Source organism: Serratia sp. KH_031, assembly GCF_057839655.1.
On the sequence record NZ_CM174496.1, the window covers coordinates 403,700 to 461,370 of the forward strand.

Annotated in this window: 53 protein-coding genes and 3 tRNA genes (2 of these 56 running past the window's edge); 40 read left to right on the forward strand and 16 right to left on the reverse strand. The window is 51.4% G+C overall.

What is annotated here, in order from left to right:
- The 3 genes from mscM to rsgA all read right to left on the reverse strand — a co-directional run.
- Positions 1 to 1,251: the 5' portion of a miniconductance mechanosensitive channel MscM gene (gene mscM, locus AC3ISQ_RS01785; protein WP_489350278.1), read on the reverse strand. The gene continues 2,109 nt to the left of window position 1, outside the view; 1,251 of the gene's 3,360 nt are visible here — the first part of the coding sequence; the start codon lies at positions 1,249 to 1,251; its stop codon lies beyond the left edge, outside the window.
- Between the two features lie 13 nt (positions 1,252 to 1,264).
- Positions 1,265 to 2,161 carry an archaetidylserine decarboxylase gene (gene asd / locus AC3ISQ_RS01790; protein WP_489350279.1) on the reverse strand — a complete coding sequence of 299 codons (897 nt, stop codon included), beginning with the start codon at positions 2,159 to 2,161 and terminating at the stop codon, positions 1,265 to 1,267.
- Between the two features lie 67 nt (positions 2,162 to 2,228).
- Complete coding sequence (rsgA, locus tag AC3ISQ_RS01795; RefSeq protein WP_489350280.1) at positions 2,229 to 3,278, reverse strand: small ribosomal subunit biogenesis GTPase RsgA; 1,050 nt, start codon at positions 3,276 to 3,278, stop codon at positions 2,229 to 2,231.
- Positions 3,279 to 3,421: 143 nt separating this feature from the next.
- Between rsgA and orn the strand changes: the two genes are divergently transcribed.
- The 4 genes from orn to AC3ISQ_RS01815 all read left to right on the forward strand — a co-directional run bounded on the left by orn (position 3,422) and on the right by AC3ISQ_RS01815 (position 4,511).
- Positions 3,422 to 3,967 carry an oligoribonuclease gene (orn, locus tag AC3ISQ_RS01800; RefSeq protein ID WP_489350281.1) on the forward strand — a complete coding sequence of 182 codons (546 nt, stop codon included), beginning with the start codon at positions 3,422 to 3,424 and terminating at the stop codon, positions 3,965 to 3,967.
- A 181-nt stretch (positions 3,968 to 4,148) separates the two neighbouring features.
- Positions 4,149 to 4,224: transfer RNA gene (locus AC3ISQ_RS01805), tRNA-Gly, on the forward strand.
- 80 nt (positions 4,225 to 4,304) lie between these two features.
- A tRNA-Gly gene (locus AC3ISQ_RS01810) sits at positions 4,305 to 4,380 on the forward strand.
- Positions 4,381 to 4,435: 55 nt separating this feature from the next.
- Positions 4,436 to 4,511, forward strand: a tRNA-Gly gene (locus AC3ISQ_RS01815).
- A 311-nt stretch (positions 4,512 to 4,822) separates the two neighbouring features.
- On the opposite strand, the gene queG is transcribed toward AC3ISQ_RS01815, so the two are convergent.
- Entirely contained in the window at positions 4,823 to 5,962 is a 1,140-nt protein-coding gene (gene queG, locus AC3ISQ_RS01820) for a tRNA epoxyqueuosine(34) reductase QueG (protein WP_489350282.1), read from the reverse strand.
- Between queG and nnr the strand changes: the two genes are divergently transcribed.
- The 16 genes from nnr to AC3ISQ_RS01900 all read left to right on the forward strand — a co-directional run bounded on the left by nnr (position 5,961) and on the right by AC3ISQ_RS01900 (position 24,261).
- A complete protein-coding gene (gene nnr / locus AC3ISQ_RS01825; RefSeq protein WP_489350283.1) occupies positions 5,961 to 7,475 on the forward strand; it encodes a bifunctional ADP-dependent NAD(P)H-hydrate dehydratase/NAD(P)H-hydrate epimerase in 1,515 nt (504 codons plus the stop codon). The genes queG and nnr overlap by 2 nt on opposite strands.
- A gap of 9 nt (positions 7,476 to 7,484) precedes the next feature.
- Entirely contained in the window at positions 7,485 to 7,955 is a 471-nt protein-coding gene (gene tsaE / locus AC3ISQ_RS01830; protein ID WP_489350284.1) for a tRNA (adenosine(37)-N6)-threonylcarbamoyltransferase complex ATPase subunit type 1 TsaE, read from the forward strand.
- A 7-nt stretch (positions 7,956 to 7,962) separates the two neighbouring features.
- Positions 7,963 to 9,498 (forward strand): N-acetylmuramoyl-L-alanine amidase AmiB, encoded by a 1,536-nt coding sequence (gene amiB / locus AC3ISQ_RS01835; protein ID WP_489350285.1) that lies wholly within the window; start codon positions 7,963 to 7,965, stop codon positions 9,496 to 9,498.
- Between the two features lie 22 nt (positions 9,499 to 9,520).
- Entirely contained in the window at positions 9,521 to 11,404 is a 1,884-nt protein-coding gene (mutL, locus tag AC3ISQ_RS01840) for a DNA mismatch repair endonuclease MutL (RefSeq protein WP_489350286.1), read from the forward strand.
- A complete protein-coding gene (gene miaA / locus AC3ISQ_RS01845; protein ID WP_489350287.1) occupies positions 11,397 to 12,329 on the forward strand; it encodes a tRNA (adenosine(37)-N6)-dimethylallyltransferase MiaA in 933 nt (310 codons plus the stop codon). Before mutL ends, miaA begins: the two co-directional genes overlap by 8 nt.
- Before the next feature lie 115 nt (positions 12,330 to 12,444).
- Positions 12,445 to 12,750, forward strand: a complete 306-nt coding sequence (gene hfq, locus AC3ISQ_RS01850) for an RNA chaperone Hfq (protein ID WP_489350288.1) — start codon at positions 12,445 to 12,447, stop codon at positions 12,748 to 12,750.
- A 98-nt stretch (positions 12,751 to 12,848) separates the two neighbouring features.
- Positions 12,849 to 14,129, forward strand: coding sequence for a ribosome rescue GTPase HflX (gene hflX, locus AC3ISQ_RS01855; protein WP_489350289.1), 1,281 nt, complete (start codon positions 12,849 to 12,851; stop codon positions 14,127 to 14,129).
- Positions 14,130 to 14,220: 91 nt separating this feature from the next.
- Entirely contained in the window at positions 14,221 to 15,471 is a 1,251-nt protein-coding gene (gene hflK / locus AC3ISQ_RS01860; RefSeq protein WP_489350290.1) for an FtsH protease activity modulator HflK, read from the forward strand.
- A 3-nt stretch (positions 15,472 to 15,474) separates the two neighbouring features.
- A complete protein-coding gene (gene hflC / locus AC3ISQ_RS01865; RefSeq protein ID WP_489350291.1) occupies positions 15,475 to 16,476 on the forward strand; it encodes a protease modulator HflC in 1,002 nt (333 codons plus the stop codon).
- 63 nt (positions 16,477 to 16,539) lie between these two features.
- Complete coding sequence (locus tag AC3ISQ_RS01870) at positions 16,540 to 16,740, forward strand: DUF2065 domain-containing protein (protein ID WP_489350292.1); 201 nt, start codon at positions 16,540 to 16,542, stop codon at positions 16,738 to 16,740.
- 97 nt (positions 16,741 to 16,837) lie between these two features.
- Positions 16,838 to 18,136: an adenylosuccinate synthase gene (locus tag AC3ISQ_RS01875; RefSeq protein WP_489353087.1), complete on the forward strand. Its 1,299-nt coding sequence runs from the start codon at positions 16,838 to 16,840 to the stop codon at positions 18,134 to 18,136.
- 134 nt (positions 18,137 to 18,270) lie between these two features.
- Positions 18,271 to 18,696, forward strand: coding sequence for a nitric oxide-sensing transcriptional repressor NsrR (gene nsrR, locus AC3ISQ_RS01880; protein WP_489350293.1), 426 nt, complete (start codon positions 18,271 to 18,273; stop codon positions 18,694 to 18,696).
- A gap of 59 nt (positions 18,697 to 18,755) precedes the next feature.
- The gene (gene rnr, locus AC3ISQ_RS01885) at positions 18,756 to 21,233 is read left to right on the forward strand and encodes a ribonuclease R (RefSeq protein ID WP_489350294.1); all 2,478 of its coding nucleotides are present in this window, start codon (positions 18,756 to 18,758) and stop codon (positions 21,231 to 21,233) included.
- A 62-nt stretch (positions 21,234 to 21,295) separates the two neighbouring features.
- Positions 21,296 to 22,027, forward strand: a complete 732-nt coding sequence (rlmB, locus tag AC3ISQ_RS01890; protein ID WP_489350295.1) for a 23S rRNA (guanosine(2251)-2'-O)-methyltransferase RlmB — start codon at positions 21,296 to 21,298, stop codon at positions 22,025 to 22,027.
- Between the two features lie 117 nt (positions 22,028 to 22,144).
- Positions 22,145 to 23,773, forward strand: coding sequence for an isovaleryl-CoA dehydrogenase (locus AC3ISQ_RS01895; RefSeq protein ID WP_489350296.1), 1,629 nt, complete (start codon positions 22,145 to 22,147; stop codon positions 23,771 to 23,773).
- A gap of 89 nt (positions 23,774 to 23,862) precedes the next feature.
- Entirely contained in the window at positions 23,863 to 24,261 is a 399-nt protein-coding gene (locus AC3ISQ_RS01900; RefSeq protein ID WP_489350297.1) for a DUF350 domain-containing protein, read from the forward strand.
- Here the strand turns inward: AC3ISQ_RS01900 and AC3ISQ_RS01905 are convergent.
- Together AC3ISQ_RS01905 and bsmA are read right to left on the reverse strand one after the other, a co-directional pair.
- Positions 24,258 to 24,533, reverse strand: coding sequence for a YdgH/BhsA/McbA family protein (locus AC3ISQ_RS01905; RefSeq protein WP_489350298.1), 276 nt, complete (start codon positions 24,531 to 24,533; stop codon positions 24,258 to 24,260). The two genes, AC3ISQ_RS01900 and AC3ISQ_RS01905, sit on opposite strands and share 4 nt — an antisense overlap.
- A gap of 122 nt (positions 24,534 to 24,655) precedes the next feature.
- Entirely contained in the window at positions 24,656 to 24,967 is a 312-nt protein-coding gene (bsmA, locus tag AC3ISQ_RS01910; protein WP_489353089.1) for a biofilm peroxide resistance protein BsmA, read from the reverse strand.
- A gap of 147 nt (positions 24,968 to 25,114) precedes the next feature.
- Here bsmA and yjfP point away from each other — a divergent pair, with 147 nt between their 5' ends.
- The gene (yjfP, locus tag AC3ISQ_RS01915) at positions 25,115 to 25,867 is read left to right on the forward strand and encodes an esterase (protein ID WP_489350299.1); all 753 of its coding nucleotides are present in this window, start codon (positions 25,115 to 25,117) and stop codon (positions 25,865 to 25,867) included.
- Between the two features lie 94 nt (positions 25,868 to 25,961).
- Here yjfP and AC3ISQ_RS01920 read toward each other — a convergent pair whose 3' ends face one another.
- Positions 25,962 to 26,228 (reverse strand): YdgH/BhsA/McbA family protein, encoded by a 267-nt coding sequence (locus AC3ISQ_RS01920; RefSeq protein ID WP_489350300.1) that lies wholly within the window; start codon positions 26,226 to 26,228, stop codon positions 25,962 to 25,964.
- A 454-nt stretch (positions 26,229 to 26,682) separates the two neighbouring features.
- Here AC3ISQ_RS01920 and rpsF point away from each other — a divergent pair, with 454 nt between their 5' ends.
- The 5 genes from rpsF (at position 26,683) to AC3ISQ_RS01945 (ending at position 28,591) form a co-directional block, all read left to right on the forward strand.
- Positions 26,683 to 27,078, forward strand: a complete 396-nt coding sequence (gene rpsF / locus AC3ISQ_RS01925; protein ID WP_489350301.1) for a 30S ribosomal protein S6 — start codon at positions 26,683 to 26,685, stop codon at positions 27,076 to 27,078.
- A gap of 8 nt (positions 27,079 to 27,086) precedes the next feature.
- Positions 27,087 to 27,404 carry a primosomal replication protein N gene (priB, locus tag AC3ISQ_RS01930; RefSeq protein WP_489350302.1) on the forward strand — a complete coding sequence of 106 codons (318 nt, stop codon included), beginning with the start codon at positions 27,087 to 27,089 and terminating at the stop codon, positions 27,402 to 27,404.
- A gap of 4 nt (positions 27,405 to 27,408) precedes the next feature.
- Complete coding sequence (rpsR, locus tag AC3ISQ_RS01935; RefSeq protein WP_000135199.1) at positions 27,409 to 27,636, forward strand: 30S ribosomal protein S18; 228 nt, start codon at positions 27,409 to 27,411, stop codon at positions 27,634 to 27,636.
- A gap of 39 nt (positions 27,637 to 27,675) precedes the next feature.
- The gene (gene rplI / locus AC3ISQ_RS01940) at positions 27,676 to 28,128 is read left to right on the forward strand and encodes a 50S ribosomal protein L9 (RefSeq protein ID WP_076943051.1); all 453 of its coding nucleotides are present in this window, start codon (positions 27,676 to 27,678) and stop codon (positions 28,126 to 28,128) included.
- A gap of 103 nt (positions 28,129 to 28,231) precedes the next feature.
- A complete protein-coding gene (locus AC3ISQ_RS01945) occupies positions 28,232 to 28,591 on the forward strand; it encodes a DUF488 domain-containing protein (protein WP_489350303.1) in 360 nt (119 codons plus the stop codon).
- Here AC3ISQ_RS01945 and AC3ISQ_RS01950 read toward each other — a convergent pair.
- The gene (locus tag AC3ISQ_RS01950; protein WP_489350304.1) at positions 28,588 to 29,250 is read right to left on the reverse strand and encodes an OapA family protein; all 663 of its coding nucleotides are present in this window, start codon (positions 29,248 to 29,250) and stop codon (positions 28,588 to 28,590) included. The two genes, AC3ISQ_RS01945 and AC3ISQ_RS01950, sit on opposite strands and share 4 nt — an antisense overlap.
- Before the next feature lie 162 nt (positions 29,251 to 29,412).
- On the opposite strand from AC3ISQ_RS01950, the gene bamJ reads away from it, so the two are divergent.
- Positions 29,413 to 30,033, forward strand: a complete 621-nt coding sequence (gene bamJ / locus AC3ISQ_RS01955) for a BamJ family beta-barrel-assembly machinery protein (protein ID WP_489350305.1) — start codon at positions 29,413 to 29,415, stop codon at positions 30,031 to 30,033.
- Positions 30,034 to 30,090: 57 nt separating this feature from the next.
- Here bamJ and AC3ISQ_RS01960 read toward each other — a convergent pair whose 3' ends face one another.
- Complete coding sequence (locus tag AC3ISQ_RS01960) at positions 30,091 to 32,040, reverse strand: bifunctional 2',3'-cyclic-nucleotide 2'-phosphodiesterase/3'-nucleotidase (protein ID WP_489350306.1); 1,950 nt, start codon at positions 32,038 to 32,040, stop codon at positions 30,091 to 30,093.
- 232 nt (positions 32,041 to 32,272) lie between these two features.
- On the opposite strand from AC3ISQ_RS01960, the gene cysQ reads away from it, so the two are divergent.
- A complete protein-coding gene (cysQ, locus tag AC3ISQ_RS01965) occupies positions 32,273 to 33,013 on the forward strand; it encodes a 3'(2'),5'-bisphosphate nucleotidase CysQ (RefSeq protein WP_489350307.1) in 741 nt (246 codons plus the stop codon).
- A gap of 2 nt (positions 33,014 to 33,015) precedes the next feature.
- Here the strand turns inward: cysQ and AC3ISQ_RS01970 are convergent, their stop codons facing one another.
- Positions 33,016 to 33,570 carry a YtfJ family protein gene (locus AC3ISQ_RS01970; RefSeq protein ID WP_489350308.1) on the reverse strand — a complete coding sequence of 185 codons (555 nt, stop codon included), beginning with the start codon at positions 33,568 to 33,570 and terminating at the stop codon, positions 33,016 to 33,018.
- Positions 33,571 to 33,883: 313 nt separating this feature from the next.
- Between AC3ISQ_RS01970 and AC3ISQ_RS01975 the strand changes: the two genes are divergently transcribed.
- On the forward strand, positions 33,884 to 34,087 hold the full coding sequence (locus AC3ISQ_RS01975; protein WP_489350309.1) for a DUF1107 domain-containing protein: 204 nt from the start codon (positions 33,884 to 33,886) through the stop codon (positions 34,085 to 34,087).
- 70 nt (positions 34,088 to 34,157) lie between these two features.
- Here AC3ISQ_RS01975 and paeA read toward each other — a convergent pair whose 3' ends face one another.
- Both paeA and msrA read right to left on the reverse strand, forming a co-directional pair.
- Entirely contained in the window at positions 34,158 to 35,492 is a 1,335-nt protein-coding gene (gene paeA, locus AC3ISQ_RS01980) for a polyamine export protein PaeA (RefSeq protein WP_489350310.1), read from the reverse strand.
- 166 nt (positions 35,493 to 35,658) lie between these two features.
- On the reverse strand, positions 35,659 to 36,300 hold the full coding sequence (msrA, locus tag AC3ISQ_RS01985) for a peptide-methionine (S)-S-oxide reductase MsrA (RefSeq protein ID WP_489350311.1): 642 nt from the start codon (positions 36,298 to 36,300) through the stop codon (positions 35,659 to 35,661).
- Between the two features lie 200 nt (positions 36,301 to 36,500).
- Here msrA and tamA point away from each other — a divergent pair, with 200 nt between their 5' ends.
- The 3 genes from tamA to AC3ISQ_RS02000 are packed head-to-tail and all read left to right on the forward strand — an operon-like array spanning position 36,501 to position 42,402.
- Entirely contained in the window at positions 36,501 to 38,240 is a 1,740-nt protein-coding gene (tamA, locus tag AC3ISQ_RS01990; protein WP_489350312.1) for an autotransporter assembly complex protein TamA, read from the forward strand.
- A gap of 2 nt (positions 38,241 to 38,242) precedes the next feature.
- Positions 38,243 to 42,052: an autotransporter assembly complex protein TamB gene (gene tamB / locus AC3ISQ_RS01995; RefSeq protein ID WP_489353091.1), complete on the forward strand. Its 3,810-nt coding sequence runs from the start codon at positions 38,243 to 38,245 to the stop codon at positions 42,050 to 42,052.
- Between the two features lie 2 nt (positions 42,053 to 42,054).
- The gene (locus tag AC3ISQ_RS02000; protein ID WP_489350313.1) at positions 42,055 to 42,402 is read left to right on the forward strand and encodes a gamma-glutamylcyclotransferase family protein; all 348 of its coding nucleotides are present in this window, start codon (positions 42,055 to 42,057) and stop codon (positions 42,400 to 42,402) included.
- A gap of 41 nt (positions 42,403 to 42,443) precedes the next feature.
- Here the strand turns inward: AC3ISQ_RS02000 and AC3ISQ_RS02005 are convergent, their stop codons facing one another.
- Positions 42,444 to 43,427 carry a quinone oxidoreductase gene (locus tag AC3ISQ_RS02005; RefSeq protein ID WP_489350314.1) on the reverse strand — a complete coding sequence of 328 codons (984 nt, stop codon included), beginning with the start codon at positions 43,425 to 43,427 and terminating at the stop codon, positions 42,444 to 42,446.
- 63 nt (positions 43,428 to 43,490) lie between these two features.
- On the opposite strand from AC3ISQ_RS02005, the gene dnaB reads away from it, so the two are divergent.
- Together dnaB and alr are read left to right on the forward strand one after the other, a co-directional pair.
- Entirely contained in the window at positions 43,491 to 44,906 is a 1,416-nt protein-coding gene (gene dnaB, locus AC3ISQ_RS02010) for a replicative DNA helicase (RefSeq protein ID WP_489350315.1), read from the forward strand.
- 61 nt (positions 44,907 to 44,967) lie between these two features.
- Entirely contained in the window at positions 44,968 to 46,047 is a 1,080-nt protein-coding gene (gene alr / locus AC3ISQ_RS02015; RefSeq protein ID WP_489350316.1) for an alanine racemase, read from the forward strand.
- Between the two features lie 37 nt (positions 46,048 to 46,084).
- Here alr and AC3ISQ_RS02020 read toward each other — a convergent pair whose 3' ends face one another.
- Positions 46,085 to 46,852, reverse strand: a complete 768-nt coding sequence (locus tag AC3ISQ_RS02020) for a transporter substrate-binding domain-containing protein (protein WP_489350317.1) — start codon at positions 46,850 to 46,852, stop codon at positions 46,085 to 46,087.
- A 215-nt stretch (positions 46,853 to 47,067) separates the two neighbouring features.
- Between AC3ISQ_RS02020 and AC3ISQ_RS02025 the strand changes: the two genes are divergently transcribed.
- The 4 genes from AC3ISQ_RS02025 to AC3ISQ_RS02040 all read left to right on the forward strand — a co-directional run bounded on the left by AC3ISQ_RS02025 (position 47,068) and on the right by AC3ISQ_RS02040 (position 49,576).
- Positions 47,068 to 47,535 (forward strand): Lrp/AsnC family transcriptional regulator, encoded by a 468-nt coding sequence (locus AC3ISQ_RS02025; protein ID WP_489350318.1) that lies wholly within the window; start codon positions 47,068 to 47,070, stop codon positions 47,533 to 47,535.
- Positions 47,536 to 47,589: 54 nt separating this feature from the next.
- The gene (locus AC3ISQ_RS02030) at positions 47,590 to 48,783 is read left to right on the forward strand and encodes an amino acid aminotransferase (protein WP_489350319.1); all 1,194 of its coding nucleotides are present in this window, start codon (positions 47,590 to 47,592) and stop codon (positions 48,781 to 48,783) included.
- Positions 48,784 to 48,931: 148 nt separating this feature from the next.
- A complete protein-coding gene (locus tag AC3ISQ_RS02035) occupies positions 48,932 to 49,285 on the forward strand; it encodes an MmcQ/YjbR family DNA-binding protein (RefSeq protein WP_489350320.1) in 354 nt (117 codons plus the stop codon).
- Between the two features lie 93 nt (positions 49,286 to 49,378).
- On the forward strand, positions 49,379 to 49,576 hold the full coding sequence (locus AC3ISQ_RS02040; protein WP_489350321.1) for a hypothetical protein: 198 nt from the start codon (positions 49,379 to 49,381) through the stop codon (positions 49,574 to 49,576).
- Between the two features lie 43 nt (positions 49,577 to 49,619).
- Here the strand turns inward: AC3ISQ_RS02040 and uvrA are convergent, their stop codons facing one another.
- Positions 49,620 to 52,448: an excinuclease ABC subunit UvrA gene (uvrA, locus tag AC3ISQ_RS02045; RefSeq protein ID WP_489350322.1), complete on the reverse strand. Its 2,829-nt coding sequence runs from the start codon at positions 52,446 to 52,448 to the stop codon at positions 49,620 to 49,622.
- A 269-nt stretch (positions 52,449 to 52,717) separates the two neighbouring features.
- On the opposite strand from uvrA, the gene ssb1 reads away from it, so the two are divergent.
- Positions 52,718 to 53,260, forward strand: a complete 543-nt coding sequence (gene ssb1, locus AC3ISQ_RS02050; RefSeq protein ID WP_489350323.1) for a single-stranded DNA-binding protein SSB1 — start codon at positions 52,718 to 52,720, stop codon at positions 53,258 to 53,260.
- 409 nt (positions 53,261 to 53,669) lie between these two features.
- Positions 53,670 to 56,942 carry a transporter substrate-binding domain-containing protein gene (locus tag AC3ISQ_RS02055; RefSeq protein WP_489350324.1) on the forward strand — a complete coding sequence of 1,091 codons (3,273 nt, stop codon included), beginning with the start codon at positions 53,670 to 53,672 and terminating at the stop codon, positions 56,940 to 56,942.
- Positions 56,943 to 57,111: 169 nt separating this feature from the next.
- Here AC3ISQ_RS02055 and AC3ISQ_RS02060 read toward each other — a convergent pair whose 3' ends face one another.
- On the reverse strand, positions 57,112 to 57,671 hold the 3' portion of the coding sequence (locus AC3ISQ_RS02060) for a LuxR C-terminal-related transcriptional regulator (protein WP_489350325.1). The gene runs 58 nt beyond the window's last position; only the last 560 of its 618 coding nucleotides appear in the window; the start codon falls outside the window, past its right edge; it ends in the stop codon at positions 57,112 to 57,114.

The window sequence follows — 57,671 nt, forward strand, 5'->3', positions numbered from 1 at the left end:
ACTGTTAGCAACTTTCAGCTTGGTCAGCTCGAGGATCTGGGTATCGCAACCGGAAAGCAGTGAGTTCAGCAACTCACGCTGAGTCACCATTTGAGTATCAAGGATGCGCTGTTGGTCGCGAGTCAGCTCGCTGCCATCATCTTGTTTCAGCCCTTGTATTCGTTGCGGCAGTTTTTCCAACTGACTTTCAAAACGCAGGCGTTGAACACGCAACTGTGCCATATCGTTATCCAGTTGCTGCGGTTTGGGCATTTCTGGCAACGTGCCAATCTGCGCACGCAGCGTTTCCCCTAATACTGAGGATGCACCAAGCCATTGGGCTTGTTCGATAATGGTACTGAGTGCCTGGCGAACCTGTAGCGTTTGCGCGGCGGCTTGGCGTTGTTGGGAAGAGATCAGATCCATGCGCTGTGCCTGCTGGTTCAGCGCGGTAGAAAGCTCACGGTTGACCTGCAATTGCTGGCGCACGCTTTGCGGCAAATCGCCATTTTGCTCCGCCAGTTGTTCTGTTTTAGCCAGCGCCAGTTCGGCTTCACGTTGGCGTTGGCTGTTGAGGTTGTTGCGAAGTGCTTGAAGCTGAATATCAATCTTGCCGTGGCGCGTCTTGTAAACTTCAGCGCGCATCCGCGCCAGCTCTTGCCGGTTATTGGCGGAAAGTTGCGCCAACTCCAGCTCATCCACTTTCGCCTTACGCGCGGCGGTTTCAGTTTGTAGCGCATAGAGCTGCGCTTGGGAATACGGTGTGCTTGGGTTGCCCGGATGCGCCTGCAAACGACGATTAACTTCGGTTAAAGCGCGACGGGCTTCGCTTTGTTGCTGTGGCAATTGACCCAGCGAATCACTGATTTCGCGGGTTCTATCCTGCTCTTGCTGCAACAAACGCGCCTGTTCCAGCAGTTGGCTGCTGGTTTGCAGGATCAGTTGTTCCAAATCGCTGGTGGGGAGGTTGTCACCGTTGGGCAGGAGTTTGGTGGTTTCAATCTCCAGCTGGCGGCGCAGCTCCTGCGTCATTTTCGGGAAATCGTCGATGACACGCTGATACTGTGAGGAACGAGTGGTTGATTCTTTCCGCTCTGTCAGCCAGTTGATGGCGCTTTGCAGCGCCGTCACCGTTTCCGCCTGATTTGGCGTGTTCTTGCTACCTTCGGCTTGCTTCAGATCCTGTTTGAGTGTTGACTCATCGGGAACGGGGGCGGCCAGCACCGGCTCCGCCAGCAAACAACCGAGCAATAACGTAATAATCAGGCGCACAGCATCAGTTCCTTTAGCTCTGTGGTGATTCTGCCGCCGCTGGCGCGGTGGTCATATCGGCGAATACCGCACCCATACGGGTGATGGTGCCGTTTTGCAGATGCGGGGAAAACTCTACGCTACCCGCAGTGAACAGGTTGATGACCGTGGAGCCGAGTTTGAAACGCCCCATTTCCTCACCTTTTTCCAACTGGATAGCGCCTTCTTCCCCCTGCACTGGATAAGTCCAACGTTTGATAATGCCTTCACGTGGTGGTGTGACGGTCCCCGACCAGACAGTTTCGATACTGCCAACAATGGTAGCGCCGACCAAAATCTGCACCATTGGGCCAAATTCGGTATCAAACACGCAAATCACACGTTCGTTACGCGCAAACAGGTTAGGAACGTTAGCTGCGGTTAACGGATTGACCGAGAACAGATCGCCCGGCACGTAGATCATCTCACGCAGTACGCCATCACACGGCATATGTACGCGGTGGTAGTCGCTCGGTGCCAAATAAGTGGTGGCAAACAGCCCGTTACGGAAAGGCTCTGCTAAGTGGTAGTTACCCGCCAGTAGCGCTTCTAGGCTGTAATAGTGGCCTTTAGCTTGGAAAATCTGATCGTCGTTGATTGGGCCTAGTTGGCTGATAGCGCCGTCAGCAGGCAATGCCAATTGTAGCGGATCGCTGACTACCGGGCGCGCGCCGTCACGTAGTGGGCGCACGAAGAAATCGTTGAAGGTTGCGTATGAGGTCAGATCTGGGTTCTGCGCTTCCTGCATATTAACTTTGTAGTAGCGAGCGAAAGCCTTCACCACCAGCTGAGTTAACCAACCGGCTTTTTTGTCAGCACCCCAGCCAGCCAAACGGGTCAGCGCCAGCTTCGGCAACCCATACTGTAATTTAATTTTGATGCTATCCAGCACGTTAACCTCTTGAATATAAATACTCGTTTCAACGGCAATCCTGCCGTTGTCGATATGCGCGTCGTCGTTAGTTATTGGCTTCCGGGAAGTTCTTACGAACTTTCACCTGTGCCATACTTTCCAAAATACGGTGATAGTTATCGAAACGTTCTTCGGCAATATCACCACGCTCAACTGCGGCACGAATGGCACAGCCAGGATCGTTGTCGTGACTGCAGTCACGGAATTTGCAACTACCTAAGTAATCACGGAATTCGACAAATCCACGGGTGATTTGTTCTGGTTCCAAATGCCACAGGCCAAATTCACGTACACCTGGTGAGTCGATCACATCACCACCGTGTTGGAAATGGTAAAGCCGTGCGGCGGTCGTGGTATGTTGCCCGAGGCCTGAGTTATCGGAAACCTCATTGACCAGAATTTGCTCTTTTGTTGGTAGCAGCAGGGCGTTCAACAGGCTGGATTTCCCTACACCTGACTGACCGGCGAAGATACTGATGCGTCCGGCCAATGCCTGCTCGAACTCTGGCATCCCTTCACGGGTACGGCTGGAAACCTCCAACACGGCGTAACCAATTTTGCGATAAATCGCCATCATGCCATCGACTAACTTACGTGCCTCGGCATCCAATAGATCGATCTTGTTCAACACGACTAATGGTTCGACTTCCAGCGTTTCACAAGCGACCAAATAGCGATCGATAATGTTGAGTGAAAGTTCGGGCAAGATCGCCGAAACAATCACGATCTGGTTGATATTAGCGGCGATGGGTTTTACGCCGTCATAGAAATCAGGACGGGTCAGCACGGAGGTACGTTCATGAACCGCCTCAACGATGCCCTTGACGCCTTCATGGCTCCCCACGCCCGGACGCCACACCACGCGATCGCCGGTTACCAGCGAACGTAAAGTTCGACGGATATTACAGCGATGCTGGGTGCCATCGGTGGCTTCAACGTCGGCGTGCATGCCAAAACGGCTGATAACGATGCCTTCTTGTGGCTCACCCAGTTGGGAATCATCCAACTCTGGTTTGTTATCCGTGCGCTTCAGACGACGTTGATGGTTTGCTTGTACGCGGCGTTGTTGGCCTTTGGACAGTTTGTTTTTGCTCACTGAGCCTCACTTGAACACCTGTAGTCGCCCGTTGCGACCAAAGAGTTTATGATACCAGCTATTTTGTATTAATTAACTGTTAACGGCGCTGGGCATTCTGGCGGCTGCACGACAGGTTTTTCGCTTTTTACACAGGAAACATCATGACAGCTAACGAAAATAACCTGATTTGGATCGATCTGGAGATGACCGGGTTAGATCCAGAACGCGATCGTATCATTGAGATTGCTACGCTGGTCACTGACGCCAACCTGAATATTCTGGCTGAAGGCCCGGTTATCGCCGTGTATCAGTCGGATGCACAACTTGCTTTGATGGATGAGTGGAATGTACGTACTCATACTGGCAGCGGGCTAGTGGAGCGAGTAAAGGCCAGCAAGCAAGAGGATCGTGATGCCGAGTTGGCTACTATCGCTTTCTTGCAAGAGTGGGTACCCGCGGGTAAATCACCTATTTGCGGTAATAGCATCGGGCAGGATCGCCGTTTCCTGTTCCGTTATATGCCAGAATTGGAAGCCTACTTCCATTATCGCTATCTGGATGTCAGTACGCTGAAAGAGTTGGCACGCCGCTGGAAACCAGAAATTTTGGATGGTTTTACCAAGCAGGGCACTCATCAGGCGATGGACGATATCCGCGAGTCAGTAGCGGAATTGGCCTATTACCGCGAGAATTTTATTAAACTTTAAGATTCAGTTGTGCCCCTGAATGCTTTGCTGGCGCTTAATTCATCACTTTGCCGTTTAAAACAGCAATCAAACAAAATTCGCATTTTTTTGCTTTTAGGGGCTTGCGACAGCAAGGATTTCTCGTATAATGCGCACCCCGTACCGATGAAGAATTTCGTAAAGTTCAACATCGATGCGCCGGGCGGGAATAGCTCAGTTGGTAGAGCACGACCTTGCCAAGGTCGGGGTCGCGAGTTCGAGTCTCGTTTCCCGCTCCAATATTCAACAACGTTGCCAAGTCAGCGTAATGAATAAAAAAGTAGTGTCTTGTAGTAGTAAAAATTAGTACCCATGCGACGCGGGAATAGCTCAGTTGGTAGAGCACGACCTTGCCAAGGTCGGGGTCGCGAGTTCGAGTCTCGTTTCCCGCTCCAAAAATTTCAAAGGCCATAAGCAGTGTTGATGGTCGGATGCCAAAAGCATCTCAATGCGGGAATAGCTCAGTTGGTAGAGCACGACCTTGCCAAGGTCGGGGTCGCGAGTTCGAGTCTCGTTTCCCGCTCCAATTTTCTCTCCAGTTTAAAATCCAGTCTACGCCCCAGCCGGTGTGGCTTTCTGTTCTGTAATTTACATTCGCTATAAATGTTGTGAACAGAGTTATCCACAGTTTTTGCTCATAATACCGTCAGTTTAAAAAATCAACAGGATAATAATGATAAATTTATCTATTTGATAAATAATAGTATTTATTTATATGAAAACGTTATCTTGATCACTTGCTCTTTTTGTTGCGTTTGAAAGACAACATGTTTTTATTTTTATGCACAAATCCACAGAGTGAGGTATACCAGTAGAATGATAGGCCTGTCATTGGCTTTAGGCATCCCTCGGTAATCCTTTTTCCACTGCTCGAATCAATCGTTTTTTCTGTGTAGTCTGCACTTCAACGCCCTGCGCTTCACGGCGTGCCCACTGCTGTGCCAACGCCCAATCAATATGTTCGTCCAACAGAGCATTCTGACCTTGCCGTGCACGCAAGGCGATCACAATACTGTCCAGATAGGGCGCATTACCCAATGCAACCGCGATATTACGCAACCAGCGCAGGTGTCCGATACGGCGAATGGCTGAACCTTCGGTAATACGAAGGAATTTTTCTTCGTTCCAGCCAAATAAGTCGATCAGTTGTGGCGCGTGTAATGCCGCTCGTGGGCTGAAATCATTTTCATCGGTGAGCTGAGAGAAACGGTTCCAAGGGCAAATCAACTGACAATCGTCGCAACCGTAAATACGATTGCCGAGTAATGGACGAAACTCTTCTGGGATCGCGCCTTCCAATTCAATGGTTAGATAGGAAATACAGCGCCTGGCATCCACGGTGTAAGGGGCAACAATCGCACCGGTTGGACAGGTTGTGATACAGGCGACACAGCGACCGCACTGTTCTTGCTGCGGCTGATCGATAGGTAAGGGTAAATCGATCAGCAACTCGCCGAGAAAGAACCATGAACCGGCTTCGCGATTTAATATAAGTGAGTGTTTACCAACCCAGCCGATACCAGCCTTAGCGGCTAAAGCACGTTCCATCACCGGAGCTGAATCAACAAACGGACGGAAATTCAGCTCACCACAGTATTCCTGAATTTGCTCACCCAGTTTCTTGAGTCGCTGGCGCAGCAATTTGTGGTAATCACGCCCCAGCGCATAACGGCTGACGTAACCCAGTTCCGGGTTTTGTAAGGTGCTGGCAAAAGCGGCTTTGGCGGGCAAATAATTCATGCGCACGCTGATCACCCGTAAAGTGCCGGGCAACAGCTCGTGTGGCCGGGCTCGCATCATGCCATGGCGCGCCATCCACTCCATCTCACCGTGATATTGCTTATCCAGCCAGGCCTGCAATCGCGGCTCCTCCAGGCTGAGATCGGTATCGCAAATACCGACTTGCTGGAATCCTAGCGATTGCCCCCATTGCTTGATATGTTGGGCGAGTTGATTGAGATCGAGAGGGTGTGTCATGACGAGCCACAGTGAGAAACAATACCTCGGTAGTTTACCACACTCTGTCTGGTCTGCGGACAGGCTTCGCCAAGCGGAACCTGTTGCCGCCGCCGCTGTGGGTATTTCCTTATACGACCTAATGCAACGTGCTGGTGCAGCGGCTTATGCACTGGCTAGCGATTATTATCCCGATTGTCGCCATTGGCTGGTGTTATGCGGGCATGGTAACAACGGTGGTGATGGTTATGTGGTGGCTCGATTGGCCGTTACTGCCGGGATAAAAGTGACGTTGATTGCCTGCGAAGGTTCTCGTCCGTTACCTCCCGAAGCGGCCGAGGCACGGCAAGCTTGGCTAGACGACGGTGGTGAAATTTATCCCGCGGATAGCCATTGGCCACAAGATATCGATCTGATCATCGACGGCTTATTGGGTACCGGTTTAGGGGCTACCCCTCGAGAGCCTTATGCCGCCTTGATAGACGCAGCCAACCGCACGCATTTACCGATTATCGCACTGGATATTCCCTCCGGCTTGTTAGCTGAAAGTGGTGCAACACCGGGAGCGGTGATGCGTGCGACTCACACCATCACCTTTATCGCTCTCAAGCCGGGTTTGTTGACTGGGCAGGCGCGCGACTGGGTGGGACAACGACATATCAACACGCTGGGGCTGACGGATTGGTTGGCGAAACAGCCAGTACAGATTCAGCGAGTGACTTCCGCAGACTTGCCGCAATGGCTGCATCCACGACGTCCATGCTCGCACAAAGGGAAACATGGACGTTTACTCGTGGTAGGTGGCGATCATGGTTTTGGCGGTGCTATTCGCATGGCGGCTGAAGCAGCGTTACGTAGCGGTGCGGGGTTGGTGCGAGTACTCACTCACATTGAACATGTGGCTCCGTTGCTCACGGCTCGCCCGGAGCTGATGGTGCAACGTCTCACCGACGATACGTTGCAACAAGCGCTTGAATGGGCGGATGTCGTCGTAATCGGTCCCGGTCTGGGCATGGGAAAATGGGGTCAGAATGCACTGAAAGTGCTGCAATCCAATAATAAACCGGCCTTATGGGATGCGGATGCGCTTAACTTGCTGGCATTAAATCCCGAGAAACGGCAAAATCGCGTGATCACTCCGCATCCTGGCGAGGCTGCTCGGCTATTGGGTTGTCGTACTGCCGATATTGAGAGTAATCGCTTACTTTCAGTGCGTAAATTGGCAGAGAATTACGGTGGCGTAGTGGTGCTCAAAGGTGCTGGCACCTTGATTGCCAGTGAGCACGGGGAAATGACCATCGCCGATGTCGGTAATGCGGGCATGGCCTCTGGCGGTATGGGCGACGTGTTGTCCGGTATTATCGGTGGTTTGCTGGCGCAAAAGCTCTCACTGTATGATGCTGCCTGTGCCGGTTGTGTGGTGCATGGTGCCGCCGCAGACAGTATGGCTGATAAGCAAGGAACAAGGGGATTGTTGGCAACCGATTTGTTGCTGGAAATCCCTTATTACGTAAACCCTGGGTTGGCAAAATAGAATAATCGAATGAAAGAACTCGTTTTACCTCTACCGGATGAGGCCGCGACCGTCGCATTGGGCGCTTCTTTGGCTAAGGCCTGCGATCGCGCCAGTGTTATCTATCTTTATGGCGACTTGGGTGCTGGCAAAACGACCTTTAGTCGTGGTTTTCTTCAGGCTTTGGGGCATCAGGGTAATGTAAAAAGCCCAACTTACACGTTAGTGGAACCTTATGCGCTGCAACCGCTGGCGGTGTATCATTTTGATCTGTATCGATTAGCCGATCCAGAAGAACTCGAATTTATGGGCATTCGCGACTATTTCGCGCAGGATGCTATTTGCTTGGTGGAATGGCCACAACAAGGCACTGGCGTCTTGCCCGATCCGGATCTTGAACTGCACTTGAGCTATCAGGATCAAGGCCGCGAGGCAAAAATTGACGCGGTTTCCGACTATGGCCGCCAGCTTTTAGACCGACTACAAGGATCACAGGGATGACGCTGCAATGATGTATGGCTTGAGAAAACTGCTGATTATTGCGCTGTTAGGGTTGTTGGGGTTAGGCAACGCGCTGGCGGCATCGTCGTTATCTGATATTAAAGTGACCAACGCCAAGCGCGAAGCGACGGTATCGGTGAGCTTCAATGGCCCACCAGCTTATGCATTTTTCCCGCTGCGTGGCCCCGACCGTGTGGTGCTGGACGTTAACCAAAGTGGCAAGGTAACGGGTTTACCGTTGAACTTTAGCGGCCAGAATTTGGTAAAAAGCGTGCGTTCTAGCACGCCGAAAGATGCCCAGAGTGTGCGTTTAGTGTTTGATCTCACTCAGCGCGCTAAAACTCGCGCGGTGACACGCCAGAACGGCAATATCTATACCGTGGTATTCACCATCGCTGCCGAAGGTAATAGCACCAACAACGTCACAACGACCACTGCACGTAAAGCGCCAACCTCTGCGCCAGTGCAGGCGGTCAGCGAGCCGGTACGGAAATCGTCGTCAGTCACGTCAAGCGGTAGCAATCCATTCAACAATAAGCCCGTTGTGGTTGCCGAAGAGCCCGCCGAGGTCGCTCCACGTGCTAGCCGCGTTTCAGCCGGTTCAGGTGAGCGGATTGTGGTCGCGATTGACGCTGGCCACGGTGGACAAGATCCGGGGGCGATTGGACCTTCGGGGCTGAAAGAGAAGAACGTCACCATCGCCATTGCTCGCCGTTTGCAAGCGTTGTTGGATGACGATCGGATGTTCAAACCGGTGCTAACGCGTAACGGCGACTACTTTATTTCGGTGATGGGCCGTTCCGATGTGGCGCGTAAGCAAAATGCCAACGTGCTGGTTTCTATTCATGCCGATGCGGCACCAAATCGTAGCGCCAACGGAGCCTCGGTGTGGGTGTTGTCTAACCGTCGTGCCAATAGTGAGATGGCGGGGTGGCTGGAACAGCATGAGAAACAGTCTGAATTACTAGGCGGCGCGGGCGATTTGTTGGCGAATAGCCAAGCCGATCCCTACCTCAGCCAAGCGGTGCTGGATCTGCAATTCGGTCACTCGCAGCGCGTCGGTTATGACGTGGCGGTGAAAGTGCTACAGCAGTTGGACAGCGTGGGCTCTTTGCATAAACGTCGCCCAGAGCACGCGAGTTTAGGTGTGTTGCGTTCCCCGGACATCCCGTCACTGCTGGTGGAAACCGGGTTTATCAGTAATGGCACTGAGGAACGTTTGCTGGGTAGTAGCGCTTATCAAGAGAAAGTTGCCAGAGCAATCTATAACGGGCTACGCAGTTATTTCCAAGCGAATCCACTGCAAGGCGCGCCGAGACAAGAAAACCGCCCAATGCAGGTTGCTGGTTCGAGTAAATCGTCCTCATCGAGTAAGGCGACGAAAAGTAGCACCAAAGCGACCAGACACAAAGTCACGCGTGGTGATACGCTTTCCTCCATTGCGTCACAATATGGTGTGAGCGTGAGTGACCTGAAACGCGTCAATAAATTGAAATCGGACGTTGCGCCACTGGATCGGACACTGACAATTCCACAAGCGTAACGTCATTAATCAAGGAAGCCGTATGCCTATCCAGGTGTTGCCACCACAGCTTGCCAACCAGATTGCCGCCGGAGAAGTGGTCGAGCGACCTGCATCGGTGGTGAAAGAGCTGGTGGAAAACAGTCTGGATGCTGGCGCGACGCGTATCGATATTGATATCGAGCGTGGTGGAGCCAAGCTGATCCGTATTCGTGATAATGGCTGTGGCATCAGTAAGGCCGATCTGGCGTTGGCTTTGGCTCGCCACGCTACCAGCAAAATCAGTACGTTGGATGATCTGGAAGCAATTGTCAGCTTAGGGTTCCGCGGTGAAGCGCTAGCCAGTATTAGCTCCGTATCCCGTTTGACGCTCACTTCCCGCACTGAAGAACAAAACGAAGCTTGGCAAGCGTATGCCGAAGGCCGCGAGCAGTCGGTGACGGTCAAACCAGCGGCGCATCCAGTGGGCACCACCATCGAAGTGCTGGATCTGTTCTACAACACTCCGGCGCGACGTAAGTTTATGCGCACCGAAAAAACCGAGTTTGGTCATATCGACGAAGTGGTACGGCGGATTGCACTGGCGCGTTTCGATGTAGCGATCAATCTGCACCACAACGGCAAATTGATACGCCAATACCGAGCGGCGAAAGAAGAGAGTCAGCATGAGCGCCGTTTGGGCACTATCTGCGGCCCGGCATTTTTACAACATGCGTTGACGATCTCATGGCAGCATGGCGATCTGACTATTCGCGGTTGGGTGGCTGATCCAAAGGGCGCGAGCCAGCTCACGGATATGCAGTACTGCTATGTGAATAGCCGCATGATGCGCGATCGTTTGATCAACCATGCGATCCGCCAAGCCTATCAAGATCAGTTAAAAGACGATCAACAGCCGGCGTATGTGTTGTATCTGGAAGTCGATCCGCATCAGGTTGACGTCAACGTTCATCCGGCGAAACACGAAGTACGTTTCCATCAGGCACGACTGGTACACGACTTTATCTATCAGGCCGTGACCACGGTGCTGCAACAGATTGGTACGAGTGCGCCATTGCCGCTGGCAGTGGAAGAGGAAACCGGTGAAGTTACCCGTTGGCAACCGGAAAACCGCGTCGCCGCTGGGGGTAACCACTTCTCACAACCGGCGCCGCGACGTGAAGAACGACCAAGTTCACCTCCATCGCCATCGGTCGCGCGTGAGCGTGCTCCGCAAGCTTATGGTGGCTCCGGCTACCAAAAACGCGAAGGTGAGCTTTACGGCAAGCTATTGCAGGCTGATCCTCTGCTAGAACCCAAAGAGGAAGCGCCAAAACAGCCGCTGTTCCCGCAACCGGCACCAAGCGTGCAGGAAACTCCGTTAGCGGGAAGCCAGCACAGTTTTGGCCGTGTCCTGATGATTTATCCACCGAGCTATGCCTTGGTGGAACAGCGACAGCAACTGGCATTATTGAATTTATCGGTGGCAGAGCGCTGGTTGCGTCAAGCGCAATTGAATCCTTCGACCGAAGGGCTACGTCCACAGCCGTTGTTGATCCCGATTAAGCTGACGTTGAACAAAAATGAAACGGCGGCTTGTGTACGTCATCAACCATTATTGGAAAAAATGGGGTTGGATTTACAATCCGAGCACGGGCGTGTGACGCTGCGCGCAGTGCCTTTACCATTACGCCAACAAAATTTACAAAAGTTGATACCCGAACTGTTAGGCTACTTGGCCGAGCATCAAGAGATATCGCCTGAAGTGCTTGCCACTTGGCTCGCGCGCCATTTAGGCAGCGAGCATGAACAATGGAATACTTCACAAGCGATACAATTGCTGACCGACGTTGAACGACTTTGCCCACAATTGGTCAAATCACCACAACCTGGTCTTTTACAACCTGTTGATTTACAGGCTGCACTGGCGGCCCTTAAGCATGACTGAAATTGAAATGACATCACGTCCCCCTGCCATTTTTATTATGGGGCCGACGGCTTCGGGCAAAACTGCACTGGCGATGGCGCTACGTGAGCGTTTGCCCGTTGAACTGATCAGCGTAGATTCCGCGCTGATATATCGCGGTATGGATATCGGCACGGCGAAGCCAAGCGCAGAAGAGCTGGCAAAAGCACCGCATAGGCTGATTGATATTCGCGATCCTGCCGACGTTTATTCTGCTGCTGATTTTCGTTCCGACGCATTAAAAGAAATGGCTAACATCACCGCCGCAGGCAAGATCCCGCTGTTGGTGGGCGGTACTATGTTGTATTTCAAAGCATTGTTGGAAGGATTGTCGCCGTTACCGTCGGCGGATCCACAGGTGCGTGAGCGCATCGAACAACTGGCGGCGGAGCAAGGTTGGGAGGCTTTACACCAGCAATTGCAACAGATTGATCCGGTTGCCGCATTGAGAATTCATCCGAATGATCCGCAGAGACTTTCTAGAGCACTGGAAGTTTTTTTCATTTCGGGTAAAACTTTAACGGATCTGACTAAAATTTCAGGTGAATCGTTGCCGTATCATGTTCACCAATTTGCGATTGCACCCATGAGCCGAGAGTTGTTACATCAACGTATCGAATTGCGGTTCCATCAGATGTTGGCGGCAGGTTTTGAAACGGAAGCGCGTGCACTTTTCGCACGAGATGATCTGCATACGGATTTGCCTTCTATTCGCTGTGTTGGTTATCGCCAGATGTGGTCATTTTTATCTGGCGAAATTAGTTACGATGAGATGGTTTATCGTGGTATTTGCGCAACACGTCAGCTGGCCAAACGCCAAATGACCTGGTTACGAGGCTGGGATTCGGTTCACTGGTTAGACAGTGATAAACCGGAAGCGGCTTTGGACGCGGTAATTGGTGCATAGGTTGCTTGATTGTGTACAATTGATGAGTATTCAGCGCGCAAATTTTTTTAGGTCGTTTATTTTAGAGCCAACAGGTTCTTGGTTAAAAACAACAAGCAAATAAGGAAAAGATAGAATGGCTAAGGGGCAATCTTTGCAAGATCCGTTCCTGAACGCATTGCGTCGTGAACGTGTTCCGGTTTCTATTTATTTGGTGAATGGTATTAAGCTGCAAGGCCAGATTGAGTCTTTTGACCAGTTTGTCATCCTGTTGAAAAACACGGTGAGCCAGATGGTTTATAAGCACGCTATCTCTACCGTTGTTCCGTCTCGCCCGGTATCGCACCACAGTAACAATCCGAGCGGCGGCACCAGTAATTACCATGGTAACAATCCATCTGCGCCGCAACAGACGCAGCAGGAAAGCGATGACGCTGAATAAAGCGCGTTGCAAGTCAACCATGACGGGGAACATAGGCAGCAAAGTGCTGTTTATGTCCCCCACACTCGCGGTTAGTGTCCGTTTGAGAGGTTGCACGCTTGTTTGACCGTTATGAAGCCGGTGAGCAGGCCGTACTGGTTCATATCTATTTCTCACAAGACAAAAATACAGAAGACCTTAATGAGTTCGAATCATTGGTGTCCTCTGCGGGTGTCGATGCTTTGCAAGTGGTAACTGGTAGCCGCAAAGCCCCTCATCCCAAGTATTTTGTTGGTGAAGGAAAGGCCGAAGAAATTGCAGATGCGGTGAAAGCCAGCGGCGCGTCTGTTGTCCTGTTTGATCACTCCCTTTCCCCTGCGCAGGAGAGAAATCTTGAGCGCCTATGTGAATGCCGGGTGATTGACCGCACCGGGTTGATTTTAGATATTTTTGCCCAGCGTGCCCGAACCCATGAAGGTAAGTTACAGGTGGAATTGGCGCAGTTGCGTCATATTGCTACACGCTTGGTTCGTGGCTGGACACACCTTGAACGACAAAAAGGGGGGATTGGCTTACGCGGACCGGGGGAAACCCAGCTAGAGACCGACCGTCGACTGTTACGCGATCGTATCAGCTTAATTCTGCGCCGCCTGGAGCGGGTAGAGAAGCAGCGTGAACAAGGAAGACGAGCGCGTACCCGTGCCGATGTACCAACCGTGTCGCTGGTGGGATACACCAACGCCGGTAAATCCACCCTGTTTAACCGTATTACGTCGGCTGATGTTTATGCAGCTGATCAGCTATTTGCTACCTTGGATCCCACCCTGCGACGTATTGATGTGGCAGATGTTGGCGATACCGTGTTGGCGGATACCGTAGGTTTTATCCGGCACTTGCCGCATGATCTGGTGGCTGCTTTTAAAGCGACACTCCAGGAAACGCGTCAGGCTTCTTTGCTGCTACATGTGATCGATGCTGCGGATCCTCGTCTTGATGAGAATATCGAAGCGGTAAATACCGTATTGGCAGAGATAGAGTCGGATGAGATACCTACACTGTTAGTCATGAACAAAATAGATATGCTGGACGATTTTGTTCCGCGTATCGATCGCAACGATGAAAATTTACCCATTCGCGTGTGGCTCTCGGCGGCTAGCGGGGAAGGTATCCCATTGTTGTATCAGGCGTTGACGGAGCGCTTATCGGGGGAAATCGCGCAACACGAGCTGCGCTTACCACCACAGGCAGGCCGTCTTCGTAGCCGTTTTTACCAGCTTCAGGCAATCGAGAAAGAATGGAATGAAGAGGACGGCAGTATTGGCATGGTCATTCGTATGCCGATCGTGGAGTGGCGTCGCCTCTGTAAGCAAGAACAGGAACTGATTAACTTTATCGTATGATCATATCCTGTTACATTTACTGCTTACCCAGCTGTCGTAAGACCTGGGTGTTAGCCTGAAGTACCCAATCACAGAATAATGGAGCTAAAACATGGCGTGGAATCAGCCCGGTAATAACGGACAGGACCGCGACCCGTGGGGGAGCAGCAATAATAATGGCGGCAACTCTGGCGGTAACAAAGGCGGTCGGGACCAAGGACCCCCTGATTTGGATGATATTTTCCGTAAGCTGAGCAAAAAACTGAGCAGCTTGGGCGGAGGTAAAGGCTCCAACGGCAATAACAGTGGCGGCACCGGGACTCCGGGGCCAGGCTTCAGCGGTCGTATTATCGGTATCGCTGCGGTTGCTGTGGTGGTTATCTGGGCCGCTAGCGGTTTCTACACCATCAAAGAAGCCGAACGTGGCGTAGTGACACGTTTTGGTAAGTTCAGCCATCTGGTGCAGCCAGGTCTGAACTGGAAACCCACCTTCATCGACGAAGTGCGCCCGGTTAACGTGGAATCTGTCCGCGAATTGGCGGCGTCCGGCGTGATGTTGACTTCCGATGAGAACGTGGTGCGCGTGGAAATGAACGTGCAATACCGCGTAACCAACCCGGAAGCTTATCTGTACAACGTGGTCAACGCTGACGATAGTCTGAGTCAGGCGACTGACAGTGCGCTGCGCGGCGTGATCGGCAAATACTCGATGGATCGCATCCTGACAGAAGGCCGTACCGTAGTGCGTAACGATACTCAGCGCACGTTGGAAGAGACAATCCGTCCTTACAACATGGGTATCACACTGCTGGACGTCAACTTCCAGGCTGCTCGTCCGCCGGAAGAAGTGAAGGCTTCATTTGATGACGCCATCGCTGCACGTGAAAACGAACAACAGTACATTCGGGAAGCAGAAGCCTACGCCAACGAAGTGCAACCACGCGCTAATGGTCAGGCGCAGCGTTTGCTGGAAGATTCCAAAGCCTATAAAGACCGTACCGTCCTGGAAGCTCAGGGTGAGGTTGCGCGCTTTGCTAAATTGTTGCCGGAATACAAATCTGCTCCTGAAATCACCCGTGAGCGTTTGTATATCGAAACGATGGAAAAAGTCCTGAGCCATACCCGTAAGGTGCTGGTGAGTGACAAAGGCAATAACTTGATGGTGTTACCGCTGGATCAAATGCTGCGCGGTTCTACTGCTGCAAGCACTGACAGCGGCAACAAAGACACCAGCCTGATTCGTCTCAACCCTGCACCGTCTACTAGCAGCGTTGGCAGTAAGCCAACTAGCAGTAGCTCGATCATGGACCAACGCCGGGCAAACGCGCAGCGTGACGACACCATTCGCGTAGGGAGAGAATAATCAATGCGTAAGTCTTTTATTGTTATCCTGATTGCCGTGCTGGTGGCGTTGTACGCTTCTTTGTTCGTGGTTCAGGAAGGTCAGCGTGGCATCGTACTGCGTTTCGGTAAGGTACTGCGTGACGGTGAGAACAAGCCATTGGTGTACGCACCAGGCCTGCATCTCAAGATCCCATTCATTGAGTCGGTGAAAATGCTGGATGCGCGTATCCAGACCATGGACAACCAAGCCGACCGCTTCGTAACTAGCGAGAAGAAAGACCTGATCGTCGATTCCTACCTGAAATGGCGTATCAGTGATTTCAGCCGCTACTACTTGGCAACCGGTGGTGGTGACGTTTCTCAGGCAGAAGTGCTGCTGAAACGTAAGTTCAGTGACCGTCTGCGTTCTGAGATTGGTCGTCTGGATGTGAAAGACATTGTTACCGACTCGCGCGGTAAGTTAATGTCTGACGTACGTGATGCGTTGAACACCGGTACCGTGGGCGAAGGTGAAGAAGTAGCAACCACCGAAGCCGATGACGCTATTGCCTCGGCAGCGGCGCGTGTTGAGCGTGAAACGACCGGCAAAAAACCACAGGTTAACCCGAACAGTATGGCTGCGTTGGGTATCGAAGTGATTGACGTGCGTATCAAGCAGATCAACCTGCCAGCTGAAGTTTCTGATGCAATTTACCAACGTATGCGTGCAGAACGTGAAGCCGTAGCTCGTCGTCTGCGTTCACAAGGTCAGGAAGAAGCCGAGAAGCTGCGTGCTAGCGCGGACTATGAAGTGACTCGTACCTTGGCAGAAGCAGAGCGTTCAGCGCGTATTACTCGCGGTGAAGGGGATGCCGAAGCGGCTAAACTGTTTGCTAACGCATTCAGCCAAGATCCAGACTTCTATGCCTTTATCCGTAGTCTGCGTGCTTATGAAAACAGCTTCCAGAGCAATCAAGACGTGATGGTACTTAGCCCGGATAGCGATTTCTTCCGCTATATGAAGTCGCCAAACACGACTAAGTAATTATTATCGGTAAGTTCTGAGGGCCCGTTTAATCCGCGGGCCTTTCCTTTTTTTGGGGTAAACATGAATTCAACGATCTGGCTGGCGTTGGGGTTGGTTTTAGTACTGGAAGGGCTGGGGCCGATGCTGTATCCACAAGCATGGCGCAAGATGATTCAGGCGATGAGTCAGTTGCCGGATGCAACGTTGCGACGCTTTGGTGGCGGACTAGTGGTGGCTGGCTGTGTGATCTACTATATGTTGAGTCATAATTCGGGCGGATAAATTATAGACCAAAAATTCCGCAAACCGGTACTAAAAGGGCTGGAAATCGTGAATTACGATGGTAGAATCCATTTTTAAGCAATCGGTGATTCTGAAAATGGGTAAAAACGTTGTCGTACTGGGCACCCAATGGGGTGACGAAGGTAAAGGCAAGGTCGTAGACCTGCTGACTGAACGGGCTCAATATGTTGTGCGCTACCAAGGTGGTCATAACGCTGGCCACACTCTGGTTATCAACGGTGAAAAAACCGTTCTTCATTTAATTCCCTCTGGCATTCTGCGTGCAAACGTCACTAGCATCATCGGCAACGGTGTGGTGCTGGCACCTGACGCATTGATGAAAGAGATGGGCGAACTTGAAGCGCGTGGCATCCCGGTACGCGAACGTCTGTTACTGTCCGAAGCTTGCCCACTGATCCTGCCTTACCACGTCGCGTTGGATAACGCGCGTGAGAAAGCGCGTGGTGCGAAAGCGATCGGGACTACCGGTCGTGGTATCGGCCCGGCTTACGAAGACAAAGTGGCTCGTCGCGGTCTGCGCGTGAGCGACCTGTTCGATAAAGAAACTTTCGCGGTCAAGCTGAAAGAAATCGTCGATTATCACAACTTCCAACTGGTTAACTACTACAAAGCCGAAGCGGTTGATTATCAGGCAACGCTGGACTATGTATTGTCCATCGCCGATATCTTGACAGGCATGGTCGTTGACGTTTCCGAACTGCTGGACGGCGCACGCAAGCGTGGCGATCTGATCATGTTCGAAGGCGCACAGGGTACGTTGCTGGATATCGACCACGGTACTTATCCGTATGTTACTTCTTCCAACACTACTGCGGGCGGCGTTGCGACCGGTTCTGGCATTGGCCCACGTTACGTGGACTATGTTCTGGGCATCGTGAAAGCCTACTCTACCCGTGTGGGGGCAGGTCCGTTCCCAACTGAACTGTTCGACGAAACTGGCGAATACCTGTGCAAACAAGGTAACGAATTCGGTGCAACTACCGGTCGTCGTCGTCGTACTGGTTGGTTGGATGCTGTCGCGGTACGCCGCGCGGTGCAGATCAACTCTCTGTCTGGCTTCTGCCTGACCAAGCTGGACGTATTGGACGGCTTGAAAGAAGTGAAAATCTGCGTCGGTTACCGTATGCCAGATGGCCGTGAAATGACGACCACCCCGCTGGCTGCAGAAGGTTGGGAAGGTATCGAGCCAATCTACGAAACTATGCCAGGTTGGAGCGAAACGACTTTCGGTGTGAAAGAACACAGCAAACTGCCACAAGCGGCGCTGAACTACATCGCACGCATCGAAGAGTTGACTGGTGTACCGGTAGACATTATCTCTACTGGCCCAGACCGCAGTGAAACTATGATCTTGCGCGATCCGTTCGACGCATAATCTCGTTCCATTGCACTAAAACGAACCGGGCACTGTCCCGGTTTGTTTTATCAAGAACAGTCAAAACTCCTTCCCAAACTCTCCGGCTAGTTTATTATCCAATAAGTCACCTTTTATATCAGACGAGTAACGTTGTGCAGTTAACGAGTTTTACCGATTACGGCCTGCGGGCATTGATCTACATGGCTTCATTGCCAGCGGGCAAGATGACCAGCATCTCGGAAGTTACCGAGGTCTATGGTGTGTCCCGCAACCATATGGTTAAAATAATCAATCAGTTGAGTCGTGTTGGTTTCGTCACTGCCGTGCGAGGTAAAAATGGCGGTATCCGGTTGGGTAAACCGGCGGAAACCATCCGCCTCGGCGATGTGGTACGCGAGCTGGAGCCACTCACACTGGTTAACTGTAGCAGTGATTTTTGCCACATCACCCCTGCCTGCCGTCTGAAACAGGTGCTCCAACAGGGCGTACAGAACTTTCTTGCAGAGCTGGACAAGTACACTTTGGCTGACATGGTTGAAGACAACTCGCCGCTCTACAAACTATTGCTTGTCGAATAAAGCGTTGCTGAGAAGACAAGACTCAGTGGCACCCCGCTGATGACAACGGAGGAACCGCAATGTCACAAGATCCATTCCTGGAACGCGAAGCAGAAAAATACGAATCCCCAATTCCTAGCCGTGAATTTATCTTGGCTCATCTGGCGAAACGAGAAACGCCAGCCAAACGTGAAGAGTTGGCACAAGAACTGGACCTGACCACCGAAGAACAACAAGAAGCGTTGCGTCGCCGCCTGCGTGCGATGGAGCGTGATGGGCAGTTGGTGTTTACTCGCCGCCAGTGTTACGCGTTGCCAGAACGTCTAGATCTGCTGCGTGGTACGGTCATCGGTCACCGTGATGGCTATGGCTTCCTGCGCGTGGAAGGCAGCAAAGACGATCTGTATCTTTCCGCCGAACAAATGAAAATGGCGATCCACGGTGACGTGGTGCTGGCGCAGCCGATGGGGGCCGATCGCAAAGGCCGTCGCGAAGCACGTATCGTGCGCGTATTGGTACCGAAAACCAGCCAAATTGTTGGGCGCTACTTTACCGATGCTGGCGCAGGCTTTGTGGTACCGGACGACAGTCGTCTGAGTTTCGACATCCTGATCCCTGCTGATTCCGTCAGCGGCGCACGAATGGGTTACATGGTGGTGGTCGAATTGACCCAACGCCCGACCCGTCGTACCAAAGCGGTCGGTAAGATCGTTGAAATTCTTGGCGATAAGATGGGGACAAGCATGGCGGTTGATATCGCGCTGCGCACCCATGAAATCCCGCATATTTGGCCACCGCAGGTAGAAAAACAGGTCGCCGACCTGAGCGAACAAGTGCCGGAAGAGGCCAAGAAAGGTCGTGTCGATCTACGTCAGCTACCGCTGGTGACTATCGATGGCGAAGATGCCCGTGACTTTGATGATGCCGTGTTCTGCGAGAAGAAACGTGGCGGCGGCTGGCGCTTGTGGGTCGCTATCGCCGATGTCAGTTACTATGTGCGCCCCCGCACCGCGCTGGATGACGAAGCGCGTAGCCGTGGGACTTCGGTCTACTTCCCGTCGCAAGTGGTACCGATGCTGCCGGAAGTACTGTCCAACGGCCTGTGCTCGCTAAACCCACAGGTTGATCGCCTGTGTATGGTGTGTGAGATGACTATCTCCGCGCAGGGGCGTCTGTCTTCGTACAAATTCTACGAAGCGGTGATGAGCTCTCACGCGCGACTGACCTACACCAAAGTGTGGCACATTCTGCAAGGCGATCAGGAACTGCGTGAGCATTACCATCCGCTGGTTAAACACCTGCAAGAACTGCACACCATGTACAAGGTGTTGGATCAGGCGCGCGCGGAACGTGGTGGTATTGCTTTTGAAACCGAAGAAGCCAAATTCATCTTCAACGCCGAACGCCGTATTGAGCGTGTCGAGCCAACGGTGCGTAACGATGCGCACAAGTTGATCGAAGAATGCATGATCATGGCGAACGTTGCCGCTGCTCGTTATGTTGAAAAATTTAATGAACCCGCGTTATTCCGCGTGCACGACCGCCCAAGTGACGATCATATCTCTGCGTTGCGCAGCGTGTTGAGTGAGTTAGGGTTGACCTTGGGTGGCGGTATGAAGCCGCAGCCGAAAGATTATTCGGTATTGATGGATGAAGTCGCTGATCGTCCCGATCGTGAAATGCTGCAAACTATGCTGCTGCGCTCAATGAAACAGGCGATTTACGATCCCGAAAACCGTGGTCACTTCGGCTTGGCACTGGCGGCTTATGGCCACTTTACCTCGCCGATCCGCCGTTACCCTGACTTGTCGCTGCACCGTGCTATCAAATACTTGTTAGCCAAAGAACACGGCCAACCGAAAGAGCGCTGGACGCCAACTGGCGGGTGGCATTACGATTTTGAAGAGATGCTGCAATTGGGCGAGCATTGCTCAATGACCGAACGCCGTGCCGATGAAGCAACGCGTAACGTCGCCGATTGGTTGAAGTGCGACTTCATGCAGGATCACGTCGGCGAAGTCTTTACCGGCATCATTGCCAGCGTGACCGGTTTCGGCTTCTTCGTGCGTTTGAACGATCTGTTCATCGACGGTCTGGTGCACGTATCAACGCTGGATAATGATTACTATCGCTACGATAATATCGGTCAGCGTTTGATCGGTGAGTCTTCCGGTATGGTTTATCGCTTGGGTGATGCGGTGGAAATTCGCGTCGAAGCGGTGCATATGGATGAGCGCAAGATCGACTTCGCGCTGGTTTCCAGCACCCGTAAACCTCGTGGTGAAGGTAAAACCGAGCGTGACCGTGCCAAACGCGGTAACAGTCGTGGCGGCGCAGCCAGTAACGGTAATGCTCGCAAGCGTCGCGGTGGTAAAGCACCGGCTAACTTTGAGCCAGATAGCGCTTTTCGTAAAAAAGATCCCGCTAAACCGGCAGACAAAGTGAAAAAAGACAACAAGGACAAAGCGAAGAAAAAGGTGTCTGAAAAGACCCGTAAAATCGCAGCAGCCACCAAAGCTAAACGAGCGACGAAGAAGAAAGGTGCGGAGCAGGCTTAACCTGACGTATCTATTACCTATCCCCGGCGGGTCTAGACCCGCCGTACAGCAAAAAGAGCATCATGAGCGAAATTATTTACGGCATTCACGCGGTCAAAGCCCTGTTAGATCGCGATCCACAACGCTTTTTGGAAGTGTTTATCCTCAAAGGGCGTGACGATCGTCGCCTGCAACCGCTGATCGCCGAGTTGGAAGCCACGGGCATCGTGATCCAAGTGGCGAACCGCCAATGGCTGGATGAGAAGGCCGAAGGTGCGGTGCATCAGGGTATTATCGCCAGGGTGCGCGAAGGGCGTCAGTATCAGGAAAACGATTTGCCAGCGCTGCTTGAAAGCGTTGCTACGCCATTCCTATTGGTATTGGACGGCGTAACCGATCCACACAACCTCGGTGCTTGCCTGCGTAGCGCCGATGCAGCCGGTGTTCATGCGGTGATCGTCCCGCGCGATCGTTCTGCCCAGTTGAACGCCACGGCGAAGAAAGTCGCCTGTGGCGCAGCTGAAAACGTGCCGTTGATTCGTGTGACTAACTTGGCGCGCACGCTGCGTTTGCTGCAAGAAATGAATGTGTGGATTGTCGGCACGGCGGGTGAGGCCGACCACACCTTGTATCAAAGCAAAATGACCGGCTCGATGGCGCTGGTCATGGGCGCAGAGGGTGAAGGTATGCGCCGTCTGACCCGCGAACACTGTGATGAACTGATCAGCATCCCGATGGCGGGTACGGTTTCATCACTCAACGTTTCTGTTGCGACCGGTATTTGCCTGTTCGAAGCGGTGCGTCAACGTAGTTAATTTTTATTCAGGGTACCGCCCGGTGCCCTGAAATATCTTTTCTTGTGATCTCACTGACGGCAGAAATCCTGTTGTTGACCATAATTATCTCTGATTCCGTAATCAGGGAGTATGTCGATGAACTGGAATACTCACACCGTTTTCAATCAGCCTAAACCCTTAGGCAACAGTAATCTTTTTCTTTCCGATACCCCACTGCGCGAAGCGGTGCAGCGCGAACAAGCGGGCTGGGATAGCGAAGTGCTCGCATCCCTTGGGCAGCAGCTGGGGACGCAAGAGTCGCTGGAGTTGGGGCGGCTTGCCAACGCCAATCCGCCGGAGCTGCTGCGTTATGACGCGACCGGGCAACGCTTGGATGACGTGCGCTTTCATCCCGCTTGGCACATTTTGATGCAAGGGCTGGTGGCTAACCGAGTACATAATTTGCCGTGGCAAGAAGAGTCGCGTATTGGCTCCTTTGCCGCTCGTGCAGCGCGTTTCGTGTTACATGCGCAGGTTGAAGCCGGTACCCTTTGCCCCATCACCATGACATTCGGCGCGATCCCGCTGCTACAACGTTCTTTGCCCAAAGAGTTTCATTCTTGGTTAACACCGCTGCTGTCTGATCGCTACGACGCCCATCTTTCACCCGGAGCACAAAAGCGTGGCTTACTGATCGGCATGGGGATGACGGAGAAACAGGGCGGTTCGGACGTATTGAGCAACACCACCACCGCGACGCCGATAGTCGGGCGGGGCGACGGTGAACAGTATCGGTTGGTGGGGCATAAGTGGTTTTTCTCAGTCCCGCAAAGCGATGCGCACTTGGTACTGGCGCAAACCGACGGTGGGTTATCTTGCTTCTTCCTACCGCGTATTTTACCGGACGGCACGCGCAATGCGGTTCGACTGGAGCGTTTAAAAGATAAACTGGGCAATCGCTCTAACGCTAGCAGCGAAGTGGAGTTTCAAGATGCTAGCGCTTGGCTGCTGGGTGACGAAGGCGACGGTGTGCGACAAATCCTCAAGATGGGCGGTTTGACGCGCTTTGATTGTGCCCTCGGCAGTCATGGCCTGATGCGTCGTGGTCTGTCTGTCGCGCTCTACCATGCCATGCAACGGCAGGCATTTGGTAAAACGCTGATTGAACAACCGCTGATGCGTCAGGTATTAGCGCGTATGGCACTGCGTTTGGAAGGGCATACTGCGTTGCTGTTCCGCTTAGCGCGAGCCTGGGAGGGAAACCATAGCGAGGGTGAACGGGTTTACAGCCGCTTGCTGACTCCTGCGGCCAAATACAGCATTTGTCGTCAAGGCGCCCCTTTTATCGCCGAAGCGATGGAGGTCTTGGGGGGTATAGGTTATTGCGAAGACAGCGAGCTGCCGCGCTTATATCGGGAAGTACCAGTCAACAGCATCTGGGAAGGTTCGGGCAACATCATGTGTTTGGATGTCCTGCGCACATTGCACAAATTACCGGGAGCGATGGAATTGTTACAGCATGAACTGCAACCGGTGCGTGGCCAGAATCGGTTGTTCGATCACGCTTGGCGACAATGGCAACAGCGGATGCGCCAACCGCACGAGGAAATGGGACGGTTATTAACTCAACAATTGTTTGATTTGTGTTGTGCGGCGCAACTGTTGCAATATGCCAGTCCGCCGATTGCCGAAGCTTGGTGTCATCTGACTCTGGATCACCGTGGTGAAAGCGTTTTCTCTGAGGCGGTATGCGATACTTTGTTGAATCGCGCTATTGGCGACTAGGGAAAATAGTGGCGCTAGTGCGAAAAAACCTTTTTAATTCAGCACGTACCCCGTAAGGGAATTCAAACTCTAACCTGGATAAACACGACATGGATATTCTCAGTGCATTGACGGCATTCGCCTCTTATTTCTTCAGTGGCTTCGCCATGATTCTGGTGTTTCTGTTTGTCTATACCCGCATCACTGCACATGACGAGTGGGCGTTGATTAAGGCCGACAACCATTCTGCCGCCTTCGCTTTTGTTGGTGCTTGCCTTGGATATGTGATCCCATTGGCTAGCGCGGCGATTAACTCGATCAGTCTGCTGGATTATCTGCTGTGGGGCGTGGTGGCGTTGGTGGTACAGCTACTGCTGTTTACCGTTGTGAAGCTCTATATGCCGCGCATTAGCGATAAAATCGAATCCAACCATTTAGCCGCTGGGATTTTCCTCGGAGGCGTTTCCATCAGCGGTGGCGTGTTGAATGCGGCCTGCATGAGCTATTAAAGATAAAGTATTGCCGAGGCGCGCCAGCCGGGCTGATGTGCCTGTTCTTCCATCCACAATATGCGGTAATAGCTGGCACCGTGTTCATCGGCTTTGCGGGCGATAACCTGTTCTACTTCTTGAGGACAGGTAGGTAAGTCATTGAGCGTAATCTCTGCGATTTCACTGAGCGGCGTTACGCGATCGGCGGGTGCCAATTCTGCTGATTGGGCGCTGGTACTGAGCAATCCCACAGAGAGCAAGAGGGAGGTGAGCACGGCGGAGCGTTTCATGGCGTTCCCCTTCGTCAGATCCTGATTGGAAAGCCGCAAAATGCGGCATGCTGATCTTCAGTGTGCAATAACCAACGTAAACCAGTACCAAACCAATGTAAATTTGCTTAAAAATTCGTGGATTAACGATACAGGATCGCCTGCGAATACCATTGGCCGGGAATAACCGTCTCGCTATTCATAATAATCATGTAATAGCGTGCGCCACTGGCTGTGGCTTTTCTCTGGATCTCGGCTTCTACATCCATCGGGCTGCCGCGTGCCCAAGCGCTGGTGGTCGCCAGTTTTTCTAGACCATAGGTTTGTGCGCGCGTGATTTCTTGCGCTTTACCGACAATCGGCGCGGGTGGCGGTTGTGGCGTGGTTTGCAGAGCGCTACACCCAGCAAGTAGGGCTGTCAGGGCAATGGCGCTGACGCTACGGGCTAATTTCATCATGACCTCGGAAAGTCCGCTCGAATCTTTTCAGTGTAACGCAATAATTCGCCAGCATTTAAACATATAAAGTGGAACAAATTGAGCTAAGACTTTTGGCGAGTCTTTGTCATGATGGGGCAAAGTGATGGGAATGGGGAACGACGGATGATTGAAATCTATGACGAGTGGGTAGGTGATATCGCGGTGATCCATGCGGTGCCAGCAGGGCAGCATGACAAACCGTTACCGACGATATTCTTCTATCACGGTTATACCTCTTCGAAGGAGGTATACGCCTATTTTGCTTATTCACTGGCGAAAGCCGGATTTCGCGTGGTTTTACCCGATGCTCCGATGCATGGCGAACGTTTTGATGGTAACGATCAGCGGCGGTTAGCGAGCTTTTGGGAGATCCTACAACGCAATATCGATGAGCTGCCGGCTATCAAGGAGCGTTTCCAACAACGTGGTTTAATCGCCGACGAGCGTATTGGCGTGGCTGGTGCTTCAATGGGCGGTATGACGACATTAGGCGCCATGACGCGTTACCCGTGGATTAAGGCGGCGGCAAGCCTGATGGGCGCGGGATATTTCACCAGTTTGGCTGAAACGCTCTTTCCGCCATTAGACGAACAAGGCAAACCTTTAGATACGGCGAGTTTTTCCGAGCGTATCGCGCCATTGGCTGATTACGCGGTCGAGAACCAGTTGGAAAGGTTCGCCAAGCGGCCATTGTTGTTGTGGCATGGCGACGCCGACGACGTAGTACCTGCAACGCAAAGCCAGCGCCTAGCCAGTGAACTGCGCCAGCATGACTTAGATAACTCACTGACTTTCTTCACCGAACCGGGAGTTAAACACCGCATCACGCCATTGGCGTTGTCCAGCACTTCTGAATTTTTCCAACGTTCGCTGTGAAAAAAAAGCCCCCTGAAAACTCAGGGGGCGGGTACGACTTCACCATTCTTAACTACCGCTTTTTAACACGGCTCATTTCCCTGGTGTCGCGGGTTTATTTGTACAAAACCGCAGTGACATGGGTGTTATTGGTGCTGCCTGGCTCATGCAGAGCGATGATGCGATAGGCGGTTGCGCCATGTTTATCAGCAATTTGGTTGACTGTGCTCACCGCATCATCTGGTGAAACAAAGTTTTGAGTCAAAGAGACGGTTCTGATGCTTTGGCGCTGCGTAGCCTGATCGGCATTGATTTCGGTGGCCGCCATCACGTTGGCAGAAAACAGTAAAGCGGCGGCGGTAGCGATGGTAATGCGTTTCATAATTGCCTCACTTAACCTTTTGCTTCAACGGCCTGACAGCTGGAGCCAATCAAGCAAAAAGTTATTTATTTGCATTGAATAAGTTTTAAGTCTTTCCACCGCGCTGTCTGCGGCGTATGACAGTAATTCTAGCCTCTCTGGTAAGATTAAAAAGTAGGCATGATTGAAGGTTTAATTCAAAAAAAATGACAAAGATTTACCTATCAATGATGATTTCATTGAAAGATTTTTCAAACTAATGGATCTGCGTACATAGTTTCGCTAGGTAACAAATCGTGCTATTTCCGTTGCTGGTGCACACTCCGATAATAAATCCCACTCATACCTTGAGTTTCCCACGCCACGCCAGTATGATTACGCGTCATTTTTCAGCCGTACAAAAATCACGTTCCTTGCTTCCATGGGCCACGGCTGACCCTGACAGGAGGCTGAATAATCCGTAAGGAGCAATTCGATGCGTCATTACGAAATCGTTTTTATGGTCCATCCTGACCAAAGCGAACAGGTTCCGGGCATGATCGAGCGTTACAGTGCTGTAATCACTAACGCTGCGGGTCAGATTCACCGTCTGGAAGACTGGGGCCGCCGTCAGCTGGCTTATCCGATCAACAAACTGCACAAAGCTCACTACGTTCTGCTGAACGTTGAAGCTCCGCAGGAAGCGATCGATGAGCTGGAAACTAACTTCCGCTTCAACGACGCCGTTATCCGCAACATGGTTATGCGCGTTAAGCACGCGGTAACTGAAGCATCTCCAATGGTTAAAGCTAAAGATGAACGTCGTGGCGATCGCCGTGATGACTTCGCAGCCGAAACCGCTGATGAAGATGCTGGGGATTCTGAAGAGTAATCGCCGTCGTGACGGCTAATCGCTTAGTGTTGTCTGGCACAGTGTGCAAGACGCCGGTGCGAAAAGTGAGTCCTTCCGGGATACCCCACTGTCAATTTGTGCTTGAGCACAGATCAACCCAGATGGAAGCCGGATTCAGCAGACAAGCATGGTGCCGAATGCCCATAGTAGTCAGCGGACAACAGTCACAAGCTTTAACTCAAAGATTAACGGTCGGCAGTCAGGTCCGCGTACAAGGTTTTGTTAGCAGCCATCAAGGGCGTAACGGACTGAGTAAATTGGTACTGCATGCCGAGCAGATTGAATTGATAGATTCTGGAGACTAGCCAAATGGCACGTTATTTCCGTCGTCGCAAGTTCTGCCGTTTCACCGCGGAAGGCGTTCAAGAGATTGACTATAAAGACATCGCTACGCTGAAAAACTACATCACTGAAAGTGGTAAAATTGTCCCGAGCCGTATTACCGGTACTCGTGCCAAATATCAGCGCCAGCTGGCCCGTGCTATCAAGCGCGCGCGCTACCTGTCTTTGTTGCCGTACACTGATCGTCATCAGTAATCGGCCACTGTCCATTAACGACTTTGAGAGGATAAGGTAATGCAAGTTATTCTGCTTGATAAAGTAGCAAACCTGGGCAGCCTGGGTGATCAAGTTAGCGTTAAAGCGGGCTATGCCCGTAACTTCCTGGTACCACAGGGCAAAGCTGTTCCTGCTACCAAGAAAAACGTAGAGTTCTTCGAAGCACGCCGTGCTGAACTGGAAGCCAAATTGGCTGACGTTCTGGCTGCTGCTGAAGCTCGCGCAACTAAGATCAACGAACTGGGTTCAGTCACCATCGCGTCTAAATCAGGCGACGAAGGTAAACTGTTCGGCTCTATCGGTACTCGCGACATCGCTGACGCAGTGACTGCGGCAGGTGTTGAAGTTGCCAAGAGCGAAGTTCGTCTGCCGAATGGCGTTCTGCGTACCACTGGTGAGCACGAAGTGCACTTCCAGGTACACAGCGACGTGTTCGCACAGCTGAATGTAGTTGTGGTTGCAGAAGCTTAATCGCTCTTGTAATCCGGTTAAAACGCCAGCCTTGTGCTGGCGTTTTGCTTTTCTGCGCCAGTGAAAACGCGTTACTCTTTGAATAAAGTTCAAGGAGAGGAAAATGGCCGAAATTCATTTACAGCGTGTTTATGATTTTACCGCCCCGGCGGCGGAACACTGTTATCTGACCGATAGGCTTTGGCCGCGCGGCGTCAGTAAACAGCGCTTGGAAGGGGTGCAATGGCTGAAAGAAGTTGCGCCGGATAATGCGTTACGGCAGTGGTTTCACCAGCATACCGACCAATGGGATGAGTTTGTCTTGCGTTACCGTGAGCAACTGGCTGAAAACGACGCTTGGCAGCCGCTGTTGAGGTTATTGCAACAAGGGCAGTCGTTGACCTTGCTATACGGCAGCAGAGACACACAGCACAACCAGAGCGTTGTACTGCGTGACTTTCTTTTAGCGAAATTAAAGCATTAAGGCGCGCGACGATAACTGCCGTCAGCCTGACGATAGAACGTGACCTGACTACCGTTGGCAGTGATGACAGAAAGCGCGCTGATGGTGCCATTAGCACTGCGTTCAATACGAACTTCCTGCCCGGCTTTCAAGTTGCTAAGTGGTTTGTTGCTACCTTCCACCTGTGCCATGGCAAATACTTCATTGACCGGTAGATTATTGTCGCGGAACAGCTGCGCCAACGTTTGACCCGGTTGGATCTGATAGCGTTGCCCATTGGTGTTTTGCTGTTGTGCTGGAGCATTATCTTGCCACTCAGCTTGTAACGGCGCACCGTTATCTTGGGCGGAGGCAGAAGGCTGGCGCGAATCGTCAGAATAGGGCCACAGCAGTGCCAACAATAAAGTTACCCCAAAAATAATCACCCATCGGCGATGTAAATAGGGCAGCGGCTCCATCCAATCGAAACTGTCCGGCAGATGCCAGATTTTCAGCAATAATACTTTGATTCCTTGTCCTTTATCTTTTTTCGGCGGTTGCGGTTCTTCCGATGTTTCCGGCATTTCCGTTGAGTCTGGGGTTGATCCAGGTTTCAGGCGCTCGCTGAAATTCAGCCAGGTACGTAGCAATGGCTGGTAGATGCGGGTGGTTTTCCTTCTCCTGGGCGCGATTCTGCCCATGATGACCTCTCTTCAACTGCTTAAAGTGCCACGGTGTGTTAACTAAAGGTTATTGTTTCTTTTTCTGCGGCAAAAGTCATCATTATCCATACAAGATTTTACCCAGCTTTCCGGCGCTGTTATGCTGCGCTCTCGACTTTTTAATGACGAAAGGAATACCCCATGACAACCCCTTCTTTTGATAGCGTTGAAGCGCAAGCAAGTTACGGGATTGGTTTACAGGTTGGACAGCAACTGCAAGAGTCTGGTCTGGAAGGTTTGCTACCGGAGGCTTTGCTGGCAGGTTTGCGTGACGCGCTGGAAGGGAATGCCCCGGAGGTACCCGTAGATGTGGTGCACCGTGCGCTGCGTGAGATCCACGAACGTGCGGATGCCGTGCGTCTTGAGCGTCAGAAGGCGATGGCAGTTGAAGGCCAGCAGTTCCTGGAAGAGAACGCCAAGCGTGATGAAGTGACTCTGACCGAGTCTGGTCTGCAATTCTCCGTACTGGAGGAAGGTAATGGCACGATCCCATCTCGTCAGGATCGTGTGCGCGTGCATTACACCGGCCGTTTGATCAACGGTGATGTGTTTGATAGCTCAGTAGAGCGCGGCCAGCCAGCAGAGTTCCCGGTCAGCGGCGTGATCCCAGGTTGGATCGAAGCGCTGACTCTGATGCCTGTTGGCTCCAAATGGCAGCTGTATATCCCGCACAACCTGGCCTATGGCGAGCGTGGTGCTGGTGCATCCATCCCGCCATTCAGCGCGTTGGTGTTTGACGTCGAGTTGCTGGAAATTCTGTAAGTCTCAGGTTTTCGAATTTTAGGGCACCACGAGGGTGCCCTAATTTTTTGGCACGACTTATTTATTTTGCAAATCGATCTGATACAACGCAAAACCAATGCTATCAGTGCCTTGTGGTTTCATCGGATATTGCGCGAACTGTTTGATAAACGCGGTGGCTTTATCACTTGGTGAGGTTTCGAAACGAATATCCAGCGGCTGCTTGCTGCTGAATGTGGCTAAGCGCCAGTTGTTATCCGCCTTTGGATCTACCGCACCATTTTTCTTGGTTTCCGCACTAATGTAAGCCGCCAGAACCGAACGGTTTTCGTCTGGTGAGGCAAAAGCGATATGCTTATCGCCAGTACCCGCAAACTTGCCGCCGTAAGCGCGATAATTGTTGGTGGCAACCAAGAAGGTGGCATTAGGATCGACAGGTTTGCCTTGGAAGGTTAGGTTCTTGATGCGCTCGGCTTTGTCGTTGATCAGCGCACATTCACCGTCGTAACGTGCTGGCTGGCTAACGTCAATCTGATAGTTCACCCCGTCGATCACATCGAAGTTGTAGGTACGGAAACCCTCCCAGTTAATCAGTTCTTGCGGCTTGCTGCTGTTGACGTCGATCTGATTGAACTGCCCGGCGGAACATTCAAGCCACTCCTTCACTTCTTTCCCACTGGCTTTCACTACCACTAAGGTATTCGGGTAGAGATAAAGATCGGCTGCATTACGGAAGGTGAGTTGGCCTTTTTCCACTTCGACAAAACTGGCCGGATCGTTTTTGCGTCCCCCCACTTTAAACGGGGCAGCAGCAGACAATACCGGTAAATCGGCCAGATCTGGATCGCCTTGGATATAGTGTTCTACATAGGCCTTCTGCGCATTATTGACGATCTGCACGGTGGGATCGTCCTGAACCAGTGCCAGATAGCTATACATATTGCCATCGGATTTGCCGATCGGTTTGCTGACAAACTCACGGGTGCCTTTATGATCGTCGGCCAGCACCTTCACCAAATTGGCATCTTCAGCCGCTAGTGATTTTTTGGCCTCTTTATCGTAGATCGGGCGAGCTTCGGCTTTCGCTGAGGTGACCTGCCAACTGCCGCTGTCGTTGTTCAGTTGTAAATCGACTACGCCAAGGTGATCGCCCCATTGTCCCGGCATCACCGCAGGGATGCCATTTAACAGACCTTTCTCGATATCCCCCCCTTTGATATTGGCGAAGTCTTTGCTTGGGAATACCGCGTGGGCATGGCCGAACATGATGGCGTTGATTCCCGGCACTTGGCTGAGGTAATAAACCGAGTTTTCGGCCATCGCTTTATACGGCTCGCTAGACAGGCCAGAGTGTGGAATGGCGATGACCAGATCGGCACCTTTCTGACGCATTTCCGGCACGTAGCGCTTGGCGGTTTCGGTGATGTCGTTGACTGTTACCTTGCCTTGCAGATTGGCCTTATCCCAAGTGAGGATCTGCGGTGGCACAAAGCCGATATAACCGATGCGTAGGGTATGCGATTTGCCATCGAGATCTTTGACCGGCGTATCGACAATGATGTACGGCGTAAACAGCGGCTTTTGGGTCTTAGCATCGATCACGTTGGCGTTGACGTAGGGGAACTTGGCACCGGTGAGAGCGGTTTTCAGGTAGTCGAGACCGTAATTGAATTCATGATTACCGATGTTACCGACCACATAATCCAGCGTATTCATCGCCTTATAGACCGGATGGATTTCCCCCGTCTTCAATCCTTTGGCCGCCATATAGTCGCCAAGCGGGCTGCCTTGGATCAAATCGCCGTTATCCACTAATACGCTGTTGGTGACTTGCTGGCGTGCTTGTTGGATCAAGCTTGCGGTACGCACCAAGCCGAATTTTTCGGTCGGTTTATCTTTGTAGTAATCGAAGTCCATCATATTGCTGTGCAGATCGGTAGTTTCCAGCACGCGCAAATCGACCGTTGCCGCCTGCGCGGAAGCACAAACCAACAGAGCGAGGGCAGACAAGGTGAATGGTTTTATCATGGGAGGCTTCCTTCCATTATTTGAGTGTTATCGCAGAGGTTGATGTAATTACTATTTGTTGTATCAACAAACTGTGAAGTGTGGCAGAAAACTGGCCGAGGTAACGCGTAGTGGTTCACAGAAAGATAGGATGAAACGATAAGGATGAATGGATATTCCGCTCAAAAAAAACTAGTCTGCTAGCTATGAGAAGGGAGTGTTTTCCCACGGAGCAATCTAGCTGAGGTGTACGATGTTAGAGCACATTTGCCAACTCTCCCGCGAGGCGGGGGCGGCGATCATGCAGGTCTATAACGGCGAACAACCGCTTGATGCTGCAAAGAAAAAAGATGATTCGCCGGTCACCGCGGCTGACTTGGCCGCACATCACATCATCAAACAAGGGCTGGCGGAATTGACGCCGGATATTCCGCTGTTGTCGGAAGAAGATCCACCAGCTTGGGAGGTTCGTCAAAACTGGAACCGTTACTGGTTGGTTGATCCGCTCGATGGTACTAAAGAGTTCCTGCATCGCAATGGGGAGTTCACGGTGAATATCGCCCTGATTGAAGACGGAAAAGCGGTGATGGGCGTGGTTTATGCTCCGGTGCTCGACGTGCTATATCTAGCAGAGCGTGATAAGGCGTGGAAAGAAGAGAAAGGTGAACGGCAGCAGATTCATGTTCATAACGCCCATCCGCCACTGGTGGTGGTGAGTCGTTCACATATGGACGATGAAATGAAAGATTATCTGAAACAGTTGGGAGAACATCAGACAGTTTCTGTCGGTTCATCGCTGAAGTTCTGCCTCGTCGCGGAAGGTAAAGCGCAGTTATACCCGCGCTTTGGACCTACTAACATCTGGGATACTGCCGCAGGGCATGCAGTGGCGGTGGCTGCCGGGGCGCAAATTCACGACTGGAATGGGAAAGAATTAGAGTACTCCCCACGTGAATCTTTCCTCAACCCCGGCTTCCGGGTGGCGTTGTTCTAGAGCTACTTGAGCAATTGGTGCAGTTGGCCTATCACCTGCTGCACCTCTGCTGGTGTTAATGCGCCATCTTTCGCGAACTGAACCTTTCCTTCTTTATCCAATACCACAATCGCCGAGCTTTTCGGTTGTAAATCCCATGCTTTCTTCACGTTGCCGTTACTGTCGACTACGAACTGAGACCAAGGGAACTCTTTCTTGCTGCTTTCAATGCTGTTACGCACGAACATCGATGTGCCAACGATGGCATCGTCGGTATTCACAATAGTGGTAGTTTGATATTGGTCATGCGGGAATTTAGCCGCCTTGATAGCTTCAATCAGCGGGGCGTTCAGCTCTTTGGCCGATGAACGACCGGCAATATGTTGGATCACTCGCACTTTTCCACTTAGCTGCGCGCTATTCCAGTTTTTGTAGCTAAACTTATCATTATCATAATTTAATTCCCCTTTATCACTGACGCCAATCGGTGCGACACGTTGTTGTAATTGGAAGTTGTGTGCCGAGGCAAAAAGGGGAGTCAGCAGCAATGTGGCAATGAGCAGGTGAGTTTTTTTCATGCGTTCTCCGGAAACTAAGGTAGGTGCTACGCAAAGCATAGGTGGTGATCAGAGGTCTGTCCTGTTAGCTGGATCGCACTTTCTATTTCTAGCTTTGATCCCACTGATTTTGAAAGGATATACTGCAAAACATAAAAACAATTACATACAATTCTGTCAAAAATTGTAAAGCCAGTGAAGATAGCTAGGAAAAAATGAACAAAGCGATCTTTACTTGGTCTACACCTTAGCAATCAAGTTGCGCTCTGCTGTTTCAAGCTACCAGGTTGGCGGCTCGCTGGGCGTTTGGTCCACCGGGAGGAGAGCTAATAGAATGAGAATCTTCCAACGTTATAATCCTTTGAAAGTGGCGAAGTATGTGAAAACCCTGTTTCGCGGACGGTTGTATATCAAGGATGTCGGTGCATTTGAATTTGATCAAGGCAGGATCCTGACGCCAAAGATTCGTGACAAGCGCCATTTTAGCGTGATGTCAGAAGTAAACCGCCAGGTGTTGTTGCTACAATCAGAGATGTAAAACTCGCGGAATCAATAGTGATTACGGCTCCACAGACGGAGCCGTAGTTGTTTTTAAGACGTAATCATTTTTATGCTGGCGTGTTTTCTTCCGGCGCTTTCGGTGGGATGATCGTCACCGGTTTATCGACCAGACGCGTGACCAACAACTGGTCAATCTTGTAGCTGTCGATATCGACCACCTCAAACTTGTAACCCGCGTATTTGACGAAATCGGTACGTTTCGGGATCTTACGCAGCATATACATCATAAAGCCGCCGATGGTCTCGTAGTTGCCCGCCTGCGGGAACTCGTCGATGTCCAATACTCGCATCACGTCGTCGATTGGCGTACCACCCTCAATCAGCCATGAGTTCTCATCACGCGCGACGATCTGTTCTTCCTGGCCTTGACCTACCAAATCACCCATCAGCGTGGTCATTACATCGTTCAGCGTGATAATCCCGACGACCAAGGCATATTCGTTGAGGATCACTGCGAAGTCTTCGCCAGCGGCTTTAAAACTTTCCAGCGCTTCGGAGAGTGTCAGGGTATCCGGTACGATCAGCGCCGAGCGAATCTGTACGCCGCTGCTCAACACCAAGCTCTGATTACCCAACACACGGTTTAACAGGTCTTTGGAATCGACGTAGCCAACCACTTGGTCGATATGACCGTCACACACCAAGAACTTGGAGTGCGGATGCGTTGAGACTTTTTCGATAATGCTTTCTTCGCTCTCGCGCAGATCGAAATAAATCACACTTTCGCGCGATGTCATTGAAGACGGTACGGTACGTGATTCCAGTTCAAACACGTTTTCAATCAGTTCATGTTCTTGCTTACGCAGCACCCCGGCCAAGGCTCCGGCTTCTACAACCGCATAAATATCGTCGGAAGTGATGTCGTCCTTACGTACCATTGGCAGTTTGAACATGCGGAAGATCAGGTTTGCCATACCGTTAAAGAACCATACCAACGGACGGAAAATCATGATCGAGAAACGCATCGGGTTGATGATCCGGACGGCGACCGTCTCTGGTGCAATCATACCGATGCGCTTCGGGGTTAAATCGGCAAACAAGATGAACAAGCTGGTCACCAAGGCAAATGAGCAGATGAAACTGACTTGCTCTGCCGTTTCTGGTGATAAGAAACGCTCAAAAATGACTTGGAAAGAAGGGGAGAAGGCGGCATCGCCGACAATACCACCCAGGATGGCGACGGCGTTCAGGCCGATTTGCACCACGGTAAAGAACAACCCTGGGGTTTCTTGTAGCTTAAGGACTTTAGCGGCATTGACGTTACCTTCGTCAGCCATCAGCTTCAGTTTAATTTTGCGTGACGCAGCCAAAGAAATTTCTGAAAGCGAGAAAAACGCACTCACTGCGATCAGAAAAAGAATCAGTAAAATACTGTTTAACATAGTCTATCCATTCGTGCCGACGGGATGACGGCGCTCTTGAGGAAGGGTGGTACATGGTAAAAAAAGTAGTGATAACAACCAGAAAGGGAGCTATCAGGCCGCATTTGCAGCCTGCATAGTATAGCAGCAGGCAGTAGGAAGCTGCCAGCGCTTAAAAATTAGCAATTTAGCCTTGGGGTGGCAGACAAACACCAATACCGCCGAGGCCGCAGTAACCACCGGGATTTTTGTGTAAATACTGCTGATGATCGTCTTCTGCGTAGTAAAACGGGCTCGCAGGGGCGATCTCGGTAGTGATGGTACGTTTATCCCCAGCAACATTCATTGCTTGTTGGAACGCTTTCAGACTCTTCTCAGCCTCGTCCCGTTGTTCTGGTGATAAATAGTAGATAGCTGAGCGATATTGACTACCGATATCGCCACCTTGACGCATCCCTTGAGCCGGATCGTGATTTTCCCAGAATACTTGCAACAATTGTGAATAATTGATGACACTTGGATCGAACACCACGCGTACCACTTCGGTGTGGCCGGTCTGACCGCTGCACACTTCACGATAGGTTGGATTGGGTGTAAAACCGCCACTGTAGCCGGCAGCGGTGCTATAAACGCCAGTTTGTTGCCAGAACAGACGTTCAACGCCCCAGAAGCAGCCCATGGCGAAAATGGCGACTTCCATGCCAGTGGGAACTTGCGTCATCGAATGCTGGGTGACGATGTTGAGTGTTGCAACAGGCATCGCTTCGGTGCGCCCCGGTAAAGCATGAGTTTGGTCGACAATTTGTTTCTTATCAAAAAATGGCACCACGGCTGGCTCCTGTTGTCACAGTAAGAATTGACCCTATACGGTTTGCTGTTAGTTGTATCTGAACGCATCTTTGATCACAATAAGCCGTATATTGAGTTTATGTATATATTTAACAGATTTTAATAAGCCGTTAACACGAACAACCCTGATAGCAGAGCAAAGGTTCTTACGGGAAAAAGAAAATAATTTAAGGAGAACGAGTGTCGCGATATCGTACCCTTTGCGTGTTATGTGCGCTACTTGCCGCGCCGTCGGCGTTTGCAGCCACAAAAGTGCGTTTGCAAGTTGAAGGCTTGGACGGGGAACTGGAAAAAAACGTTCGGGCAAATTTATCGTCGATTGGGGAAGAGGAAGTCAGCCCCGATGGGCGTTTTCGTGCGCGTGTGGCTAAGGCGATCCGTCAAGGGCTTCGCCCCTTGGGCTATTATGAGCCCACCATCGATTTCACTCTGGACAGTAATCCAAAACTAGCCAGGCCGATTCTCCATGCCAAAGTCACACCCGGTAAGCCCGTGCGCATCGCTGGCGTGGATATTACGCTGGAAGGGGGCGCCAAGACCGATGAAGATTATTTGGCGTTGGTCAAAAAAGGGCGTCCAAACGTAGGTGAAGTTCTTAATCACGGTCAATACGATGGTTTTAAAGGTTCTTTGAGCGGCTTGGCGCTGCGTAAGGGTTATTTTGATGCCGAGATGACCAAAAGCCAACTTGGCGTTGCAGAAGAACAGCACAAAGCCTACTGGGACATCGATTTTAACAGTGGCGAGCGTTATCACTTCGGCAAAGTAAAATTCCAAGGTTCGCAAATCCGCGAAGATTACCTGCAAAATTTGGTGCCTTTCCATCAGGGCGATTATTACAGCTCGGAAGACTTAGCCGAGCTGAACCGTCGTTTATCCGCCACCAACTGGTTTAACTCAGTGGTGGTTTCTCCTGATTTTAAAAACGGGAAAGAGAACAAAACCTTGCCGCTGGATGCGCTGGTAACGCCGCGCAGCCGCAACACCGTTGAAGCTGGGGTGGGCTACTCCACTGACGTCGGGCCACGCGTTAAAGGCACGTGGAAAAAACCGTGGTTGAACGATCGCGGTCATAGTCTGGAAACCAGCGCTTATATTTCTGCTCCTGAACAACAGTTGGATTTCACCTATAAGATCCCGTTGCTGAAGAACCCACTAGAACAATATTACCTAGTGCAGGGGGGGCTCAAACGCGAAGATCTCAACGATACCAAGGCCGACAGTACTAAAGTGGTGGTATCGCGCAACTGGGATCTCACCAGTGGCTGGCAACATGCCATCAACTTGACCGGACGTTTTGACCACTTTACCCAAGGTAGTGTCACTAACACCACGACGCTGTTGTATCCCGGTGTTAGCGTGGCGCGTACCCGTTCGCGCGGCGGCCTGATGCCGACGTGGGGCGATACCCAACGTTACTCCGTGGATGTGTCTGATACCACTTGGGGCTCAGGCGTTGATTTCGCGCTGATGCAGGCACAGAACGTCTGGATCCGGACTCTGGCACAGAAACACCGTTTTGTGGTGCGTGGGCAGGTCGGTTGGATCGAAACCAACGATTTCGACAAAATTCCGCCGGATCTGCGTTTCTTTGCTGGTGGCGATCGCAGTATTCGTGGTTACAAATACAAAAGCATCTCGCCGCGTGATGATGACGGCAAACTGACCGGTGCTTCGAAAATGCTGACCGGCTCGTTGGAATATCAATATAACGTGACCGGTAAGTGGTGGGGCGCGGTGTTTGTCGACTCCGGCGAAGCGGTAAATGACATCACACAAAGTGATTTTAAAACCGGTGCGGGTGTCGGTGTGCGCTGGCAGTCACCGATAGGGCCAGTCAAACTGGATATTGCCGCGCCCGTTGGGGATAAAGACACCCACGGGGTGCAGTTCTATATCGGCTTGGGGCCTGAACTATGAGCATGAAGCTGATCAAAAAGATTTGTTTAGGGTTCCTTGTCCTGTTGTTGCTGTTGATTGGCGGTGTGGCATTTTTAGTCGGCACCACCAGCGGCCTGCATTTGGTGCTCAACAGCGCTGCGCGCTGGGTGCCGGGGTTGGATATTGCCAGCGTGACCGGCGGCTGGCGTGACCTGACGCTAAAAGGCGTGAAGTATGAGATGCCGGGCGTGAAGGTAAATGCTGGGCAATTCCATCTTTCGCTCGATCTGGCCTGTTTGAAGCGCAGTTCGCTGTGTGTCAACGCGCTGACGGCGCAAGACGTTGATGTGGTGGTCAATACCAAAGAGATGCCGCCATCCGCTCCGGCGGTAGAAACTAGCGAACCGACCACCAACCTCAGTACTCCGTATCCCATCAGTCTACGTTTGCTGCAACTGAATAACGTCAGAGTTACCGTCGATGACACCGCTATCTCGCTGGGTGAATTCCGCAGCGGTGCCGAATGGCAAGAACGGGCACTGACATTACTGCCGACCAAAATTAGTTCGCTGCTCATCGCCTTGCCGAAAACGCCACAAAACCCGTTGCCAGAAGTGGTGCAACCAGCGGTTGAGGCGGTGACTAAGAAGGTCGGAGACAAAGCACCTGAAGTCGCGAAGCCGGAAGAAAAACCGCTGGGTGAAACGCTAAAAGAGCTGTTCGCCAAGCCATTGTTGCCAGATCTGCCGGAAATTACCTTACCGTTGGATATTACCGTCAAGGAAATCAGCGGTGAGCAGTTGCGTTTGACTGGCGATACCGAGGTGTTGATTACCAACTTGTTGTTGCAGGCCAGCACCAAAGATCAGCACATTCAACTCGATAACTTCAGCGTTAAATCTCCACAAGGTACGCTGGCAGCCCAAGGGCAGGCGACGTTGAACGGTAGTTGGCCAGTAAAACTGACTGCCAACAGCACGCTAAACATCGAGCCGCTGAAAGGCGAGAAAGTGAAGCTGAACGTGGGCGGCGGATTGCGCGAAGAATTGATCGTTGCGCTCAATCTGTCTGGCCCAGTTAGCGCGCAACTGGATGCTCAAACCCAGTTGGCCGAAGTGGGCTTACCGCTGGCGTTAACGCTGCAAAGCAAGCAGTTGAAATGGCCACTCAGCGGCAAAGCTCAGTATCAGGTGAATGATTTCCGCCTGCGTTTTAACGGCAAAGCCACCGATTATGCGCTTTCGACTCGTGCCAATATCAAAGGGCAAGATCTGCCCCCGGCGGTGCTGACGCTGGACGGTAAAGGTAATGTCGAACAGTTCAAGCTGGATCGCCTGCGTTTGGCAGCGTTGCAGGGCAATACCGATCTCACCGCGCTGGTGGATTGGAGCAAGGCTATCAGTTGGAACTCACAGCTGACGCTGAGCGGTATCAATACTGCCAAGCAGTGGCCGGAATGGCCGGCGAAATTGGACGGCAAAATCACCACGCGTGGCAGTTTACACGGCGGCAGTTGGCAAGTGCAGGTGCCGGTGTTGCAACTCGACGGCAATGTGAAACAAAACAAAGTCTCTGCGCGCGGTACTTTGAGCGGCAATGCTGCAGGGCAATGGAAAATCCCAGGTATCGATCTGGCGTTAGGGCGTAATAAGCTCAACGTAAAAGGTCAGTTGGATGAAAAGAGCTGGAATCTGGATGCCGACATTGATGCTCCTCATCTAAACGGCGCATTACCGGGCTTAGGCGGCGTGGCGAAAGGGCAGCTTAAACTGCGCGGCAATCTGAAAGCGCCACAATTGTTGGCGGACCTAACCGCATCAGGTCTGCAATGGCAGGCGCTTCACATCAACCGAGTAAAAGTTGATGGTGACGTGCGTTCTAGCGATCAGATTCAGGGGCAGCTTAACGTTCGCGTAGAACAATTGAAGCAAGACGCGTTGGAAGTCAACTTGCTGACGCTGGATGCCAAAGGCAGTGAGAAACAACACCAACTGCAACTGAAGGTTGATGGCAAGCCGGTCTCCGGTCAGTTGGCGTTAACCGGCAGCTTTGACCGTCAACAACAGCGCTGGCGTGGCAACCTGAACAACACTCGCTTTGATACACCGGTCGGGGAATGGCGTTTAACTCGTGCCATCGCGTTGGATTACCTGAACACTCAACAAAAGATCAGCGTTGGGCCACACTGCTGGCAGAACCCGAATGCTGAACTGTGCGTACCGAAAACCATCGAAGCCGGTGCTAGCGGTCAGGCGAGTGTGGTGCTGAATCGCTTTGATTTGCAGATGATCAAACCCTTCCTTGGCCCAGACACAACGCTGAACGGTGTGTTCACCGGTCGTGCCGATGTGAGTTGGAAACCGGGTGGTGCGTTGCCGCAGGCCAAAGTCTCGTTGGTGGGGAACGGGGTGAAAGTGGTGCAGAAGGTTCAAGGCGGTGCGCTGCCGATTGCCTTTGACACTCTGAACCTGAACGCTGGCCTGAATAATGGACGCGCTCAGGCTGATTGGTTGATCAAACTGAATAATAACGGTCAGTTCGATGGCAATATTCAGGTCACCGATCCAGAAGTGCGCCGTAATATCAGCGGTAATATCAATATCACCAATATTTCCTTGGCACTGCTCAATTCGGTGTTAATGCCGGGTGAGAAAGCGGCGGGGATGTTGAACGCTAACTTACGCCTGAGTGGTAACGCCCAAAGGCCATTAGTGAACGGGCGTTTGGCGTTAGAGCGGCTGGATATTGACGGTAGCTGGATGCCGTTCGATATGACTGACGGTCGCTTGGTGGTGAACTTCAACGGTATGAATTCGACGTTGGAAGGTTTGATCGGCACCAAGCATGGGCAGTTGAACATGACCGGGGACGCCGATTGGAGCGATCTCAACGCTTGGCGGGCGAAAATTGCCGCTAAGGGTGACAAGCTGCGGGTGGTGGTTCCGCCGATGGTACGTCTCGATGTTTCACCGGATCTGGTCTTTGAAGCCACACCGCAGTTATTCTCGCTGAACGGTAAGGTTGATATTCCTTGGGCGCGAATCACGGTGCAGGAGCTGCCGGAAAGTGCGGTAGGGGTATCGTCTGACGAAGTGATGCTGAATGACCAACTGAAACCGATTCAACCCAAAACTGCCTCGATCCCGATCAGCAGCAACTTAATGATCCACGTGGGTGATGATGTGCGGATCGACGCCTTTGGCCTGAAAGCCAAGCTGAAAGGCGATCTGAAAGTGGTACAGGATAAGAAAGGCTTGGGGCTGAACGGTCAAATTGATATTCCGGCTGGGCGTTTCCATGCTTATGGGCAAGACTTGATCGTGCGTAAAGGCCAGTTACTGTTCTCTGGCCCGCCGGATCAGCCGTTGTTGAATATGGAAGCGATTCGTAACCCTGAATCGACTGAGAACGATGTTACCGCTGGGGTGCGAGTCACTGGGTTGGCTGATGCACCTAAGCTGGAAGTGTTTTCTGATCCGAGTATGTCGCAACAGGAAGCGTTGTCTTATCTGCTTCGGGGGCAAGGTCTGGATAGCTCCGGCGCCGACGGTAACGCAATGACTTCAATGTTAGTGGGGTTAGGGGTTGCACAAAGTGGTCAACTTGTGGGTAAAATCGGCGAGGCATTCGGCGTAAGCAATCTGGCTCTTGATACTCAAGGGGTGGGTGACAGCTCACAGGTTGTCGTCAGTGGTTATGTCCTCCCAGGCCTACAAGTAAAATACGGGGTGGGTATTTTCGACTCGCTGGCGACGCTGACTTTACGTTATCGCCTGATGCCTAAGTTGTATTTGGAAGCGGTGTCTGGTATCGATCAGGCACTCGATTTGCTCTATCAGTTTGAGTTTTAGCGATGCGAATAATTGTCTACGGCAGTTTACGACGCAAACAGGGAAACAGCCATTGGATGACTAACGCCCAGTGGCTCGGCGAGCATGAGCTCGAAGGCTATCAGATTTATGATCTGGGCCATTACCCGGCGGCGATCCCTGGAGAGGGAAGGGTACATTGTGAGGTGTATCGTATTAACTCATCTATTCTGGCAGAGTTGGACGAACTGAAAAGCAACACCAAAGACTATAAGCGTGAACTGATCCAGACGCCTTATGGTAGTGCGTGGATCTACCTGTATAAACACAGTGTGGACGGTTATCCGCGGATAAAAAGCGGTGACTGGCTGAAACGGTTTGACGAAAAGTAAAAAACAGCCAGTCAGTTAAGCCACTGACTGGCTGTTTTTCATTATGGAATTAACAGGCTAGAACCGCTGGTTTTCCGGCTTTCTAACACCTGATGCGCTTGTTGAGCGTCCGCCAGCGCGAACGTCTGTTCTGGTTTTACCGTCATTTTTATTGCTCCGCTACCAATCAGCGAGAACAGCTCATTGCTAGCAAACTGCAATTCTTTGCGGTTGGTAATGTAGCCATTGAGCGAAGGGCGAGTGACATACAGAGAACCTTTCTGATTCAACACTGCCAAATCAATCCCGGTGACGGGGCCAGAAGCATTACCGAAACTGACCATCAAACCGCGGCGTTTTAAGCAGTTAAGCGAGTCTTGCCAAGTATTTTTCCCCACCGAGTCGTACACCACACTGACTTTTTCGCCGTGGGTCAATTCCGCCACGCGTTGAGCAATATCTTCTTGGTGATAATTGATGGTTGCCCAAGCACCGGCCTGTTTTGCCAGCGCTGCTTTTTCGTCCGAACCGACGGTACCAATCAGCTTAGCACCCAACGCTTTCGCCCATTGGCAGGCGATCAATCCCACGCCACCAGCTGCGGCATGGAACAGGAAAATTTCACCCGGCTTAATCTCATAGGTTTGACGTAATAGATAATGCACTGTCAGTCCTTTGAGGAACGAGGCTGCGCCCTGCTCAAAGCTCAGGTTATGCGGTAATAGAGCCACTTTTTCTAGCGGTACGTTGTGGATCTCGCTGTACGCCCCTAATGCCGATTGTGCATAGACCACGCGATCGCCCGGTTTCACTTCGCTAACCCCGGCGCCGACCTTCAAAACTACGCCCGCGGCTTCGGTTCCCAACCCGCTAGGGAAGGAGGCCGGGGCATACAGGCCGCTGCGCACATAGGTATCGATATAATTGATACCTATGGCTTTATTCTCCACTTGCACCTCGCCAGCGGCGGGTTCATTCGGTGTAAAATCGACGTATTGCAGCACTTCTGGTCCGCCAGTGGCGGAGAATTGAATTCGCTTAGCCATGGGTTCTCCTTTTTCAGTTATACTGCGGCGTTGTTATTTCATAATAGGTAATTCATTCCCACTATGGCAGGAAAGAAACCCACCAACAAATTCAATGAGACTCAGACTCCACGCGATCGCCAGATGGAAGGGCTGAAAATGCCGCCGCATTCGCTGGAAGCGGAGCAATCCGTGTTGGGCGGTTTGATGCTGGATAATGAGCGCTGGGACAACGTGTCAGAACGCGTCGTCAGCAATGACTTCTTTAGCCGTCCGCATCGTCTGATCTTTACCGAGATGCAGCGTCTGCTGGAAATGAGCAAACCGATCGACTTGATCACTCTGTCCGAATCTTTGGAACAGAAGGGTGAACTGGATTCTGTCGGAGGTTTTGCCTACCTCGCTGAACTGTCAAAAAATACGCCAAGTGCCGCGAACATCGGTGCTTATGCTGACATCGTGCGTGAACGTGCGGTAGTGCGTGAAATGATCGCCGTCGCCAACGAAATCGCCGATGCGGGTTACGATCCGCAAGGGCGCAGCAGTGAAGATCTGCTCGACCTGGCTGAATCGCGTGTATTTCAGATCGCCGAAAACCGCGCCAATAAAGACGAAGGGCCGAAAAGTATCGATCAGATCTTGGAAGCTACCGTCTCGCGTATTGAATCGCTGTATCAGACCCCGCACGACGGTGTGACCGGCGTCGATACGGGTTATCAGGATCTGAACAAAAAAACCGCAGGCTTACAAAAGTCGGATCTGATTATCGTCGCAGCGCGTCCGTCGATGGGTAAAACCACGTTCGCCATGAACCTGTGCGAAAACGCCGCGATGTTGCAGGAAAAACCGGTGCTGATTTTCAGCCTGGAGATGCCCGGCGAACAGATCATGATGCGTATGTTGGCGTCGCTATCCCGCGTTGACCAAACCCGTATCCGTACCGGTCAGCTTGACGATGAGGATTGGGCGCGCATCTCCAGCACCATGGGTATCCTGCTGGAAAAACGCAACATGTACATTGATGATTCCTCCGGTCTGACGCCAACGGAAGTGCGCTCCCGCGCTCGTCGTATCTACCGTGAACACAACGGCCTTAGCCTTATCATGATCGACTACCTGCAATTGATGCGGGTGCCTGCGTTGTCCGACAACCGTACCTTGGAAATTGCCGAGATCTCTCGCTCGCTGAAAGCGTTGGCGAAAGAGTTACAGGTTCCCGTCGTCGCGCTGTCGCAGTTGAACCGTAGTTTGGAGCAACGTGCTGATAAACGCCCGGTTAACTCCGACTTGCGTGAGTCCGGCTCCATTGAGCAGGATGCTGACTTGATCATGTTTATCTATCGTGACGAGGTTTATCACGAGAACAGCGATCTGAAAGGGATTGCCGAAATTATTTTAGGTAAGCAGCGTAACGGCCCGATCGGTAGCGTGCGCCTGACCTTTAACGGCCAGTGGTCACGCTTCGATAATTATGCGGGGCCCCAGTATGATGACGAATAAAAGCATGATGACGAATAAAAACATGACGACGAGTAAATCACTAATCTTCTAAGGAATTGAAATGAAAGCGGCAACCGCTGTAATCGACCGCCGCGCTCTGCGACACAACCTGCAACAGGTGCGCCGTTTGGCACCGCAAAGCCGCTTGATTGCGGTTGTGAAAGCAAACGCTTATGGCCATGGCCTGCTGGAAACGGCGCACACTCTGCAAGATGCTGACTGTTACGGTGTGGCACGTATTGGTGAAGCGCTGATGTTGCGCTCCGGCGGCATTGTGAAACCTATCTTGTTACTGGAAGGGTTTTTCTCTGCAGAAGATCTACCGGTGTTGGTGGTCAACAATATCGAAACCGCGGTGCATAGCGTCGAACAACTCGAAGCGTTAGAGCAAGCAGAGCTGACGCGCCCTGTGCAGGTGTGGATGAAGATTGATACCGGGATGCATCGGTTAGGTATTCGTCCTGAACAAGCAGAAGCGTTTTACCAACGCTTGAGCGCCTGTCGCAACGTGGCGCAGCCGGTCAACATCATGAGTCACTTCAGCCGCGCCGATGAGCCGGAAGTCGACTATACGCCGCAACAAATCACCTGTTTCGACCGTTTCGCCAACGATAAACCGGGGCAAAAATCCATTGCCGCTTCTGGCGGTATTTTGTTGTGGCCAGACGCCCATCGTGATTGGGTTCGTCCCGGAATCATCATGTACGGCGTATCGCCATTGGCGGAGCCTTACGCCGAGCATTTCAACCTACAACCGGCTATGACGCTGAAAACCAGCTTGATTGCCGTACGCGATCACCGCGCGGGTGAAGCCGTCGGTTACGGTGGCACTTGGGTGAGCGAGCGCAATACTCGGCTTGGCGTCGTGGCGATGGGTTATGGCGATGGTTATCCGCGCAGTGCGCCTTCGGGCACCCCGGTATGGCTGAATGGTCGCGAAGTGCCGATCGTCGGTCGAGTCTCGATGGATATGATTTCTGTCGATTTAGGACCGGATGCGACGGATAAAGTCGGTGATGAGGTGGTGCTGTGGGGCAAAGAATTACCCGTGGAACGCATCGCCGCCTGTACCGGTATTATCGCTTATGAGCTGATTACCAAGCTGACGCAGCGCGTTACGATGGAATACATCGGCGAATAGGTTATTGGGCGCGGGATCAGCCCGCGCCTAAAATGACTTACTTTTTCACTGCCAACCACTGGTCAATAATCTTCTGATACTCACCGCTGGCCTGCGACAAATGCAGCCATTGATCGACGTACAACTTCCAACTCAGATCGTCACGCGGCAGCATGTAAGCTTTCTCACCGTACTGCATCGGTTTTTTCGGGTCCACTGCGCACAGTTTCGGATAACGTTTCTGCTGATATTGTGCTTCCGAAGCGTCGGTGATCATCACATCGGCTTTCTTATCTACTAACTGTTGGAAAATCGTCAAGTTATCGTGCGATAAGGTTAACTTTGCCTTGGGGAGATAAGCGCGCGCAAAGGCTTCGTTGGTGCCGCCCGCAGGTTCGATTACTTTCACCGACGGTTTGTTGATTTGTTCGATGGTGCGATAGCGTTTCACATCGGTGCAACGTACCAGTGGGATCTTGCCATCGACGTCCAACTTATTGGCGAAGAAGACTTGTTTCTGCCGTTCTAGCGTCACCGAAATGCCGCCCATGGCGATGTCGCATTTGCCGGCGGTGAAATCTGGCATCAGCGTTTTCCAACTGGTTTTCACCCACTTCACTTGTGCTCCCAAGCTCTTGGCCAATGATTCTGCCATCGCGATATCAATGCCTTCATAACCGCCATTTTTGTTTAGCAAGGTGTACGGTGGGTAATCACCGGTGGTGCAAACCGCCAGCGTTTTCTGTTGCATCACCTTGTCCAGACTCGATTGGGCGTTGGCGCTCCCGGCGGCGACCAGCAAAGCCAATGTGAGTAACTTCTTCATCAATCATCCTTTTTATAGATTTGTGTTTTTCTGCACTAGATTGCCATCAGTTATGGCTGTTTTGCGTAGATTAGCCGTTTTTTATGCCATTAATGAACGGAAAGTTTGTGCTTGCTGCTGTGACTGCTGAAACCGAGTATCCGGTCTCGACATCAATAACTAAAAAGCTGTTAGTCTGTAGCGTCAACATTTATTAACACAGTTTACAGGTGGCTATGTACAACATTGACGATTTTGATATGAAAATCCTGACGCTGTTACAGGCCAACGGTCGTTTAACTAACCAGGAACTCAGCGAACTGGTGGGGCTGTCGGCCTCTCAGTGCTCGCGTCGGCGCATCAGTTTGGAGCAGGCGCAGTTGATTCGCGGTTATCATGCACGACTGGCACCGGAAGCGGTAGGCTTGGGAATGGTCGGTTTGATAGAGGTGAGTTTGGTCAGCCATACGCAACAGCAAATCGACAATTTTCATCAAATGCTGGGAGACGTAGATGCCATTATCGACGCCTATAAAACGACAGGTGATGCCGATTATCTGCTGAAAGTGGCGGTGGCCGATTTGCCCGCCCTGAGTGATTTCATCAGCCAGACCCTGTCATGTCACAAAAGCGTGGCACATATTAAAACTGCCGTGGTGCTTAATCGCATCAAAGAGAATGGTCTGCTGCCAACTGCACGCTAGTTTTGTGTTAGGTTAGTTATTCGCACCAAAAAACCAATCTAGGAGAATAATCCCGTGTTCCAGAACGTTGATGCCTATGCCGGTGACCCAATCTTGTCGCTGATGGAAAAATTCAAAAAAGACCCCCGTGCGAACAAGGTAAACCTGAGCATCGGCCTGTATTACAACGAACAGGGTATTATCCCGCAATTACAAGCCGTTGCTGCGGCGGAAGCGCAACTCAATAGTGCTCCGCAGAGCGCATCGGTTTATCTGCCGATGGAAGGGTTACAGCCTTACCGCAGCGCGATTCAGCAACTGCTGTTTGGTGAAAATCATCCCATGCTGCAACAGCAACGCATCGCCACCGTGCAAACCGTCGGGGGTTCTGGGGCGTTGAAAGTGGGTGCTGACTTCCTCAAGTATTACTTCCCGGATTCGCAAGTGTGGGTGAGCGACCCGACTTGGGAAAATCACGTTGCGATTTTCAGTGGTGCGGGTTTCAAGGTAAACATCTATCCGTATTTCGACGGTGAAAATCTGGGGGTTAAATTCGAGGCTATGCTGGCGGCGCTGAAGCAATTACCTGCCAAAAGCATCGCGTTGCTGCATCCGTGCTGCCACAATCCGACCGGTTCTGACCTGACCAACGCCCAATGGGACGAAGTGATCAAGGTGATCGCCGACCGTGAGCTGATCCCGTTCCTCGACATCGCCTATCAGGGTTTTGGCGACGGTATGGAGCAAGACGCTTATGCGATTCGCACTATCGCCAGCGCTGGCCTGCCTTGCTTGGTCAGTAACTCGTTCTCGAAGATTTTCTCACTGTATGGCGAACGTGTCGGCGGTCTTTCCGTGGTGTGTGAAAGTGAAGACGCCGCCGGGCGTGTGCTGGGGCAGTTGAAAGCCACTGTGCGCCGTAACTACTCCAGCCCACCGAATTTCGGTGCGCAGGTTGTCGCCAAAGTGTTGAATGACGCCCAGTTGAAGCAGCAATGGTTAGATGAAGTAGAAACCATGCGTATCCGCATTTTAGAAATGCGTCAAACCTTGGTCGAAGCGTTGAAAATCGCCGTACCACAGCGCAATTTTGATTACCTGCTGGCGCAACGTGGCATGTTTAGTTACACCGGTTTCAGTGCGGAGCAGGTTGACCGTCTGCGTGAAGAGTTCGGTGTCTATTTGATCCACAGTGGTCGCGTCTGTATGGCCGGTTTGAATCATCACAACGTGCATCAGGTGGCTGAGGCTTTTGCTGCCGTACAGTAACTGCTTTCCATTTTGATGAGGGCAGTTCACGATACTGCCCTTTTTTTCGCCCAAAGTTGTTTACAGCTGGATAAAGAATATACTGATTGAATGTCGCGAACGCGACACCGCACTGGTTTGCGGCCACTCGACAAGGGAGAACAACCCAATGAATCAATCAGCACTGTTAGATTACTGCATGAATAAACCGGGCTCAGAACAGAGCGAGCAAAAACGGCTGAAGGCTCGTCAGGTCAAGGTTTGTGATGCGGTATTTGCCATGATGTTGGAAGTGAAAGGGCGTCCGGCGTTGGCGGTAAAAAGTAGTTTGAAACAGACGGAAAACCTGCGTGAACAACACCCGGAAATCGTACCTTGTGAACACCTGAATAAAGCTCACTGGAATGCGGTATTCCTCGATGGCAACCTGCCAGACTCCCAGTTCTATTCCTTAATCGACAGTTCTTATCAGATGGTGCGGGAAGGATTACCCGAACAGGTGAAGCAGGAGCTACGCGCCTAGTCTGTTCCCTCGGCACTAATCGCGGTAAAATGCAGCAATTAATCCTTTATCATCGAATCATCATCAAACGTTTTATGTCGTTGTAAACGCTATATGAAGAAGCTGAAACCGCGTCGCCCACATGGGCGCTGGATTTATTACATCCTGCATGAAGACATTCTGTGGCCCTGCCCGGTGAAATGGGAGTGGGAGAGTGGCTATAACGCGTGGCTGCCGTTCTATTATTCACCGACGCTGGAGTTTGTTGTCGGTAATCCCGCACGGGCGACAAAAGTCAGCAGCAGGCGTTAGTTGCGGGTGCGATGTAAAGCTAAAGCACCCGCAGAACGGAGCGTTATTTTTTCAACAACGGTTTGAGGAAGCGAGCGGTGTGCGAGGCTTCGCAGTTCGCCACAGTTTCTGGTGTACCTGCTACCAGAATCTGGCCGCCGCCGCTGCCGCCTTCTGGTCCTAGATCGACAATCCAGTCCGCGGTTTTAATCACGTCCAGGTTATGCTCGATGACCACGATGGTGTTACCCTGATCGCGCAACTGGTGCAGTACCGCCAGCAGTTGTTGGATGTCGGCAAAGTGCAGGCCGGTGGTGGGCTCATCGAGGATATACAGCGTCTGACCCGTGCCGCGTTTTGACAGTTCACGCGCCAGTTTCACCCGCTGCGCTTCACCACCAGACAGCGTGGTAGCAGATTGCCCCAGACGAATATACGACAGACCAACGTCCATTAGCGTTTGCAGTTTACGCGCCAAGGCGGGCACCGCATCGAAGAAATCGCGTGCTTCTTCGATGGTCATATCCAGCACTTCGTGAATGCTTTTGCCTTTGTACTTTATCTCTAGCGTTTCGCGGTTATAGCGTTTGCCTTTGCAGTGATCGCATGGCACGTAGATGTCTGGCAGGAAGTGCATTTCTACCTTGATCACCCCGTCGCCCTGACAGGCTTCACAGCGGCCACCTTTAACGTTGAAGCTGAAACGTCCTGGGTTGTAACCACGGCTGCGTGATTCCGGCACCCCGGCGAACAGTTCGCGCACTGGGGTAAAGATGCCGGTATAGGTCGCCGGGTTGGAACGTGGAGTACGACCGATCGGGCTCTGATCGATGTCGATAACTTTGTCGAAATGCTCCAAACCGGTGACTTCACGGAACGGTGCTGGTTCGGCAATCGTCGCGCCGTTAAGCTGGCGTTGAGCGATTGGGAACAGAGTATCGTTAATCAACGTCGATTTACCGGAGCCGGACACGCCGGTAATACAGGTGAATAACCCGACCGGTAGCGTCAACGTCACGTCTTTTAAGTTGTTACCGCGTGCACCGCTCAGTTTCAGAACTTTGGTCGGATCGGCAGGGACACGTTCCTTCGGAATGGCAATTTCACGTTTGCCACTCAGGAACTGGCCGGTCAGCGATTCCGGCTGCGCCATGATGTCTTCGACTGTGCCTTCGGCCACGATCTGACCGCCATGCACACCCGCACCGGGGCCGATATCAATCACGTGATCGGCGGCGCGAATAGCATCTTCATCGTGCTCGACCACAATCACCGTGTTGCCGAGATTACGCAGGTGGATCAGCGTCTCCAGCAGGCGTTCGTTATCGCGCTGATGTAGACCAATCGATGGCTCATCCAACACGTACATCACACCGACTAGACCGGCACCGATCTGGCTTGCCAGACGGATACGCTGTGCTTCCCCACCGGACAGGGTTTCTGCCGAACGTGACAGCGAGAGGTAATTCAGGCCGACGTTAACCAAGAACTTGAGACGATCGCCGATTTCTTTCAGCACTTTTTCGGCGATCTGAGCGCGTTGCCCACTCAACTTCATATTTTGGAAGAAGGCCATGGCGTGGCCGATACTCAGCTCGGAGATCTCCGGTAACGTGGTTTCCTCGACGAACACATTACGCGCCTCTTCACGCAGACGCGTTCCGCTGCACGAAGCGCAAGGACGATTGCTAATGAACTTGGCTAGTTCTTCACGCACCGCGCTGGATTCGGTTTCTTTATAGCGGCGTTCCATGTTGTGCAGCACGCCTTCGAATGGGTGGCGGCGCACGGTAGTGTCACCGCGATCGTTAACGTATTTGAATTCGATGGATTCTTTGCCGGAACCGCTCAGCACCGCTTTCTGGGTGTTGGTATCTAGGCTATTGAATGGCGCTTCTACGTCGAATTTATAGTGCTCCGCCAATGAGCGTAGCATTTGGAAGTAATAGAAGTTACGACGATCCCAACCGCGGATAGCACCGCCAGCCAGTGACAGCTCTGGATTTTGCACCACACGTTCAGGATCGAAGAATTGTTGTACACCCAAACCATCACAGGTCGGGCACGCGCCAGCTGGGTTGTTGAACGAGAACAGGCGCGGTTCCAACTCACGCATGCTGTAACCACAGATTGGGCAGGCGAAGTTGGCGGAGAACAGCAATTCTTCCGCTTTCTCGTCGTCCATATCGGCAACCACGGCGGTGCCGCCGGACAGTTCCAGCGCGGTTTCAAATGATTCCGCCAAGCGTTGCGCCAGATCTTCACGCACTTTAAAGCGATCGACGACTACTTCAATGGTGTGTTTTTTCTGTAGTTCTAGCTTAGGGGGATCGGACAGATCGCACACTTCGCCGTCGATACGGGCACGGATGTAACCCTGTGCCGCCAGATTTTCCAGCGTCTTGGTGTGTTCGCCTTTACGATCTTTGATAACCGGAGCCAGCAACATCAGGCGTTTGCCTTCCGGCTGATTGAGCACGTTATCGACCATTTGGCTGACGGTTTGCGCCGCCAGTGGGACATGGTGATCCGGGCAGCGTGGTTCACCGACGCGAGCGAACAGCAAACGCAGATAATCGTGGATCTCGGTAATAGTGCCGACGGTGGATCGCGGATTATGCGAGGTCGATTTCTGTTCGATAGAGATAGCCGGAGACAGACCTTCGATATGGTCAACGTCTGGCTTCTCCATTAATGAAAGGAACTGGCGTGCATAGGCAGAGAGCGACTCGACATAACGGCGCTGCCCTTCGGCATACAGCGTATCGAAAGCCAATGATGATTTACCGGAACCGGATAAGCCAGTGACCACGATCAGCTTGTCGCGCGGGATAATCAGGTTGATGTTTTTAAGGTTATGGGTTCGAGCACCACGAACTTCGATATTGTCCATTTACACTTCCCGTCTTGAAGATCTCTCACCGTACTTTTGCAGGTGGTTCTGTGACCTAACGCGCAAAAAACCGGCACAGCCAGTACGAAACGCATAATTATGACACAAAAAAACCTGAATGAATATCCAGTATCTAAATGCAATCTTGTCGATCCTGACGGTAGTTTTGGAATACAATCCGCAGTTATGATCACGAGTGTTGTTTAGTGTTCCGCGTGATAGACTTACTCGTTTATACTGTAAAAAATTAACTCATCAGGAGAGTTCTCATGGCCAGCAGAGGCGTAAACAAAGTCATTCTTGTCGGGAATCTGGGCCAAGACCCTGAAGTTCGTTACATGCCAAATGGTGGCGCGGTAGCCAACATTACCTTGGCGACCTCTGAAAGCTGGCGTGATAAAGCGACTGGCGAGCAGAAAGAAAAAACAGAATGGCACCGTGTGGTGTTGTTCGGCAAGCTGGCTGAAGTGGCGGGTGAATACCTGCGTAAAGGTTCTCAGGTTTACATCGAAGGTGCTCTGCAAACCCGTAAATGGACCGATCAGGCTGGCGTAGAAAAATACACCACCGAAATCGTGGTTAACGTGGGCGGCACCATGCAAATGTTGGGTGGTCGTCAAGGCGGCGGTGCTCCAGCCGGTGGTGGTCAAGCGGCAGGTGGTCAAGGTGGTTGGGGACAACCTCAGCAACCACAAGGTGGCAACCAGTTCAGCGGTGGCCAGCAGCAAGCTCGCCCTGCTCCAGCACAGAACAGTGCACCGGCGACGAGCAATGAACCCCCAATGGATTTCGATGACGATATTCCGTTCTAAGGTTGATCTTAGAATTCTTTAGTAAAAGAAACGCGTAAAGACCCCGAACTTTCGGGGTTTTTTATTAGTGAGTTCAAGCCGAGCGATAAGAAATAATCCGGTGATTTTCTAGATGTTTTATACTTCACCATGATAAATACAAGCTATTTCTGAGGTATGCTATCTTTGATGGAATATCTTGAAAAAGAGACTGTGGCTGATATTTTTTACAGCAGGATTACGTTATCGTTTCACTTCTGTTTTGTTCGTTCTAGTTAACAAAAACGGTATCCTGATATCAGGTAGTGGGCTGAAATTGTTATAGATTTTAGTGTTTCAGTATGAAGAGAATGCCAACGCTGCGTCTCAAGATTAAATTAAGTCTGTGATAGGTTATTGGCATAGTTGTTTTTATTTAGGAGCCCATTCCTTGAATAATATTTCGCGCGTTATCCTTTGTACGATCATGCTATTTTTGTCGCTGACATCTCTTTCCTCCTCGGCGGATGAATGGTCGTTGCTGATGCGCACTTCTACTTCGGCACTCCCTCCGTTGAACACCACGCCGGAGCAGCATCGATGGCTGCAAAAAAAACAAACACTGGATGTGGGTATTTTAAATGATGATGCGCCTCCCTATGGGCTCCGCACGCTGAATCATGATTATGAGGGTTTAAGTGCCGACTATATTGGTCTGGTTGCCGCACAATTAGGGCTCAAGGTTAATCTTGTTCCATTCGAACATCGTGATGATATGTGGCACGCCTTGGATAATGGCGACATTGATTTGATCCCCAGTGTTACCGCATCGGAGGTGGAGGGACGTTATGAGATGTCTCTCTCTTATGCCAGTGAACAGCCGGTTCTGGCGGTAAAAACCAATGAATTACAGTCTCTGCCAGCTGATTTGGCGGGGACGAGTGTCGCGATGGCCGCCGGTTATATCTCATTAGCGGAAGTAAAACGTGTGTATCCCAATGCGAAAGCACGGGTATTTGATAACTATCAAGAAGCATTAAGTGCTGTTGCATTTGGCGACTCACAAGTTTTCCTCGGTAATAGTTATCCTATTGGTCGTAACTATTTCAATAACCTGCAAGTGGCGCGCTTAGCTGCATTTCCTCCTCGAGAGGTCGGTTTTGCTTTGCGCCGTTCTGACTCACCGTTGCAAACATTGGTGAATATGGCACTTAAGGCGGTACCGCGTGATAAAATCATTGAGATTCAACAAGTTTGGCATTCTGGTTTGACCGATAATACGATGCGGCCGATTACGTTTACACCGGCTGAACAGCGTTGGATTATGCTCCACCCGGTGGTTAAGGTGGTGCTGAACGGTAAAAATAGTATGGCGCCCATGGCATTTATTGACCAAGACGGGGCCATTCGTGGAATTGCCGCTGATGTTTTATCGCTGGTGGGACTAAAAACCGGCATGAAATTCAGCTTCCATTCAGTCAATACCGTCGATCAGCTCATCCAAAACGTTAACAGTCGTAATGCTGACATGATCGCATCAATGACGCCGAGTATCGAACGAAACCAGTCGATGCTATTTAGCTATCCTTATGCAAGAGCGGCGTTTGTATTATTCACTGCCAATGATAATAACAGCATCACTCAACTTTCCGATCTGAGAGGGAAAAAGCTCGCATTCTTGAAGCAGTCTGCGCCTGCCAATGATGTTGCCAAGCGCTATCCGGAAATCAATGTGGTCTTTTGTGACAGCGATGACGATTTATACGCTATGGTCGCCTCCGGTAAGGTTGATGCGGGCGTTGGTTTGCTGCTTGCCACCGATTACCAAATCAATAATCAGTATCGCAATAAGCTAAGAATTATTGATGTGGTGAGTGACAGCACGGCATATATCTCCTTTGCCGTGGGCAAAGCCGATCCTGAGTTGCGCGATATTCTCAGTAAAGTATTAATGACTATTCCGCCCGACGAGCTAGAAATATTGGCCAACCGCTGGCGACCTAACAATATGGTGGTGGTAGACAGTTTTTGGGATCGCCACCGCACGGCATTAATGATTGGCATACTTGCTGCTGCCATTATTTTACTCTTCGCGATCGGTCGTACTATTTGGTTACGTCGCCAGATGATTCAGGCGGCGATTGCTGGTCAGCAGTTGTCTACTCAAGTTCAACTGTTGGAAAGGCTGGTGGATAATATGCCTTTCCCGATCACGTTACGCGATCGGGAAGGGCGATTGACCTATTGTAATCAGCTGTCGCTGAATATTTTTAACCAGCCTTATGAGGCGGTAAAAGGCCGCACGCTAGAAGAAACTGCCCAACATCTTTCGCTTGAGATGCAGCAGTTCATCAAGAATAAGATGCAAGAGGTGATGGAGACTAACACCGCGTGGCATGAAGATCTGAGTATCGATTTATTCAACCAGTCTGGCAGCACGGAAAAGAATATGACTTCCAGCATCTGGTTATTGCCTTGGCACGATGCAGAAGGGCATGTTGTCGGCACGGTACTCGCGATGTGGGATGTCTCCGAACGTGAAGAATTAGTAAGACAACTCTCTGAAGCCTCTGAACGTGCCGAGGCGTCAAACCGCGCAAAATCGACCTTCCTTTCTACCATGAGCCATGAAATTCGGACGCCAATGAACGCCATTATCGGTATGTTGGATATGGCGATTAAGAAAGGGAAACAGGGCGAACAGGATTTGCAGGCGCTGGAAGTCGCGTATGAATCGGCTGAGGGGTTGGTTGGCTTGATCGGCGATATTCTGGACCTTTCTCGTATTGAGGGGGGGCATTTAGAGTTCAGACCGGTACGGATCAACCTTGGCACCTTGATCAATCAATTACTCGTCATCTTTAATGGATTGGCGTCCGATAAAAATATCACCCTGACGAAAAATTACCCTGGTAGTGAAATTGTCGATGTCATCGGTGATCCGTTACGCATCAAACAAGTCCTTTCTAATGTGCTCAGCAACGCGATCAAATTCACCGACCACGGTGGCGTGACGTTAAGTTTGAAACAGCATTTGGACAAGGTAAACGGTCAAGTCGGCTACATTATCGAAATCCAGGACAGTGGTGTCGGTATCAATGAACATCAGCTGGCGGCATTATTTAAACCGTTTACTCAGGCCGATAATCGCCGCGCAGGAACCGGGTTGGGGCTGTATATCAGCCGCAATCTGTGTGAATCGATGAGCGGTAGTTTAACGCTAAGCAGTGAGCAAGATGTCGGTACCTGTGCGCGTATTGAAATAGTTTTATCTATGGCGCAAGCCGTCGATGAAATTCCTGTGGAAGAGAAAACTATACTCAGCCAAGGCGAACCGTTAAACGTCTTGGTGGTTGATGACAATGTCGCCAACCGCATGTTGCTAGCCAAACAATTGGCGTGGTTGGGGCATCACTGTTATGTCGCGCAGAGCGGTATTGAAGGCTTGGATTTATTGCAACAGCACGTTTTTGATGTCGTTATTACCGATTGCAATATGCCCGGAATGAATGGTTATCAGTTTACTCAATATATTCGTGATGAAGAGGCGAAGCAGGGCAAACCCGCCGTGTGGGTACTAGGATTCACCGCGAATGCGATGCATGAAGTCATTGAGCGTTGCCTGGCCGCTGGAATGAATGGCTGTATATTCAAACCTTGTTCAATTAACAATTTGGCCGAGGCTCTTCGTCAACGCGAAAATATGACGACGCCGATGAAATAGCCGAGACGTGATAGAACGGTGTTTGTGACAGGAGTTATGGGAGCATAACAGGTACGGGTTGAGCCATTCGTTGCTAAACCTGTACCTGGATAGGGAGCAGATAAATACGTAGTGATCATGTCGACATTTCCCTGGTGTTGGAAAATAATGTCTTTGCTATGCCAGCAGTTTAGAAACCGTGGCGACGGGCGAAATCAATCACGTCACGCACATCATGTGTTTTGAATTTATCCATAATATTGCGCTTATAAGTACTAATTGTTTTATTACTGAGGTTCATTTCTTTAGCAATGATTTTATTGGTCTTACCTGCACCGATTTCACGCAACACCTGCATTTCACGTCCTGTTAAATGGCTTAATACCTTCAGCTCGTCCTTAGGTGCAGGGGCTAGGTCATTATAAACATTAAGTGGCGATCCATTTTCAAGCGGCGGGTGACGCAAGACATCAATCAACTTTTCCAGAGGTTGATCTTTGTTGATATAAGCCATCCAATTCAGTCCAGCACTACGCAGAATATGGTAAGCACTTTCTGAACTGGCAAAAATAATTATTTTAATATCAGAGTGGGTACTTTCAAGTTGACTCAAGCGTGCAAGATAAGACTCTTTCATTAAAATAGGATCAATAATGATAAAGTCTGGTCTTGTACAAACAATATAGTGGAATAGTTCATCTGGATTCGATGTGACGCTCACCACCTTAAAGTTTTGTTGTGATAGAAAAT

Bases quoted from the DNA above. Each gene is read 5' to 3' on its own strand.
- orn (WP_489350281.1), top strand. From the start codon at position 3,422: ATGACAGCTAACGAAAATAACCTGATTTGGATCGATCTGGAGATGACC.
- nnr (WP_489350283.1), top strand. From the start codon at position 5,961: ATGACGAGCCACAGTGAGAAACAATACCTCGGTAGTTTACCACACTCT.
- queG (WP_489350282.1), bottom strand. From the start codon at position 5,962: ATGACACACCCTCTCGATCTCAATCAACTCGCCCAACATATCAAGCAA.
- tsaE (WP_489350284.1), top strand. From the start codon at position 7,485: ATGAAAGAACTCGTTTTACCTCTACCGGATGAGGCCGCGACCGTCGCA.
- amiB (WP_489350285.1), top strand. From the start codon at position 7,963: ATGATGTATGGCTTGAGAAAACTGCTGATTATTGCGCTGTTAGGGTTG.
- mutL (WP_489350286.1), top strand. From the start codon at position 9,521: ATGCCTATCCAGGTGTTGCCACCACAGCTTGCCAACCAGATTGCCGCC.
- miaA (WP_489350287.1), top strand. From the start codon at position 11,397: ATGACTGAAATTGAAATGACATCACGTCCCCCTGCCATTTTTATTATG.
- hfq (WP_489350288.1), top strand. From the start codon at position 12,445: ATGGCTAAGGGGCAATCTTTGCAAGATCCGTTCCTGAACGCATTGCGT.
- hflK (WP_489350290.1), top strand. From the start codon at position 14,221: ATGGCGTGGAATCAGCCCGGTAATAACGGACAGGACCGCGACCCGTGG.
- hflC (WP_489350291.1), top strand. From the start codon at position 15,475: ATGCGTAAGTCTTTTATTGTTATCCTGATTGCCGTGCTGGTGGCGTTG.
- AC3ISQ_RS01870 (WP_489350292.1), top strand. From the start codon at position 16,540: ATGAATTCAACGATCTGGCTGGCGTTGGGGTTGGTTTTAGTACTGGAA.
- AC3ISQ_RS01875 (WP_489353087.1), top strand. From the start codon at position 16,838: ATGGGTAAAAACGTTGTCGTACTGGGCACCCAATGGGGTGACGAAGGT.
- rnr (WP_489350294.1), top strand. From the start codon at position 18,756: ATGTCACAAGATCCATTCCTGGAACGCGAAGCAGAAAAATACGAATCC.
- rlmB (WP_489350295.1), top strand. From the start codon at position 21,296: ATGAGCGAAATTATTTACGGCATTCACGCGGTCAAAGCCCTGTTAGAT.
- AC3ISQ_RS01895 (WP_489350296.1), top strand. From the start codon at position 22,145: ATGAACTGGAATACTCACACCGTTTTCAATCAGCCTAAACCCTTAGGC.
- AC3ISQ_RS01900 (WP_489350297.1), top strand. From the start codon at position 23,863: ATGGATATTCTCAGTGCATTGACGGCATTCGCCTCTTATTTCTTCAGT.
- AC3ISQ_RS01905 (WP_489350298.1), bottom strand. From the start codon at position 24,533: ATGAAACGCTCCGCCGTGCTCACCTCCCTCTTGCTCTCTGTGGGATTG.
- bsmA (WP_489353089.1), bottom strand. From the start codon at position 24,967: ATGAAATTAGCCCGTAGCGTCAGCGCCATTGCCCTGACAGCCCTACTT.
- yjfP (WP_489350299.1), top strand. From the start codon at position 25,115: ATGATTGAAATCTATGACGAGTGGGTAGGTGATATCGCGGTGATCCAT.
- AC3ISQ_RS01920 (WP_489350300.1), bottom strand. From the start codon at position 26,228: ATGAAACGCATTACCATCGCTACCGCCGCCGCTTTACTGTTTTCTGCC.
- rpsF (WP_489350301.1), top strand. From the start codon at position 26,683: ATGCGTCATTACGAAATCGTTTTTATGGTCCATCCTGACCAAAGCGAA.
- rpsR (WP_000135199.1), top strand. From the start codon at position 27,409: ATGGCACGTTATTTCCGTCGTCGCAAGTTCTGCCGTTTCACCGCGGAA.
- rplI (WP_076943051.1), top strand. From the start codon at position 27,676: ATGCAAGTTATTCTGCTTGATAAAGTAGCAAACCTGGGCAGCCTGGGT.
- AC3ISQ_RS01945 (WP_489350303.1), top strand. From the start codon at position 28,232: ATGGCCGAAATTCATTTACAGCGTGTTTATGATTTTACCGCCCCGGCG.
- AC3ISQ_RS01950 (WP_489350304.1), bottom strand. From the start codon at position 29,250: ATGGGCAGAATCGCGCCCAGGAGAAGGAAAACCACCCGCATCTACCAG.
- bamJ (WP_489350305.1), top strand. From the start codon at position 29,413: ATGACAACCCCTTCTTTTGATAGCGTTGAAGCGCAAGCAAGTTACGGG.
- AC3ISQ_RS01960 (WP_489350306.1), bottom strand. From the start codon at position 32,040: ATGATAAAACCATTCACCTTGTCTGCCCTCGCTCTGTTGGTTTGTGCT.
- cysQ (WP_489350307.1), top strand. From the start codon at position 32,273: ATGTTAGAGCACATTTGCCAACTCTCCCGCGAGGCGGGGGCGGCGATC.
- AC3ISQ_RS01970 (WP_489350308.1), bottom strand. From the start codon at position 33,570: ATGAAAAAAACTCACCTGCTCATTGCCACATTGCTGCTGACTCCCCTT.
- AC3ISQ_RS01975 (WP_489350309.1), top strand. From the start codon at position 33,884: ATGAGAATCTTCCAACGTTATAATCCTTTGAAAGTGGCGAAGTATGTG.
- paeA (WP_489350310.1), bottom strand. From the start codon at position 35,492: ATGTTAAACAGTATTTTACTGATTCTTTTTCTGATCGCAGTGAGTGCG.
- tamB (WP_489353091.1), top strand. From the start codon at position 38,243: ATGAAGCTGATCAAAAAGATTTGTTTAGGGTTCCTTGTCCTGTTGTTG.
- AC3ISQ_RS02000 (WP_489350313.1), top strand. From the start codon at position 42,055: ATGCGAATAATTGTCTACGGCAGTTTACGACGCAAACAGGGAAACAGC.
- AC3ISQ_RS02005 (WP_489350314.1), bottom strand. From the start codon at position 43,427: ATGGCTAAGCGAATTCAATTCTCCGCCACTGGCGGACCAGAAGTGCTG.
- dnaB (WP_489350315.1), top strand. From the start codon at position 43,491: ATGGCAGGAAAGAAACCCACCAACAAATTCAATGAGACTCAGACTCCA.
- alr (WP_489350316.1), top strand. From the start codon at position 44,968: ATGAAAGCGGCAACCGCTGTAATCGACCGCCGCGCTCTGCGACACAAC.
- AC3ISQ_RS02020 (WP_489350317.1), bottom strand. From the start codon at position 46,852: ATGAAGAAGTTACTCACATTGGCTTTGCTGGTCGCCGCCGGGAGCGCC.
- AC3ISQ_RS02025 (WP_489350318.1), top strand. From the start codon at position 47,068: ATGTACAACATTGACGATTTTGATATGAAAATCCTGACGCTGTTACAG.
- AC3ISQ_RS02035 (WP_489350320.1), top strand. From the start codon at position 48,932: ATGAATCAATCAGCACTGTTAGATTACTGCATGAATAAACCGGGCTCA.
- AC3ISQ_RS02040 (WP_489350321.1), top strand. From the start codon at position 49,379: ATGAAGAAGCTGAAACCGCGTCGCCCACATGGGCGCTGGATTTATTAC.
- uvrA (WP_489350322.1), bottom strand. From the start codon at position 52,448: ATGGACAATATCGAAGTTCGTGGTGCTCGAACCCATAACCTTAAAAAC.
- ssb1 (WP_489350323.1), top strand. From the start codon at position 52,718: ATGGCCAGCAGAGGCGTAAACAAAGTCATTCTTGTCGGGAATCTGGGC.